Below are 53,453 nucleotides of genomic sequence, written 5' to 3'. Positions count from 1 at the left end.
CCCGTGGTCCCAGGAAGACCGGACGCCTGGCTGCCCCCGCCGCGCACTCGCACGCTGGACGGCATGACGACCACACTGATCACCGGAGCCAACAAGGGCCTCGGCTTCGAGACGGCCCGCCGCCTCGTCGCCGCCGGCCACACCGTGTACGCCGCCGCCCGCGACCCCGAGCGCGGACGCCGGGCCGCCGAGACACTGGGCGCCCGGCCGCTCGTCCTCGACGTCACCGACGACGCCTCCGTCGCCGCCGCCGTGCGGACCGTCGCGGCCGACGGCGGGCTCGACGTCCTGGTCAACAACGCCGGCATCGAGCCGCGCGGCGAACACAACGCGGTGACCGGCGCGGACGGCACGACCGCCGACCTGATGCGCACCGTCTTCGAGACGAACGTCTTCGGCATGGTGCGTGTGACCCACGCCTTCCTGCCGCTGCTGCGCCGCTCCGCCGCGCCGGTCGTGGTCAACGTCAGCAGCGGACTTGCCTCGCTGACCGGACTCGGCGCCCCCGAGACCCCGGCGTACGGCTATCCGGGCCTCGCCTACCCGGCGTCCAAGACCGCCGTCAACGCGCTCACCGTGCAGTACGCGAAGGCGTTCCCCGGTATGCGGGTCAACGCGGTCGAGCCCGGCTTCACCAAGACCGACCTGAACGGCAACACCGGCACCCAGACCGTGGCGGAGGGCACCGGGATCATCGTCCGGATGGCCGGGCTGGGCCCCGACGGACCGACCGGCGGCTACTTCGACGCGGCGGGTCCGCTGCCCTGGTGAGCGGCGGGTCGCGGGGCCGGGCAGTGGGTCAGCGAGCCGCCGTCGACGGCCGGCCGCGCGAGACGACGCGGCTGCCGCCGCCGTCGACGACGCGGGCCTGGAGCGAACCGCAGGCGCACCGGGTCCACAGGGTGCCGCCCGCCCCGGTGGGATGCGCGGACAGCAACTGGAAGGGCTCGGCACCGTCGGGCCACCCGCAGTGCGGGCAGACGACACCGGTAGTGCAGGGCATGGCGACTCCTCGTGCCTCGGTGGTACGCCGGAAGGGCCGGCCGAGCGTGACGCCGCGTCGACCATCGCGACACAGCCAGAGTGCGGCCCCGCGTCCGTTCACGTCCAGGTTGACTTTACGGACGCCACCGTGAAGTGTGCGCTTCATGATTGATCTGCGCAGGCTGCACGTGCTCCGGGCGGTCTCCCACTACGGCACCGTCACCGCGGCGGCCCGCGCCCTGCACTTCACCCCCTCGGCCGCCTCCCAGCAGATCCGGCAGCTCGCCCGGGACCTGGACGTGGACCTGCTGGAACCGCAGGGGCGCGGGGTGCGGCTCACCCCGGCCGCGGAGAGCCTGCTCGCGCACGCCGACGCCATCGAGGCCCGCTGGGACGAGGCCGAACTGGATCTGCGGGCGGGGGAGGGCACCCCCGCCGGGCCGCTGCGGGTCACGGGGTTCCCGGTCGCCGTCTCCGTACTGCTGGCGCCCATGGCCGCGCGGCTGCGCGAGCGGCACCCCCGGCTGTCGGTCCGGATCCGGGAGGTCGAGGTGGCGGAGAGCTTCGACCTGCTCTTCGAGGGGGAGAGCGACCTGGCGGTGGTGGAGGCGACCCCGTCCAACCCGACGCGGTCGGACGCGCGCTTCGATCAGCGTCCGCTCCTGGACGACCCGTTCGACCTGGTCGTCCCCGAGGGCCACCCGCTCGCCGGACGGGACGGCGCGGACCTCGCCGACGTGGCGCACGAGGCGTGGATCGCGCCGGTGCCGCAGAGCCCCTGCAGGCCGCACGTGATGTCGGCGTGCGGGGCCGCCGGGTTCACTCCCGACGTGGTCCACCACGCGCTGGACTGGAACGTCACCGCCCACCTGGTCGCCCACGGGCTCGGCGTGGCGCTGATACCCCGGCTCGCCCAGCTGACCCCCGAGCTGCCGATCGTCCGGGTGCCCTGCGCGGACCGCCCGCACCGCAAGCTGCTGACCTGCACACGCAGCGGTGGTCACCGGCGGCCGGCGGTCGCGGAGGCGCTGGCGGAACTGCGCACACTGGCCGCCGCGGCGGTGGCCTGACACACGCCGGTCACGCACGCCGGGCACGCACGCCGGTCACATACGCCGGGACCGGAGCTCGCCCGAGCTCCGGTCCCGTACGCGTCCTGGGTGCCGATCAGGCGGCGACGGCCTCATCGGCGTGGCCGTGCAGCCGCGCGACGACCTCCGTCAGCTGGGCGGCCACCTCGGCGTCGTCCGCCGGGTGGGTCTCGGCGAAGCGGGTCACCGAACCGGGGATGGAGAGCTTGAGGTCCTCGATCACCTTGCCGCCGGCGATGCCCACGGCCTTGCGGGCCTCGTCCTGCGCCCACACGCCGCCGTACTGGCCGAAGGCGGTGCCGACCACGGCGGCCGGCTTGCCCGCGAAGGCGCCGGCGCCATAGGGGCGGGACAGCCAGTCGATGGCGTTCTTCAGAACGGCCGGGATGGTGCCGTTGTACTCGGGGGAGAAGAACAGGAAGGCGTCGGAGGCCTGGGCGGCCTCGCGCAGCTTCGCGGCGGTGGCCGGGACGCTGCCCTCGACGTCGATGTCCTCGTTGTAGAAGGGGATCTCGGCGAGCCCTTCGAACAGGTGCACCTCGGCGCCCTCCGGCGCGAACTTGACGGCCGCCTCGGCGAGCTGGCGGTTGTGCGAACCGGCGCGAAGGCTGCCGACGAGCGCAAGGATGCGGACAGACATGAGTACTCCCACTGACGAAGCGGACGCTGACGGGACAGACGTCTGCTGAAACGTTGCTGCGATAGATCCGGACCGGGGTCCGCTTATGTTCTAACATCTCAAACGGACCGCGGTCCAGTTTTCTTCCCATGCTTTACGCTGGGTTCATGTCCGCCGCCCTGCCGCCCCTCCCGAAGCCCGAAGAGACCGTCGGTCAGACCGAGTTGGAATTGCTGCAACTCGACACGGGGCCGGCCGAGGACGAGCCCTGCCTGCGCGCCGACGCCGCGCGCAACCGCGCCCGGCTGCTGGAGGCCGCCGAGCGGCTGGTCGCCGAGCACGGCGCGGCCGGCGTCACCATGGAGGCGGTGGCCGCGGCGGCCTCGGTGGGCAAGGGGACGGTCTTCCGCCGCTTCGGCGACCGCACCGGGCTGCTCGCGGCCCTCCTCGACCACTCCGAGCGCAAGTTCCAGGCCGCGCTGCTCAGCGGGCCGCCGCCGCTCGGCCCCGGCGCCCCGCCCGTCGAGCGGCTGCGGGCCTTCGGCTGCGCGATGCTGCGCCGCTCCATCGACGAACTGGACCTGCAACTGGCCGCGGAGCCCAGCGCGGAGCGCCGCCACACCTTCGCGCCGCGCCGCTTCCTCCGCGGTCACCTGGCCCTGCTGCTGCGCCAGGCGGTCCCGGACGGAGACAGCGAACTGCTCTCCCATACGCTGCTCGCCTACCTCGACGTCGCCCTGCTCCACCACCTCACCGAACAGTGCGGGATGCCCCCGGAGCGGCTGCGTGAGGGCTGGCTGGATTTGGTCGCACGGGTCACCCGCACCGAACCCCCGTCAGCCTGAGCCCGGCCTGAGCCCCGACCGGAGCCCCGTATCCGGCTTCTGCCAAGATGCCGTACGTCATGGTGCAGATACCGAAACCGTCCGCCGCCGAGTCCCTCGCACCGCGCTCCGTGCCCACGAGCGCCGATGTGGCCCGGCTGGCCGGCGTCTCGCGCGCGACCGTCTCCTACGTCCTGAACAACACCGGCGCCGTCCGGATCAGCGAACCCACCCGCCGCCGGGTGCACGAGGCGGCCAAAGAGCTGGGATACGTCCCGCACGCCGCGGCCCGCTCCCTGCGCGCCGGGCACAGCCGGATGGTCCTGATGCCCGCGCCGTCCTTCCCCGCGGGCCCCCTCTACAGCCGGTTCCTCAGCGAACTCCAGTGGGCCCTGGCCCGCCTCGACTACACGGTCGTGCAGTACGGCAGTGTCGGGCTGCACGGCTACGAGGCCGCCCGCGCCTGGGCGGAGCTGCGCCCGGTCGCCGTCCTCGTGCCCGGCGCCGATCTGGACCCCCAGGGCGTAGAGGTCCTCAAACGCTCCGGCGCCCGCGCGGTCGTCACCCTCGGCCCCGAGGCCGTCGAGGGAGCGCACGCCCTGCTCACGGACCAGGAGAGCGTCGGTCACGGCGCGGTCCGTCACCTCTACGACCGGGGCCGGCGCGCCATCGGGGTGGTCGTGCCCGCGGAACACGGCCTCGACGTCTTCTCGGTGCCCCGCCTCGACGGCGCCCGCCGTGCCGTGCGCGGCACCGACGCCACCGTCACCGAACTGCCCCTCGCCTACGAGGAGCGGGACGCCGCCCGGCTGGCCGCCCGCTGGGGCTCCCTCGGTCTCGACGCGGTGTTCGCGTACAACGACGAGTACGCGATGCTGCTGATGCGGGCCCTCCAGGACGCCGGCCTGGCCGTACCCGGCGACGCGGCCGTGATCGGGGCCGACGACCTGATGCTGGGCCGCCTGCTCAGGCCCCGGCTCAGCACCGTCCACCTGGAGCTGCCCTCCGGCCGCGACCTGGCCGCACTGGTCGACCGCGCGGTCCACGACCCCGGCGCCGCGCCCGAGCGTCACAAGGTGCTGGGCGCGGCGGTGGTCCACCGCGAGTCGAGCTGAGCCCGTCCTACTGGCCGCTCTCGCCGTCGGCCTGCGCCTGCTGCTCGGCGACCGCCTTGCGCACCTCGTCCATGTCCAGCTTCCGGGCCTGGCCGATGACGTCCGTCAGAGCGTCCTCGGGCAGCGCGCCCGGCTGCGCGAACACGGCCACCTGCTCCCGGACGATCATCAGCGTCGGGATCGACTGGATACCGAAGGCCTGGGCCAGCTCCGGCTGCGCCTCGGTGTCCACCTTCCCGAACACCAGGTCGGGATTGGCCTCGGCGGCCTTCTCGTAGACGGGCGCGAACTGCTTGCACGGACCGCACCACGACGCCCAGAAGTCGATCAGAACGAACTCGTTGTCCGTGACCGTCTGGTCGAAGTTCTCCTTGGTGAGTTCCACGGTGCTGGGCATGAGGTGATCCCTCTTCCTGATTCGGGGGTCTAGCCGCCGGCACAACACTGCCGACCTGGTGGGTATTCCGCGCACGTACCCATGTGGCCACGTCGCACACCACCCACCAGACTGACCTCATGACGCAATCGGATTCCATCGCGTACGACGTCGTCGTGATCGGCGCGGGCCCCGTGGGGGAGAACGTCGCCGACCGCACCCGGGCGGCCGGGCTGTCCACCGCGATCGTGGAGAGCGAACTGGTCGGCGGCGAATGCTCCTACTGGGCGTGCATGCCCAGCAAGGCCCTGCTGCGCCCGGTCCTCGCCCGCGCGGACGCCCGCCGCCTGCCCGGCCTCGCCGACTCGGTGCGGGGCCCCCTCGACACCGCGGCGGTCCTCGCCCGCCGCGACGAGTACACCTCCCACTGGAAGGACGACGGCCAGGTCCAGTGGGTCGAGGGCATCGGCGCCGACCTCTACCGCGGGCAGGGGCGGCTCGCCGGGCCGCGCACGGTGGAGGTGGCCGCGCCCGACGGCACCCGCCGCGTGCTGACCGCCCGGCACGCCGTCGCCGTCTGCACCGGCAGCGGCGCCGCCCTGCCGGACCTGCCCGGGCTCGCCGACGTGCGCCCCTGGACGAGCCGCGAGGCCACCAGCGCCGAGAGCGCACCCGGCCGGCTCATCGTGGTCGGCGGCGGAGTGGTCGCCGTAGAGATGGCCACCGCCTGGCAGGCCCTCGGCTCCCGCGTGACGCTCCTGGTGCGCGGCGACGGCGGGCTGCTCGCCCGGATGGAGCCCTTCGCCGGAGAACTGGTCGCCGAGGCGCTCACCGAGGCCGGCGTGGACCTCCGCACCGGCACCTCCGTCCGGTCCGTCACCCGCGAGGACGGCACCGTCGTCGCCGTCACCGACACCGGCGACCGCGTCGAGGCCGACGAGATCCTCTTCGCCACCGGCCGGGTGCCCCGCACCGGCGACATCGGCCTGGAGACGGTCGGCCTGGAACCGGGCTCCTGGCTGTCCGTCGACGACAGCCTCCGGGTGGACGGCCACGACTGGCTGTACGCCGTCGGCGACGTCAACCACCGCGCCCTGCTCACCCACCAGGGGAAGTACCAGGCGCGCGTCGCGGGCGCCGCCATCGCCGCCCGGGCCTCCGGGGTGCCGATCCTGGAGTCCGACCCGTGGGGCGCGCACGCCGCGACCGCCGACCACGACGCCGTACCCCAGGTGGTGTTCACCGACCCCGAGGCGGCGTCCGTCGGCCTGTCCCTCGCCGAGGCGGAGCAGGCCGGACATCGGGTCCGCGCCGTCGACATCGACCTGGGCACCGTGGCCGGCGCGAGCCTCTACGGCGAGGACTACAAGGGCCGCGCCCGCATGGTCGTCGACCTGGAGGACGAGATCGTCCGCGGCGTCACCTTCGTCGGCTCCGGCGTCGGCGAGATGATCCACTCCGCGACCGTCGCCGTCGTCGGCCAGGTGCCCCTCAGCCGCCTGTGGCACGCCGTCCCGTCGTACCCGACGATCAGCGAGGTGTGGCTGCGGCTCCTGGAGGCGTACCGCGACAACTGACGGCGGGACCCGGCGATGTCGCGCCCGCCGGGTCCCGCGGCCGGTCAGGCCGCCGGACCCGGCAGCTCGAACCCCAGCGCCGCCGCGGCCCGCTCCGGCGTCGGCTGCGCCCACAGGTCGGCCACCGCCCGGCTCGACGACAGCGACCGCGGCTCGGCCCGGTCCAGGTACAGCATGCCGTCCAGATGATCCGTCTCGTGCTGCACGATCCGGGCCGGCCACCCGGAGAACACCTCGTCCACCGCGAGCCCGTGCTCGTCCGTCGCCCGCAGCCGCACCTGCGCGGGGCGTGCCACCACCGCCTGCCAGCCCGGCACGCTCAGACAGCCCTCGAAGAACGCGGCCCGCCCGGCGCCGACGGGCTCGTACGAGGGATTGACCAGTACCCGGAACGGCTGCGGCACCCGCCCGCGAGCCACCCGCACCTCTTCCGGCACCGGCGCCGGGTCCTCGATCACCGCGATCCGCAGCCCCACCCCCACCTGCGGCGCGGCCAGTCCGACGCCCGGCGCCGCGTGCATGGTCAGCCGCAGCGCCTCGACGAACCGCGCCAGCAACGCGGGAGGCAACTGCCCGTCGAACGGCTCGGCCGCGCGGCGCAACACCGGATCACCCGCCTCGGCGATCGGCAACGGGCCGCCGGAGACGAGCAGTTCCTCGACCCGCTCGGCAAGAGGGGAGCGTTTACGCGGAGTTCCCATCGCGCCAGCATGCCACGGCCGCCGCCCCCACCGACGCCGCCCGTGTGACGCACGCCACTTCGCAGGCCGGGAACCCCACGCGCGTCCGAACCGACCACTGGGACCGTCCCCTCCCCACGACGTCCCCGGAGCGCCCACCGATGACCACCACCTCCCCGGCCTCGACGGACGAGTCCCCGGACACGGCCGCGCCACCGCCCACCCGCGGCAGCTGGTCCACCCTGCGCCCCCTGGTGCTGCGCCTGCACTTCTACGCCGGTCTTTTCGTGGCCCCCTTCCTGCTGGTCGCGGCGGTCACCGGCCTGCTCTACGCCGCCTCGTTCCAGGCCGAGAAGCTGGTCTACGCCCACGAGTTGACCGTCGACGACGTGGGCGAGCGCGAGCTGCCGATATCCGAGCAGGTCGCCGCCGCCCGGCAGGCCCACCCCGAGGGCGGCGTGTCGGCCGTACGCCCCTCGCCCGAGGACGACGCCACCACCAGGGTGATGCTGTCCGGCGTCGAGGGCGTCGACCCCGACCGCACGCTCGCGGTCTTCGTCGACCCGTACACGGCGAAGGTGCGCGGCGCCCTCGAACAGTACGGTTCCAGCGGGGCGTTGCCCCTGCGCACCTGGATCGACGAGTTCCACCGTGACCTGCACCTGGGCGAGACCGGGCGGCTGTACAGCGAGTTCGCCGCCAGCTGGCTGTGGGTGATCGCGAGCGCCGGTCTGGTGCTGTGGTTCTCCCGCCGCCGGGCCCGGCGCAAGCTGCGCGGGACCACCGGCCGGCGCCGCACCCTGGGTCTGCACGGAACGGTCGGTGCCTGGGCCGCGGCCGGGTTCGTCCTCCTCTCGGCGACCGGCCTCACCTGGTCGACGTACGCCGGCGCGAACATCGAGGACCTGCGCGTCTCGCTCGGCCAGACCACGCCGTCCGTGTCGGCGTCGGCCACCGGGGGCGGCGAGCACACCGGCCACGGCGCGGCGGCGGGCGCCGGCGGGGACGCGGCGCACGGCGTCGGCCTCGACAAGGTCCTGGCCGCCGCGCGCGCGGAGGGCCTCGGCGACCCCGTCGAGATCGTCCCGCCCGCCGACGCGTCCTCCGCCTACGTCGTCAAGCAGGTGCAGCGCAGCTGGCCCGAGAAGCAGGACTCGGTCGCCGTGGACCCGGCGACGGGCGAGGTGACGGACGTACTCCGCTTCGCCGACTACCCGGTGCTCGCCAAGCTCAGCCGCTGGGGCATCGACCTGCACACCGGCAGCCTGTTCGGGCTGCCCAACCAGATCGGGCTGATGCTCCTCGCCGCCTCCCTGATCCTGCTGATCGTCTGGGGCTACCGCATGTGGTGGCGGCGCGGCCGGGGTTCCGCCTTCGGCCGCCCGATCCCGCGCGGCGCGTGGCAGCAGGTGCCGCCGCTGCTCCTCGTCCCGCTGCTGGCGGCGGTCGCCGTGCTCGGCTACTTCGTCCCGCTGCTGGGCATCCCCCTGGCCGCCTTCGTCGCGCTCGACGTCGTACTCGGCGAGATCGCCCACCGGCGGGGACGGCGGACGCGGACGGACGGTGCGACGGCGGGGCGCTGACCACGCGGCGGGGGGGGGGGGGGGGGGGCCCCCCCCCCCCCCCCCCACCGCACCGCCGCTCCACCGCACCTGCGTACCGGCCGCCGCTCAGCGCCCGGTGAAGTCACCCGCCAGGGCGGCGGCGATCCGCGATTGGGCGTCGGCCTCCTCCTGCCGCCCCTGCCGTTCGAGGGTGCGGCGCAGCATCAGCCGGGCGTACTGCTCGACGGGATCGCGCTCGACGAGGATCCGCAGCTCGGTCTCCGCCCGCCGCAGCTGGGCCGAGTGGTAGTAGGCGCGCGCCAGCAGCAGGCGCGGTCCGGTCTGCTCGGGCACCTCCCCGACCAGCCCGTCCAGGACGCGCGCGGCGGCGGCGTAGTCCTTGGCGTCGAAGAACATCCGCGCGCGATCCCAGCGCTCGGCCGGCGTTCCGTGGTCGTAGTACGTCATGTCCACTCGTGACCTCCTTCGACGGCCTGCAACCACGACAGATGGTTGAACATTCCACCACATCCTTGCGTGCCGGCTGTCGCCCCGCGAAGGTGACGCCCTGGCGACCGTCTGACGCGTGGGGCCGTCCGGGGCTAGGTTGGGCGTCATGAGCAACCTTGATCGCGAGGCGGTACCCAGCCTGTGCGGCGGCCGCGGCTTCGTCGTGACGGAACCCGTGCGCGAACTCCTCAGCCCTCGCAACGTCAAGCTCGGCGAGTCCACCGAGGTCCGCCGACTGCTGCCCAACCTCGGCCGGCGCATGGTCGGCGCGTGGTGTTTCGTCGACCACTACGGCCCCGACGACATCGCCGACGAGCCCGGCATGCAGGTGCCTCCGCACCCGCACATGGGCCTCCAGACGGTCAGCTGGCTGCACGAGGGCGAGGTCCTGCACCGCGACTCCACCGGCAGCCTCCAGACCATCCACCCGCGGCAGCTGGGCCTGATGACCTCCGGCCGCGCGATCAGCCACTCCGAGGAGAGCCCTCGCCCGCACGCCCGCCGCCTGCACGGCGCGCAGCTGTGGGTCGCCCTCCCGGACACCCACCGCCACACCGACCCGCACTTCGAGTACCACGCCGAGCTGCCCCTGGTCACCGCCCCGGGCCTGTCGGCCACCCTGCTCCTGGGCACCCTCGACGGCGCCACGTCCCCGGGCACGACGTACACCCCCCTCGTCGGCGCCGACCTGACCCTCGCCGGCGGCACGGACGTACGCCTCCCCCTGGAACGGGACTTCGAGTACGCCGTCCTGTCCATGACCGGCGAGGCCCACGTCGACGGCGTGCCACTGGTGCCGGGCTCGATGCTCTACCTCGGCTGCGGCCGCGACGAACTCGCCCTGCGCGCCGACACGAACGCGGGCCTGATGCTGCTGGGCGGCGAGCCGTTCGAGGAGGAGCTGATCATGTTCTGGAACTGGATCGGACGGTCCCAGGAGGAGATCGTGCAGGCACGGCGGGACTGGATGGCAGGGGCACGGTTCGGGGAGGTCAAGGGGTACGACGGGGGTCCTCTGGCCGCCCCTGAGTTGCCAGCTGTACCGCTCAAGCCACGTGGGAGGCTCCGTTGACCTGCGGGGATGCCTGAGATCAGGCGGCTGGTTGGGGAGTAGACGGCCAGGTGTCGGCCTCGGATGGCGATGGCTGGCGGTGAGGGCGGCTCAGTGGGTTGCGGGGCCGAATCCGCGTGGCGGACGATTCCCGGGTTTGGCTGCCTGCGGGCGGCTGTGGCAGGACTCTTGCTGACCTAATGCTGACTTTGCTGAACGCGACGCGCGGGCCTGGTGCGCGTGCGCCGGAGGCCGGCTGCCGACCGAGGCGGAGTGGGAGTACGCCGCCCGCGGCGGGCTCGAAGGCGCGCGCTACCCGTGGGGCGACGAACTGCGTCCCGACGGGGAGCACCGGTGCAACATCTGGCAGGGCGACTTCCCTCATCGTGACGAGGCGTCCGACGGCTGGGCGGGCACCGCCCCGGTCACGACCTACCCCGCCAACGGGTTCGGTCTCTTCCAGACCGTCGGAAACGTGTGGGAGTGGTGCGCGGACGCGTCGGCGGCCAACGCCGGCTTCCGGTGCGTCTGGGCCCCTCGGTCCCAGACGCACCGTAGGCGGCACTCACTTCGCGTGTACGGCCACCTCCCGCAGCGAGTAGCCGTACTTGGTGGCCCGGTCGGTGCCGTGCACGCGCAGGTAGCGCGCGGTCGTCGGGGTGAATGCAGTGGTCTCGAGCCCGCCGCGGCCCTCCGCGGTCTGCCACACCGTGCGCCACGTCCGGTTGTCGTCGGACACCTCGATGCGGTAGGCGGCGGCGTGGGCCGCCTCCCAGTCCAGTACCACCCGGCCGACGCGCTGGGCGCTGCGCAGGTCGACCGACCACCACTGGTCGTCGCTCCAGTCACTCGCCCACCGGGTGGCGGGGTCCGCGTCGATGGCGCGGTCCGGCCGGTAGCTGGTGAAGACCGAGAACTCACTGCTGCTCGCCGACGCGGCACCGCCCCGGGCCAGGTTGGCCGGCCGGTCCCACGTGTCGGTGGCGTTCCACGTGTCCAGATAGGACTGGGCGCCGTGCAGCAGCTCGCCGACGAGTGGGTCGCCGCCGAGCCGGCTTACGTCCTCGACCCAGTCCGGCACCAGCCCCACGTGGGCGCCGCCGTCGGTGTTGACGTCCCACACCCGCTCGCCGGTGCGCTGGCGGTCCACCAGCGGGCCGTCCGGGTAGGACCGGAACGGGTACGTGACCTTGTCCGGCGCGTCGTCACCGCGGGGCGCGGGGTGGCTGCCCAGCCCGTTGAAGTCGGTGCCGTAGCCGAGCCCGACGTCGTACTTCTCACGCAGGTCGGCGGTTGCCGCGGTGTCCTCGACGAACTTCTCCGAGTCCATGCCGTAGGAACCGACGAAGCCGCCCATCCGGTAGAGCCGCTCGGTCCACGTGCGGTCCATCCAGCTGTGGCTGGAGATGACGCCGGGGTACTGCACCGACTCCATTATGTCCATCGCCCGGCCGGCGGCCTTGACGCTCATGTGGTCGACCTCGACCATCATGCCCCGGTCCATCATGCCGTTCAGGGCGTACTCCCCGAGTCGCGTGAGCCCGCGGGTGTTGCAACGTGCGTCGTCGTCGTACGACGGCACGCTGGTCCCGCGCGGCAGCTTCGCCTCGGCCTCGGGCACCTTGGCGGAGCCGATCGGGTTGTCGTGCTGGGGGCCGGTGCACTTCTCGGTCTTCCAGAACGTGCCGGTGGAGAGGAACTGACCGACGTTGATGATGGTGCCCTGCGTGCCCTCGTCGAAGCGCACCCCGCACAGCGCGTTGTCGAACTTGTGGCACAGGAACATGCTGCTCACACCGAGCGACTGGAGTGCGTCGAGACCGGCGTCGATGTCCGCCTCGGAACACTGGGCGACGTCGAGCACCTGCTTGCAGCCGAAGGGCTCGGAGGTCTCCACCCCCAGGACCACGGCCAGCTTGCCCGCTTCGATCACCTCTCGCGCCTGGGCAGGTGACTTCACGATCCGGAACCAGCCCTTGCCGGAGCCGCCGTACATCTCGTCGACGTAGTCCTGCATGTCGTAGGTCTTCTCGGCCTGCAACCGGACGGACTCCATCTCGTCGCAGCCGCGGTCGCGGACGTAGATCGAGCAGATGACGCCGTTGGACGTCAGGTCGGTGACCAGGACGCGCTGGCCGCCCCGCCAGGCGCGTTCGAGCCAGGCGTAGTAGTTCTGCTGGTGCGACATCGTGGTGGAGCTGGGCCAGTCCTTGAACGTCGGCCAGCCCACCGGGTCGTGGTGGCCGTCGGGGTCGACGGTGAGGTTCTCCAGCAGCGCGCCTGCCCCGTCGGGGTAGTGCTCGGGGCAGTCCTTGAGGGCGTCGGCGACACCGTCGTCGGAGAACGGCTTGCCGCAGACCAGCTTGCCGCCGAAGGCCTCGTTGGTCATCAGGTGGTTGTGGGTGTCGACGAATCCGCGTACGTCGCCGTTCGCGTCGGTGCCGGTGAACGGCTCGCCGCTGACGTTGATCTGTGAGTCGGGGGCGGGCCGGTTGGCCGGTTCCCACCAGGGCCGCTCGGCGGCGCCGGCCCCGCCGGCTCCTAAGCCGGAGAGGAGCAGTGCGGCGACGAGGGACAGGACAAGGGCGGCGGTGCCGCCCGGACGCGCTCTCTTCATGGGGGCTCCCGAGGCGTGGCGTGGGTCGCACCCTAAAGTTGGTCAAACGTCCTAGTCAACAGTCCAGTTGGTCCCGGACGGATGGATCAGGCTTGGCGGGCCAGCCCCGCCACATGCCTGGCGACGAGATCGAGGGCTTCGCCGGCCGCGGCCGCGTTCCCCTCGTTGAGATAGAGCAGCGTCACGCCGTCGAGCGCCGCGGTGACGTAGCGTGCCAGGACCGGCACCGGCACGCTCCACTCCAGCCGCTTCCCCTCGTCGTCGGTGAGCGCCTCGATGAGGCGGGTGTTGGCCGCGAGGTAGGTCTGGTACTGCCGCTCCGCGACGACGGCGAGGCCGGGCTGGCGCGCGGCGTACTGCGTCAGTTCGTAGGTGAGGCGGTGTTCGTGCGGTTCCTCGACCACGTGCTGCCAGTAGGCGCGCATCCCGCGGCACAGTCGCTCCTCGAGTTCACCGTCGCTCACCACCTCCGACAGCGCGCGCTCCAGGGTGTGGCCGGTGATGACCTCGATGACCTCGCCCAGCAGCTCCTCCTTGGAACGGAAGCAGTAGTGGAAGGAGCCCAGCGGCATGTCGGCCTCGGCCACGATCGCGCGTGTGGTGGCGGCCGAGACTCCGTCCCGGACCATCACCGCGATCGCGGCGTCGACCAGCCGCGTGCGTCGTTCGCTCGCCGCAATCCGGTTCATGAGTCGACTCCTTGCTCGTGCTGTGCTCGTGCTGTGCTCGTGCTCGGCGGTCGCGGGGCGCGACCGCCCGCGTCGGGTGCCATTGTCCTCGATCGCGTCTTGGACGCATGACCAAGACGCTTGACCGGGCTTCTGCGCTGCTGCCATAGTCGCGCCACCGACCGACCCGTTCGCCGGAGGCTCCGATGACCACGCGCTGGGAGAACTGGGCCCGCACCGAATCGGCCACACCGGTCCGGGTCGTCGCGCCCTCCTCCACCGAGGAGGTCGCCGCTGTCGTCACCGACGCGGCCGCGGCCGGGAGCTCGGTCAAAGCGATCGGGTCGGGGCACTCGTTCTCCGGGATCGCGGTCGCGGAAGGCGTGCAGCTGCGTCCGGACCGACTGACCGGGCTGGTCCGCGCCGACACCGAGAGCGGCCTGGTCACGGTGCGGGCCGGGATGCCGCTGCACCGGCTCACCCCGCTCCTCGCCGAGCTCGGACTGGCCCTGGAAATGCTCGGCGACATCGACCGCCAGACCGTCGCCGGTGCGCTGATCACCGGCACCCACGGATCCGGCGAACGGTTCGGCATCCTGGCCACCCAGGTGCGTGAGCTCGAAGTCGTGCTGGCCGACGGCTCGATCGTGACCTGCTCGGCCGCGGAGCGGCCCGACCTGTTCGCCGCGGCCCGCGTCTCGCTCGGCGCCCTTGGCGTCATCACCACCGTCACCCTCCAGTGCGTGCCGCTCTACGCGCTGCACGGGCTCGACCGGCCGCAGCCGCTCGACGAGACGCTGGACTCCCTCGACGAACTCGTCGCCGCCCACGACCACTTCGAGTTCTTCTGGTTCCCGCACACCACCACCGCGCTGACCCGGCGCTTCACGCGGCTCCCGGCCGAGACCGGGCTGCGGCCCCGGGGCCGGGTGACACGCGTGGTGGAGGACCGGTTCCTGGCCGACTATGCCTTCGAACGACTGCTGCGCCTGGGCACGAGGCGGCCCCAGGCCGTGCCGGGCATCACCCGCCTCGCGACCCGGCTTACCGGGTCCCGCGACGTCACCGACCTCGCCCACCGGGTGTTCGCCTCGCCCCGCAACGTGCGCTTCCGCGAGGGCGAGTACGCCGTCCCGCGCGACGCCGTCGTCGGCGCTCTGCGCGAGCTGCGGCGCTGGGTCGAGACCCATGACGAGGCGGTCTCCTTCCCCTTCGAGGTCATGTTCGCCGCGGCCGACGACATCTGGCTCTCCCCGGCCCACGAACGCGAAGTCGCCTATGTCGCGTTCCATCAGTACCACCGGATGCCGCACGACCGGTGGTTCCGGGTGTGTGAGGACGTCCTCGGTGCGGCGGGCGGCCGGCCGCACTGGGGAAAAATGCACCGGCTCGGCGCGGGCGAACTGGCCCAGCTCTACCCCCGGTTCGCGGACTTCACCGCCCTGCGCGCACACGTCGACCCGTCCGGGGTGTTCGCCAACCCCTATCTCGACCGCGTCCTCGGCCCTGTTGGCGCCGCCCGATGAGCGCGCCTTCCTCCCCTCCTCCTCTCTCGCCCGGCGCGCTCTTCGGCGAACTCGCCGAGGCCACGGCCCGGCTCCAGCCGCCGTACGCCGTGGTGCCGCGAGTGTTGAGGCAGGTCTCCGCCGGACCCGGCTGGTCCGGGGTGCTGGCGTTCACGCTGCCCGAGGCACTGTGGCCGGCGGAGGAGTTCGAGGACGTGGTGGTCGGCTACCCCACCGTCGACGCGGCGGCCGTCGCCAGGCTCGCCGCTGACGAGGTGCTGGCCTCCCGGGTGACGCTCATGATCGATTCACCGGCGCACCTCGCCCTGATCGACGACGTCCTCGACGGCCTCGGGCCCGGCGCCCGGCAGGTGCGGGTCTGTATCGAGGTCGACGCCTCGCTGCGGCTGGCCGACGGTCGCGTCCACATCGGCGCTCGGCGGTCCCCGGTGCACACCGTCCGTGCCGCACGGGACCTGGCTCGCGCGGTGGCCGACCGGCCCCGGCTGCGCCTCGTGGGGGTGATGGCCTACGAGGGCCAGATCGCCGGCGTCGGCGACAACCGCCCCGGGCCGGGGCGCTTCACCGTACGGAGCGTGCAGAGGTTCTCGGCACGTGAGCTCGCCGAACGGCGGTCCGAGGCGGTCGCAGCCGTCGCGTCGGTGGCGCCGCTGGAGTTCGTCAACGGCGGTGGCACCGGGAGCCTGGAGACCACGAGCCTGGAGTCGTCCGTGACCGAGGTCGCGGCCGGCCTCCTCGCTCCCACCCTGTTCGACTTCTACACCCGGTTCGCCCCGCGGCCGGCGACCTTCTTCGCGCTGTCGGTGGTGCGTCGCCCCTCGCCGCACCACGCCACGCTCCTGGGCGGGGGATGGGTCGCGTCCGGGGCCGTCGGCACCGACCGCCTCCCCACGCCGACCTGGCCGAGAGGGCTCCGGCTGGTGTCGCAGGAGGGAGCCGGCGAGGTGCAGACTCCGCTGCGCGGCCGGGGCGTCGCCGGTCTGCGGGTCGGCGACCGCGTCTCGCTGCGGCACAGCAAGGCCGGCGAGCTCTGCGAGCATGTGGCCGAACTCGACCTCGTCGAGGACGGCCGCATCGTCGACACGGTCCCGACCTACCGAGGCGACCACAGGACGTTTCTGTGACCATCAACCTCTGACCGTGGGCCGCTGACCCTCCCCCCCGAAAGGTGTGACCATGTCCGACTTCCCCCGCCTGCCCGAGGACTTCGTCCTCGGGGTGTCGACGGCGTCGTACCAGATCGAGGGCGCCGCCGCCGAGGACGGCAAGGGGCCTTCCATCTGGGACACGTTCTGCGCCGAGCCCGGCAGGATCAAGAACGGCGAGACCGGCGAGGTCGCCTGCGACCACTACCACCGGTCGAGTCAGGACGTCACCCTGATGCGGGAGCTGGGCGTCGACGCCTACCGCTTCTCGATCTCGTGGCCGCGCGTCATGCCGACCGGGGCGGGCGAAGTCAACCAGGCAGGCCTGGACTTCTACGACCGGCTCGTCGACGACCTGCTGGCAGCGGGCATCACACCGGCGGTGACGCTGTATCACTGGGACCTTCCCCAGGCGCTGCAGGACCGCGGCGGCTGGCAGCGTCGGGAGACGGCCGGACGACTGGCGGACTACGCCACCGTGGTCGCCGAGCGCCTCGGCGACCGGGTCGGGATGTGGATGCCGCTCAACGAGCCGGTGGTGGCGACGATGTTCGGGCACGCGGTCGGCACCCACGCCCCCGGCCTGGCCCTCGGCTTCGACGCGCTGCCGGTGGCCCACCACATGCTCCTGGGCCACGGCCTGACGGTACAGGCGCTGCGCGCCGCCGGCGTCGGCAACATCGGCATCGCCTCCAACCACGCCCCCACCTGGCCGGCGGCCGACTCCGACGCCGACCGGGAGGCCGCCGATTCCTACGACACCCTGGTCAACTGGCTCTTCGCGGACCCGATTCTGCGCGGCAGCTACCCCGACGAGCTCCTGGCCTCGCTGATGCCCGGCCACGCCGACGGCACCCTGGCCAAGGACCTGGAGATCATCTCGACACCGCTGGACTGGTTCGGGGTGAACTACTACCAGCCGGTGCCCGTCGGCGCCCCCGGCACCGTGTCGGCGAGCTCGCCCGCTCTGGAGGGTGCCGCCCTGCCGGAGGGGCTGCCCTTCGAGCCGCGCGTGCTGACCGGCACGCCCACCACCGACCTCGACTGGGCCATCGTCCCCGACGGGCTGCACGAGATCCTCACCACCTTCGCGCAGCGGTACGGCGACCGGCTGCCGCCGCTCTACGTCACCGAGAGCGGTTGCGCCTTCCACGACCGTCCGGACCCCGACGGCGCGGTCCACGATCCGCAGCGCATCGCCTACCACCGTGACCACCTCGCCGCGGTCTCGCGCGCGATCGAGGACGGCGTCGACGTCCGCGGCTACTTCGCGTGGTCGCTCATGGACAACTTCGAATGGGCCCTGGGCTACGAGCCGCGGTTCGGTCTGGTCCACGTCGACTACGACACCCAGGTGCGGACACCCAAGGACTCCTACCGCTGGTTCCAGGAGCACCTTTCCGCGCGGCGTCGGTCGGGACTGTAGATACGTTCTGCTCTGTCGCCCGATCGGTGGTGGCGCCTTGTGGTCACCGGAGGCGGCCTGCGGCTCCCGACGCCTGACGAGCCCGTCGTGCCATGCGCGCCGCCCGCGGTCTGGTTCACCCATTCCCATGGGCATGAGAGCCTAGGCGCCGTTCAGAAGACGATCAAGAGTGCTGTGCCACTGGTCCGCACGAGCGGCGTGGCGGAGACCGGAGGCGGGCGGCCGGAGCCGGACCCAGCAGCGCCTGGTCTTCGTCGACCGGTTGCTGGTCACGCTGGTTCACCTGCGGCCGGGGGTGCGGCTGCGGACGCTGGAGGACCTGTTCGCCTATGCCGGCGCGGAGGGCGTTGCCCCGCGGGTCGACGGCACCGAAGTGCAGGTCCGCCGCCCCCGCGCCCACCGCCCCGGCCGCCTTCAGTGACCCGCAGAGCCGCACCCTGTTCAGCGGTGTGGTCCGGCCGGGCCGCGTGCACGACCAAACCGCCGTGGGCGCCGAAGGCATCGGCGAGTTGCTTCACCGCACCCCCGGCCAACGAGTTCCCCGGCCAAGTCAGCGCCCCGCCAAAGAAGCGGAAGTGCTGGAGCACACCACCGCCGAGTACAAGCAGTGGCAGCCGCTGCAGCGGTTCACCGGCCGCCGCGAGATCTACGCCGAGACCCACCTTGCGATCTCAGCCCTGGTCTTTGACCGCTCCGCCCGGTGGGTGACCATCCACCAGCCAACCCCGCCAGGCCAGCACGCTCCGAACTCAATCGCTCCCAAGGTCGTTAGCGGACTGTCGAGTCCGACCCGAGGGCACTCATTCCGTGGCGGTCGGGTCGGCCAGATGCCCTGAGTGGTCCCAGGCAAGTTCCTCCAACTGCTCGATGCCATGGTTGAACTCGATCATCAGGGTGAGGAACTGTTGTGTTCGTTCGTCGCTCCAACCCGCCGCCGCGATCAGCCGCTCGGCTCCCGCTCGGCTGATGGCTCTGTCGGCTTCCAGCCGCTCCAGCCCCAGCGGGGTGGGTCGGAATGTGCGGGCACCCCCCTTGGTGGCGGCATCGATGCGTTCGACGAGGCCGTGCCGGAGCATGGTGCTCATCTGCCGGTTGATGGTGGACACGTCGGCCTGGAAGGTGTGTGCCAGCTCTTTCAGTGTGAGGGGTTCGCCCGTTTCCAGCCGGGTGAGCAGAACGTAGGCCGAGCGGTCGAGACTCTGGCCGATGCGTGGGCCGCGCGACGCGATGAAGTGCCTCGACAGCAAGGTCAGCTCTCGTTCCAGGTCGTTCAGGCGGCGGTCCTGCTTACTCGGCTCTGTCATGTGTGCCGTGCTCCCTTCCTCCGGATTCGCCTCACCAGTGTCCATGGCCGGGCTCAGCCGCAAGGGGCTCGCCCCGGATGCGTTGCCCGAGGCACCATGTGTATGTAACATGCACATCGTACTCGACCGTTCGGACCCGCGTTCCCGTTTGCGCCCGCACCGGGTGCTCCGCAGACCCGACGGGTGGCCTCTGCCGCGCTGCCCGCGCCGGCATGCCGCCCGCGCCGGCATGCCGCCCCGCGGCCTCATTCAGCCCGGCCCACCCCTGTGGGCCTCCGCCTCGTCAAGGAAGTGCCTCGTGTCGACCAGAACCGTCCGCACCGTGGGGCCAGGGGCGGTCACCACCGTGATCACCCTGAGCTGCGTCGTGATCTCCCTGATGCAGACCTTCATCGTGCCGATCATCCCGCAGCTCCCTCAGCTGCTGAACACGGGCGCGTCCAACGCCTCCTGGGCGATCACCGCCACGCTCCTGGCAGCGGCCGTGGTCACCCCGATCGCCGGGCGGCTCGGCGACATGTACGGCAAACGCAGGGTCATCATCGCGAGCCTGGCCCTGGTCGTCGTCGGATCCGTGCTCTGCGCGGTGTCCGACAGCCTGATCCCCGTGATCACGGGTAGGGCGCTGCAAGGCCTGGCCACCGGAGTCATACCGGTAGGCATCAGCTTCCTGCGTGACGTGCTGCCCGCCGAACGAGTCGGATCTTCCATCGCCCTGGTCAGCGCCGCCCTCGGCGTCGGCGGCGCCGTCGGCCTGCCCGCGTCGGCCGCAATCGTCCAGTACGCCGACTGGCACGTGCTGTTCTGGGTCGCCGCCGTACTCGGTGTGATCTGCCTCGCGCTCGTGACGACGTTGCTGCGGGAATCCCCGAACCAGTCCCCTGGACGCTTCGACGTGATCGGTGCGATCGGGCTCACCGCGGGTCTGGTGTGCCTCCTCCTGGCCGCGACCAAGGGCGGCAGCTGGGGCTGGACCAGTGGCTCCGTCGTCGGTCTGTTCGTGGGCGGCGTCGGGATCCTGCTGCTCTGGGGCGGGTACGAGCTGCGTGTCTCGCAGCCTCTGGTGGACCTGCGTGTCACGGCCCGCCGCCCCGTGCTCTTCACCAACCTGGCCTCCCTCATGGTCGGCTTCGCCATGTACGCGACGTCCCTGGTGCTGCCGCATCTGCTCCAGTCCCCCTCGGCCACCGGGTACGGCCTGGGTCAGTCCGTACTCGCGGCGGGTCTCGCCCTGGCGCCGAGCGGCCTGGTCATGATGGCCTTCGCGCCCCTCTCCGCGCGCATCACCGCCCGGCACGGCGCCCGCGTGACGCTGCTGACCGGCCTCTGCGTCATCGGCGTCGGATACGGGGTGGGTCTGGGGCTCATGGCGGAGGTCTGGCAGATCGTCGTCATGTCGATGATCGTCAGTGCCGGCGTGGGCATCGCCTACGCCGCGAGCCCGGCCCTGATCATGGGCGCCGTTCCCGTGACCGAGACGGCGTCCGCCAACGGCATCAACTCCCTGATGCGCTCGATCGGCACGTCCTCGTCCAGCGCGGTGATGGCCGCGATGCTCGCCAGTATGACCATGCAGCTCGGTCCGGTCTCCGTACCGACCGAGAACGGCTTCCGCATGACCTATGTCGTGGCGATGCTCGCCGCGGTCGCCGGGATCGTCCTCACCCTCCTCATTCCCCGGGCCCGGCGCTCCGCCACCCCAGATTCCACCGCGGCAGCGGCCGTCGGCGTCTCCCGCTGACCCGCCCCGCCCATGACACAGCAAAGGAACATCCCATGGAACGCCTGAAGGACAAAGTCGCCGTCATCACCGGTGCGGGCAGCGGCATCGGCCGGGCCGCCGCCCAGCTCATGAGCCGTGAGGGGGCACGGGTCGTCGTCGCGGACTTCAACCCTGGAGCCGCCGCGGAAACCGCCGCGCTCATCGACAAGGCCGGCGGTAAGGCACTGCCCGTGACGGTGGACGTCACCGACGAGGGCTCGATCGTGGACATGATCGCCGCCACCGTCGGAGAGTTCGGCGGCCTGAACGTGCTCTGCAACCACGTGGGGGGCACCAACCCGCGCACCGACCTGGATGTGCTGCGCATGGACATGGGTGAGTTCGAGAGGGCGATCGCCCGCAACGTGACCAGCACCCTTCTGGGCACCCGGCACGCGATCCCGCACATGATCCGAGCGGGTGGCGGCTCGGTCGTCAACACCGCCTCCGTCGCCGCTCTGGTCGGCGATGTCCTGCAGACGTCCTACGGGGCGGTCAAGGCGGCCGTCGTCAGCATCACCAAGTCCACCGCCGTCCAGTACGGGCCCCAGAACGTGCGCTGCAACGCCGTCGCACCCGGTGCCGTCATGACTCCCGCCCTGGAGGACAACCTGCCGGACAGCGTCGTCGAGAGCCTCAAGCAGGGCAACGCCCTGCCCTACCTCGGCTCGCCCGAGGACATCGGCCACACCATGTTGTTCCTCGCCTCCGACGAGTCCCGCTACCTCACCGGCCAACTGCTGGTCGTCGACGGGGGGATGACCATGCAGTCGTCCGCCGCTCCGGGGCGGCGGGCTCAGCTCCCCGCCTGAACCGCACAACACGAGAGGATTCGAACCATGAACGTTCGCACGCTGCAGGGGAGGACCGCCATCGTCACCGGGGGCGCCTCCGGTATCGGCGGCGCCATCACCAGGCTGTTCGTCGCGCGGGGCGCCCGGGTCGTGGTCGTCGACCTTCAGGAGGAGGCCGGACAGCGCATGGCCGGGGAACTCGGTGACGCCGTGGTCTTCCTGCTGGGCGACGTTTCCGACCGGAAGGTCGCCGACACGGCCGTGGCCACCGCTGTGGACCGTTTCGGTTCCCTGGACGTGCTGGTGAACAACGCGAGTGTGTCGCGGCAGAAGCCGTTCGAGGAGCAGACGGACGACGACTGGAACCTCGCGATGGACACCGGTCTGTACGCGACCCGCAACTTCATGCTCGCCGCACTGCCCGAACTGAAGAAGACCGGCAACGCCTCCGTCATCAACTTCGGCTCCGGCGCCGGTCTCAACGGCCAGCCGAACCAGGCGTCCTACGCCGCGGCGAAGGAAGCGATCCGTGGCCTGAGCCGGGTGGCCGCCAACGAGTGGGCCCCGCACAACATCCGGGTCAACGTGGTCTGCCCCATGGCCCTGACCGCCGGGGTGGCCCAGTGGGCCGAGGCCCGTCCCGAGCAGTACGCGCGGTCTGCCGCCGCGGTGCCATTGGGCAGGTTCGGCGACCCCGACCGCGACGTCGCCCCCGTCGTCGCCTTCCTGGCCAGTGATGACGCGAAGTACATGACCGGGCAGACCGTGATGGCGGACGGCGGGGCCGTGAAGCTCCGGTGAGACGCGTGGGTGGCTTTTGGGCACCAGGAGAGGCCTGGTCGCCCCGTTATGTTTTCCACGGCTCCGCAACGGGGCCGCTGGCCTCCGGGCCCGGCATGACTGTTGCCCCTGTCGAAGGGATGACCTGGGGGGTGGTGTCACCGGGCCCGGGAGGTGCCGTCGGAGACGCTGATCAGAGGTCCGGCCACCGTCCGGTCCGGCGCAATGCCGGGCAGTTCGCGGGCGGCAGGTCTGCACAACGTGGATGCGCGAGCACGACACCCGAGCCGAGGCCGGCACCGTCAACACCCCTGGAAGGGCGCGATGTTCGAGATCGAAGACGTGGGCGTGTTCCTCGGCCTGGACGTCGGCAAGAGTGCTCATCACGGGCACGGCCTCACCCCGGCCGGGAAGAAGGTCTTCGACAAGCCGCTGCCCAACAGCGAGCCGAAGCTGCGGGCCGTCTTCGACAAGCTCGCCGCGAAGTTCGGCACCGTGCTGGTGATCGTGGACCAGCCCGCCTCGATCGGCGCCCTCCCCCTCACTGTCGCTCGGGACGCGGGCTGCAAGGTCGCCTACCTGCCCGGCCTGGCGATGCGGCGGATCGCCGACCTCTACCCGGGCGAGGCGAAGACCGACGCGAAGGACGCCGCGGTGATCGCGGACGCGGCCCGCACCATGCCGCACACCCTGCGCTCGCTGGAGATGACCGACGAGATCACCGCCGAGCTGACCGTCCTGGTCGGCTTTGACCAGGACCTCGCGGCCGAGGCCACCCGCACGTCCAACCGGATACGCGGCCTGCTCACCCAGTTCCGCCCCTCGCTGGAGCGCGTTCTGGGGCCCCGCCTTGACCACCAGGCCGTGACCTGGCTGCTGGAGCGCTACGGCTCCCCGGCCGCCCTGCGCAAGGCCGGCCGCCGCAGACTCGTGGAGCTGATCCGCCCGAAGGCCCCCCGCATGGCAGCCCGGCTGATCGACGACGTCTTCGACGCCCTCGACGAACAGACCGTCGTGGTCCCGGGCACCGGCACCCTCGACATCGTGATCCCTTCCCTCGCCGCTTCCCTGGCCGCCGTCCACACCCAGCGCCCGGCGATGGAAGCCCAGATCAACACCCTGCTGGAGGCACACCCTCTTTCCCCGGTCCTGACGTCGATGCCCGGCGTCGGCGTCAGGACCGCCGCCGTCCTGCTGGTCACCGTCGGCGACGGCACCAGCTTCCCCACCGCCGCCCACCTCGCCTCCTACGCCGGACTCGCCCCCACCACGAAGCAGTCGGGAACCTCGATCCACGGCGAACACGCACCCCGAGGCGGCAACCGGCAACTCAAACGGGCGATGTTCCTGTCCGCCTTCGCCTGCATGAACGCCGACCCCGCCTCCCGCACCTACTACGACCGTCAGCGAGCACGCGGCAAGACCCACACCCAGGCCCTCCTCCGCCTCGCCCGCCAACGCATCAGCGTCCTGTTCGCCATGCTCCGCGACGGCACCTTCTACGAACCCCGCACGCCCGCGGACGTCGAACTCGCCGCATGACCCCAGCAAGTCAAACCACCCCAAACCAACCCTGGGCGCCTTGACGAAAGACATAGAGGCACCCCCCACACACACGTGCAGCTCAACACCCCTAACGCGCCCACTCACCGACGCCTCCAGCTCCCGCTCACCATGGTGGAGCGGGAGGAGGAGTCCGGCTGACGAGTCGCGCGGTCCGGCGGCTACGGTGCGCGGTGCTTGTTCCCGGCGGCTGCCTCCAGCACGGTGAGTTCGGCCATGCTGGTGAACGGACCGCCGTCGACGGCGGACAGCGCGCGGAGGCGGACGTGCCGTGCCGTCGTCGCCGGGAAGGTGACCTCCTTCTCGGTCTGGTCGCTGGCGAAGCTGCCCGTGGCGACCGTGTGCCAGTTCCGCCCGTCGTCACTCACGGCGAACTCGTACTGCCGCACATGGCCGTTGCTCCCGCCGTCTTGCCTCGGCAGGTACCGGAACCCGGCGATGCGGTGGCGTCCGTCGGTGTCCACCGTGACCTCGTGGGGCGGTGTGGCGGGGGGCGGGGGAGTGGGCCGTGTGCCACTGCGTGTACGGGTTGTTGTCCAGGATGTTGGCCGCCGAGCCCGGCTCCGCCTCCGTTTCCTCACTGTCGACGGACGTCACCCGCATCCGGGAGGCGGGCAGCGTGGTCGGCTCGGAGGGTGACGGGCCCCCGATGGCGTCGGCCAGGGCGAAGAACTCCCACACCGTCGCCGAACGCGGACCGCCCCAGGTGCGCTCCGCCAGCACCTGGAGTGGGCGCCGGGCGAAGAAGTCGAACCACTCGGGGCTCTGCTGCTCGGCCTTGTCGGACCAGAGGGCGACCTTGTAGCCGCGGGTGTTCTCCGGCGTCGGGAACGCGTAGTAGACGGCGCGCACGTCGACGTAGCCGTAGTCGCCGAGTTTGCGTCCGAAGCCCGGACTCACATAGTCCGTCCGGTCCGGTGCTGTGCGCTTGGCGATGCGCCAGCGGCCGTCGCGGCCGTCGGAGTCCTCGGCTGGTTCCACGTCCTGGCCCGCGACCAGGGCCAGCAGGCCCACCGCGTTCGCCGCCTTCTCGCCCTGGTTCTGCTCGGGCAGGTGCCCGAGCAGGTTGAGGGCGTCGGCGACCAGCGCGGCGCGGGCGGCTTCGTCGTCCCAGGCGATCCTCGGCTTGCCCGGGTCGTTCTAGTCGTGGGCCGCGCACCACGGCGGCCGTCTCCTGGCCGCCGGGAACCTCGCGGATCACCCGCCGGATCGCGGAGATGATCTGGGTGACGGTGTCCTGGGTGGCCACCGCGTCATCGAGGACGGTGGAATCCAGCGCCCGCCGCTGTGTGCCCTTGAGGACACCGGTCGCGGCCACGACGTTCTTGACCGTGGTGAAGATCCGCGTCGGGTCGGCCGAGTTGCGCAGGAAACGCCGGAAGTACGTCAACACCGACGGGTCGAACGCGGTGTCGTGCAGGCCGAGCCCGCAAGCGGCCTTCCACCGCAGGTCACACCGCAACTCCTGGACCGTCTCGAAGTCCGACAACCCGTGCAGGATCTGCAGCACCACCGTCGCGGCCAGGACCTGCGGCGGCAGACTCGGACGGCCGTTGGACGAGGGATACATGTCCGCGAACATCCCCGGCGGGAACAGCACCTCGCGGTGCTCGGCCAGAAACGCGAACACACTCCCCACCGGGATCAACTCCCGGCACGTCTCCCACACATCCGGCCCGACCGGCTCCCCGGCCCATTCCTCCTGCATGCCTACAAGACTGGCCCCGACTCCACCGAGCCGGGGCCAGAACACCAGATTTTCAGCAGTCTTCTAGGCATCCACGCGCCGGGTTGGCTGGCCGGCGGCGAAATACGCCACGAGCTCGGGGTCCAGGGGAGGTACCTCGTACGGCGTGCCGCCCTCGCGCAGCGATCGGGTCGCCAGCACGCCAGTGGCCACGCTCATCCGGGCTGAGACCGGTGAGGTGTCGGTGACGCCGCCCTCGCGGACGAAGCGACAGAACTCCTCGACGACCCGGGCGTCGGCACCGCCGTGGGAGCCTTTCGCCTCCGGGACGCGGTGCACGACGTCGGCATCAGCACGGTAGCCGGAGGGCCCGGTGTTCCAGACCCGTACCTCGTCGCCAGGGCCGTCGCCGAAGTTCTCCAGCCGACCCTCGGTGCCGATGACCGTGTAGTTGCGGAAGTAGTCCGGACTGAAATGGCATTGCTGATAGGCGGCGATGACGCCGTTGTCCAGCTGCATGTTCATCACCGAGACGTCTTCGACGTCCACGACATGGTGCAGGTCCCGGCGCTCGGCCGGCGGCCAGTCGAACTCGCGCAGCCATCCCTGCGGCCGGGGGGTGCCCGGCTCGCGGCGGGGCAGGTCGCCGTAGACCATCAGGTCACCCAAGGCGTTGACACGCCGGGTGTAGCCACCGGCCAGCCAGTGCAGCACATCGATGTCGTGCGCGGCCTTCTGCAGCAGCAGCCCGGTGGTGTTTCGGCGGTCGGCGTGCCAGTCCTTGAAGTAGTAGTCCCCGCCGTACGAGACGAAGTGCCGTACCCAGATGGTCTTGGGCTCGCCGATGTCACCGCGGGCGATGATGTCCCGCATCAGCCTGACGACGCCCATGTGCCGCATGTTGTGACCGACGTAGAGACCTGTGCGGGTCTCGTGGGCGGTGCGCAGTATGGTGTCGCACTGCTCGACGGTGATGCCGAGCGGCTTCTCGATGTAGGTGGTCTTGCCTGCCTTGAGCACATCGCAGGCGATGGACTCGTGCGTGGCGTCCGGGGTGGCGACGATGACGGCGTCGAGCGAGTCGTCATCCAGCAGCCGGCGGTGGTCGTCGACCGCCGTCGCCCCCTCGATCAGCTCGGGCACCTGGGCTCGTATCGCCGGGTCGATGTCGGCGACCGCCGCCACCACCGAGCCCTTGCCGGGCCGATGCGAGCTGATCGCCAGGTTGCGTCGCAGCCCGAGTCCGATGACTCCGATGCGTAGATCTTCCACGTGCGGGGTTCCTGTTCTGCGTCGACAGTGAGCTGGGACTACTTCTTGCCCGTCTCGATGGCCTGCTCGAACTCGCGGCGGATCGCATCGCCGGCCGTACGCCGCCACTTGGGCAGGATTTCCTGCTTGAACGACGACAGTGGCTTGCGGCCGGCGACGATGTCGATCACCCCGTCGTACACCTCAGAGGTGGATGAGGCTCCCTTGGACGCGTTGGTGTCGGAGAAGAAGCCCGTGGTGGGGTTGATCCTGCCGATCTTCATCAGCTCGACCTCGGACTCGTGGATGGCGCGAGTGGTGTCGGGCTTGCCGGGAAGGTAAAGGGTCTGCGGGCCATTGGCGGCCAAGGTGAGGGGCTGCTTGGTGGTGAGCACCTCGGCGTTGCCCTTCCGGTTCAGTACTACGTCGCCGTCCTTGGACCGGGTGTGGTGGGTGCCTTCCAGGCCGTTGTCGAGGAGCAGTCGCTCCTCGGTGCCGAAGGGAGCGCTGAGGTAGTCGAGGATCCGGAGAATAGTTTCGACGCGGTCCTTGCCGACGTTCTTGCTGATACCGGTGAAGCCCACGGAGCCGTAGCCGTAGCTGTAGGAGGGTGCCATGCCCTTCTCTGCGGCGAAGGGGACGACGATCTTGGCGGGCCAGTCGTACATGACGCTGTCGTTGAGGAAGCCGGGGAAGGACTGGACGTGCAGACCCAGGGTGCCGCCGTCCATCTTCTCCAGTGTGGTGGACAGGTTCGGGTCGGGCCAGAACAGCTTCGCCTGCTGGCACTTGAGGGCGAACTCGATGCCGGCGAAGTACTCGTCCGTCTCGAAGAGGTGGGTCAGCTTGCCGCCGTCCATGCGCCAGCCGTTGGGCGCCCCGTGCCACAGCGCGAACTGGCCGATGTGGTTCACATAGGCCGGTTCCAGGACGTACTTCTTGCGCCGGACGTCGAGGAGTTCCTTTGCCTTGTCGAAGAAGTCCTGGGCGTCGTCGAACTGCACGCCGCCGACCGGCTTCCAGAAGTCCTCGTTGGCCACATAGACCTGGCCCTGGCGGCCGTAGGGGACGGCGATTCCCCAGATCTTCCCGTTGAAGACGGCGGTCTTCCAGGCGAATTCCGGGATGTTCGCCAGGTTCGGGTACTTCTTGACCGCGTCACCCGACAGATACGAGGTGAGGTCGTGGAACTTCGCCTCCAGCAGCGCCGGGACGTTCTTGAGGCCCTGGTTCGGCGGGAACCACATGAGGTCCGGCAGGTCGCCGCCGGCGATGGTGGCATTGAACTTCGCACGGTAGACGTCCTCGGCCCCGAGGCCGTTGACGATCGTCATCTCCAGGTCGGAGCCGAGACGCCGGTTCACCTCCTGCCAGTACGCGTTGCGGTCCGTGGCCGGTGCCGCGGTGGTGAAGGTCTCGGTCAGCAGGGTGACCGGCTTGCCGTCGCCGGGCTTCTTGCTGACGCTGCGCGCCAGGTCCTTGGGGTAGCGCGGGTATGCCGGATCGAGGCCCTGGGCACTGCCCGGGAGATCCGGGGCGGGGACGTTGGCCGGCACGTACGTCGGCAGCTTGGCCTTGGCCGACGCTTCCGCTCCACCGCCCTTCGCGGAGGAACCGGTCGTACAGGCGGTGAGCGAGCCGGCACCGGCGAGGCCGAGGCCGGCTGCACCGGCGATGCCCATGAATCCGCGGCGGTTGACGTTCGTGGGGGACATGACGCTCCTTTGTATGTAAAGCGTGAGAGGTCAGGCTTTGACGGCGCCGGTCAGTACACCCTTGACGAAGTACTTCTGGAGGAAGGGGTAGACGGCGATGATCGGCAGCACGGCGAGGATGAGCACGGCCATCGACATCGATGCGCTGGCCGGCAGGACACTCACGCCCATCGCCTTGGCGTTGAAGGTGTCGCCCTGGAGCACATACGAGCGCAGCACGACCTGGAGCGGCAGTTTGTCCGGGTCGTTGATGTAGAGCATCGCGTTGAAGAAGTTGTTCCAGTACGCGACGGCGTAGAACATGCCGACCACGGCGATCACGGCCTTCGACAGTGGCAGCACGATCCGGCACAGGACCGTGACATCACCGGCGCCGTCGAGGCGAGCTGCTTCGTGCAGCTCGTCGGGCACGCTCTGGAAGAACGCCCGCACCACGATGACGTTGAAGGCGTTGAGCGTGATCGGGGCGATCAGTGCCCCGTAGGTGTCGAGCATTCCCAGCTCCTGTACGACCAGGTAGCTGGGAATGATGCCGGGCGTGAAAAGGAACGTGCCTACGACGACCAGCAGGAGCGGCTTGCCGGCGAAGGTGCCTGGCCGGGACAGTCCGTATGCCAGGCAGACCGTGCAGAGCAGGCTCAGCGCGGTGCCGACGACGGTCACGACCACGCTCACCAGGGCAGCACGCGTGATGACCCCGCCGGAGAGGACCACGCGATAGGCCTCCAGGGTCGGCTGCTCGGGGAACAGGACGTAGCCGCCGTTGGCGGCGAGTTCCGCCTTGGTGGCCAGGCTGGTGCCGATGGCGAGGAGGAAGGGGTATCCGACGGCAACGATCATTGCCACGATGACCAGGAACTTGATTCCCTGTCCCGCCCAGCTGGGCCGCTCCATCCAGACGGGCCGTTCGGAGGACTTGCTTCCCCGGCGCAGTGGCTTGGACGCAGTCGGTGTGCTCATCGGTAGACCCCCTGCTCCCCGAGGCGGTGGGCGAGCTTGTTGGCGAGGACGATCAGGACGAAGCCGATGACGCCCTTCATCAGCCCGGCGGCGGTTGACATGCCCCAGTCCCCGTCGACGACTCCGTGGTAGTAGACGTAGGTGTCGAGCACTTCCGCCGCGTCCGTGCCCACCGCGTCGCGCTGGAGGAGAATCTGCTCGAAGCCGACCGACAGGATGTCGCCGAGACGCAGAATCAGCAGCATGATCATCACTGGCCGGATGCCGGGCAGGGTGATGTGCCACATGCGGCGCAGCCAGCCGGCGCCGTCCATGGCCGCCGACTCGTACAGCGAGTTGTCGATGGAGGCCATGGCGGCCAGGAAGATGATCGCGCCCCAGCCGGCGTCCTTCCAGACGCTCTGGGAGGTGATCAGCAGGATGAACGTGTCCGGGTTGGTCATGATGTTGCCGACGGGGACACCGTGGTCGTTCAGAAAGCTGCTGACGGTGCCTGCGCCGCCGAAGACCTGCTGGAACATGCCGACGACGACGACCCAGGACAGGAAGTGCGGCAGGTAGACCACGGTCTGCATGAACCGTCGGGTCCTGGTGCTGATCAGCGAGTTGAGGAACAGCGCGAGGGCGATGGGCACGGGGAAGTAGAGGAACAGCTGGACGGCGCTGATCTCCAGGGTGTTCCAGACCGCCGTCCAGAACTCCGGTTCCTCCAGAAGAGCCGTGAAGTTGCTCCAGCCGACGAACGGGCTTTCCTTGAAGCCCAGGTACGGCTGGTAGTCCTGAAAGGCGATGCTGTTGCCTGCCAGGGGCAGGTAGAAGAACACCGCGAAATACAGGATCCCGGGTACACACAGGAGCAGCAGCACGCGGTCCCGTCGGAGCCGTTCCCGCAGCGGCCGTCGGCTGGACGGCTTTCGCCCTTTGTCGCGTACTCCGGCCTTACCGCTCGACGGGCTCCTGCCGACTGTGGGGCGGATGTTGGACGGTAGGCGTGTCCTGGCGGGACGAAGTAGACCCAGCAGCCGACACCCTCACCTCCTGCGTCGAATGGCGAACTGAAACGGTCGCCGGCCTCTTGGGCAGGGACGGGCGTCAGGACCCACAGCTGGGAGGCCGTGCAGCACCAACGCGTTGGCCGAATCTTGCAACAGCCGTCCCACCAGTGACAAGACTTGTTCGTTAGCACTTTGATTTACGCATGTGCGCGCAAAGACTTCCGGTAACTTTGCTCGGGCCTTCGTCGCGTGCCTACTCGGTGCTGGTCGGTGCTGGTCGGTGCTGGTCGGTGCGGGGAACGGCCCACCGCTGCCACGTTCGAGTTGAACTCAGGCTCCTGTGTGGAGGCCCTGGGCCAGGTGGCCTCCCTGAGGCCGTCCAGGGCGGACACGAGAGATCGGTAGGTCCAGGTGCCGGGGGAGCGCGTGCCGATACTCTGGGCGGCGGCGGGTGGCGAGCATTCGAGCGGCGTGACGCCGACAGCCAGACCCGTGCGGCAGCGACGCAAGCCAGTCGCTCACCCGGAGAAGTAGCGGATAGCGCTGTCAACGACAGCACCTGCCAGCGATCGTGAATGATTGTTTGCGTTCTATATTACGCATAATGAGCGATATCGGGCATCGTGACGGTCCCAGGAACCGCAGGCGAGAGGGAGGTGTGCCCGTTCGCGGCGCGCGTCTGATTCGCAGGTTCGGCTGATGCCCGTAGGCAGATACTTCGGCGGACCGAGACCATCACGGAAGTGTTCGGCCTGCAGTACGGCCGTCGCGTCTGGAGGTGTTTCAGGCCGGCGAGTATCGGCCGGCCGAAACAGCCTGGTGGCGGTCTCAGTTGCCTGCGAGTACCCCAAGGAGCCGCGCGACTTCCGAGGCCACGAGATCGCGCGCCGGGCCGATGTACCTACGGGGATCGACTGTTTCGGGCTGCTGGTAGAGGCAACCACGAACTGCCTGGGTGAAGGTGTTGTTCAGGTGCGTTGACACGTTCACCTTCGTCATTCCCGCTGCGACGGCCTTGCGGAGATCCGAGTCGGCGACCCCGGACGAACCATGGAGAACAAGGGGGACGCTCACAGCTTCACGGAGCCGCGTGATGAGTGCGAAGTCGAGGACTGCGTCACGGCTGAGCATGGCGTGCGAGCTGCCGACCGCGACGGCCAGGGCATCGACGTCCGTCGCCTCGACGAACGCCCGGGCCTCGACCGGGTCGGTGCGGACGCCAGGTGCGTGGGCCCCGTCCTTGCCGCCGACCTCGCCCAGTTCTGCCTCCACCCAGACATTCGAGACGTGGCAGTGGGCCGTGACGTCTCGTGTGGCTTCCACGTTGCCGTCGTAGGGCAGCTTGGCTGCGTCGAACATCACCGATGTGAAACCGATTTCGACGGCCTCATGCACGAGACCGACCGATTCCGCGTGGTCGAGGTGCACGGCCACGGGAACGTCGGCCATGCGCGCCAGAGCAAGGGAAGCCAACCCGATCGGCACCAGCGACCCGTGGTAGCGCGTGGTGTTCTCACTGATCTGAAGGATCACCGGCAACTGTGCCTTCACGGCGCCGGAGACAATGGCCTCGGCGTGCTCGAGTTGCACGACGTTGAACGCACCCACGCCCACGCCCTCGCGGTAGGCCGAATTGATGATCTCTTCAGTGGGTGTCAGGGGCATGAGTACTCTCCACGGAAACGGTCGTTCGGAACTGGTCGTAGAGGCCGGCGTCGAAGTCTCCGGCCACCGGGCAGGGGACCGCTGCCGCGGAAAGGGCGACGGCCTCGCGCAGTACGGTCGGCCATGTCTCACCCGAGGCCAGCCCGGCGGCGAGTGCGGCCACGCACGCGTCACCGGCTCCGGTCGGATTGCCGGTGAGCCGCTCGGGCGGAGCGGCGCGCCAGCTTCCCTGCGGGGCGATGGCGTGCAGGCCGTCCGGACCGTACGACATGACGACGGTGTGCGCGCCGAGGCCACGCAGCTCGGCCGCGGCGTCAGCGGGTTCCGTGTTTCTCGTGACCTGGGCGATTTCGGCTGCGTTGGGTTTGACCACGCTCGGCCCGGCGCTGAGGCCTTTGAACAGGGCATCTCCGCTGGTGTCGAGGATCGTTGCGGCTCCCGCCTCGGCAGCCAGGCGGATGAGCTGTGCGTACGTGTCGGACGACAGGCCGGGCGGCAGGCTGCCCGACAGCACAACCACCCGAGCGTCACGGACCAAACGAGTGAAGCGCGCGACGAAGTCGGTCCATTCCGACATCTCGATGTGCGGGCCCGACTGGTTGAACACGGTGGCATCGCCGTCCGCCCGGGAAACGACGGTGACAGTGCGGCGCGAGTCGGCCTTCAGCGGAACAAGCTCGTCCTGCAGCCGCGCTGCGTGCAGCTCGTCGCGGATCAGTCTGCCGTTCGGGCCACCGGCGAATCCGGTCACCATGGCCGGACGCCCCAGCGTCGTCAGTACGCGAGCGACGTTGATGCCCTTGCCACCGGCACGTTCGAAGGCGGCAGTGACACGGTGCGAGCTGTGCGGTACCAAGGCATCGACGATGTACGTGACATCGAGGGCCGCGTTGAGGGTGACGGTGAGGATCACAGCGATTGAGTCCTCTGTGCCTGCGCCGCCGGAGAAGGAACAGCTGCGCTGCCCGCTGTCCGCCAGGCAATGAGTCCCGCCCCCAGGCACCCGGCCTCGTCTCCCAGTTTGCCGCGGACCAGTTCGGGAAGCCGTTGGAAGGTGAGCCGTTCGGCCAGGCGCACACGCAGAGGGTTCAGAAGCAGACCGTCCGCTTGGGCCAGACCACCGCCGAGCACGATGAGCTCGGGGGCAAAGAGCGTCGTGAAGATTGCCAGCGCCGCAGCCAGCGCCTCCACCGCGCGGTCCCATATCGCCAGGGCGTCGGGGTCGCCGTCGGCCAGCAGCGCGGCTACGTCGGCGGCGCCGTCGACCATGCGCCCGGAGCGTATGGAGTAAGCCGCGGCGATCGCCGCGGCTGACGCCAGAGTCTCCAGACACCCCCTGGCACCGCAGGCGCAGAGTTCGCCATCCGGGTCGATGACCACATGCCCGAGTTCACCGGCGTAGCCAAGGCCTCGCACAGGCCGCCCGTCACAGAAGACAGCGGCCGAAATGCCGGTGTCGATCGGCATGAAAAGGACGTCCCTGGCCTCGCCGGCCGCTCCCAGGCTGCATTCGGCTGCCCCGCCCGCTCGCACATCTTGGCCAAGCGTGACCGGTAGTCCCGTCGTCTCCTCGAGCATCGCGCCGAGAGGAAGATTGCTCCAGCCGATGTTGGCCGAATAGACCGCGCGCTCTGCCACCTCGTCGACAATGCCGGGAACGACAACCCCTGCACGCCGCACGGTCATCCCCCGGGAAGCCGCCTGCTCGGCGAGGGCACACACCGCGGCGCTGATCTCCGCCACTACAGCCCTGGGTCCTTGCCGGCCAGGCGTCGCCCGCCGCAGTCTGCCAAGGGGCTTCATCTCGCGGTCGAGCAACGCCCCCTTCATACTGGTGCCCCCGACGTCCAGTGCGATCACGCACTCACGCCGCTCACCGCCGTCATGCATGGCTGTCCTCAAGGACCACGGAGCGTGTGAGGTTACGGGGGCGGTCGGGGTTGTAGCCGCGTGACTCGGCACAGAGCACCGCCAGCCGCTGTGCCCGGATCAGATCGGCCAGCGGGTCGATCTGCCCGGCAACACCTGCTGACCGGGCGACGAGCGTGCCGCCGACGCGGGCGACGTCATCCGCCAGGCCCTGCGGCACGGAGCCGAGCACCCATGCGACACGGCCCGGCCCGGTGATGCTGATCGGTCCGTGGCGGTACTCCATGGCCGGATATGCCTCGGTCCACGACCCGGCGGCTTCGCGCATCTTCAGTGCTGCCTCCAGGGCAAGGCCGTAGGTCCAGCCTGTCCCCAGGAAGGTGAACTGCTCCGCATCGCACACGTCGGCGTCCAACGGCATGGACACGGCCGCTTCGGCGTCCTGGACGGCCTGGGCGAGTGAGCGCACACCCTCGGGCAGCACACCCTCGGACTCCAGATGCGCACGCAGCAGGGCGAGAACGGTCGTGGCGAAGCGCGTCTGGACCACCGACTCCTCGTCAGCGAAATCGAGCACCGCAACGGAGTCGGCTGCCCGAATGATCGGTGTGGCGGGGTCCGCGGTGATCGCACTCGTCGGCGTGACGCCCTTGACGCGGGCGAGCGCATCCAGGACCTCGGTCGTGGTGCCGGACCGGGATATGCCCAGGACTCTGTCGTAGGCTCGTCCGAACGGGAACGCGGAGGCAGCGAAAGCATCTGTCTCTCCGTGGCCACCGCGCTCCCGAAGCTCGGCGTAGGCGAGGGCCATGAACCAGGAGGTGCCGCAGCCGATCACGGCGACCCGCTCCCCTCTGCGGGGCAAGACCTGGGAGTGGGCAGGAAGCGACTCACCAGCCCGCTTCCAGACAGCGGGTTGTGAGACGATCTCCATCGATGTACGGAACGCGTTCGGCGCAGTCATGCAGTGAACTCCTGCGGATGGGCTGGAAGGCAGCGGGGGCGGACAGGGCGACAACGCTTCGGCGGTGGGACCAGCACGTGATGAAACAAGTTGCTCGTTAGATTACGTTTTAAGCATATGTGATCAGAGCGTGGTCGTCACTCCCCCTGTCGCTCTGCCACCTCCTGCAGGTCCGCACGCTCGCGGCAATGCAGGTTCCGCCTGGCAATGTTCGTAGCCTTTTGAAATCCGGATGCCGTTGAAGCAACTACTTGCATGCAGCGGGCGACCTCTCGACCGGTGCGCACCTCGGGTTCGGATTCCGTCGCAGTGACACCGGCGACTGGCACGTTTGCGGTCATGAGCCAATGCGGCCTGGTGAAGCGGCAGTTCGGGCGCCCGACGGGGCATCCGACAGGGACGCGTTCATCATCGCGGACGCCGCCCGCGCGATGCGCACACGCTGCGGACGATCGACGGAGCGCGTCCTGGGCCGCCGTTCCGGCCCGGAGGCCCACCTGTGGTAGCTGGGCGTCACGCTGTGCCAGGCCGTGGAGGTGAGCTGCCACACCCCCGCCGAGGTCAATGGGTGTGGACGCCCACCTCGTGCAGTGAGTAGCCCCAGTCCGTGCCCCGATCCAGGAACTGGAGGCGGATGTATCGGGCGGGGACGGCCGCGAACCTCGCGGTGTCCAGGCCGCCGTCGCCGGCGGTCGTGGACCAGGCGGTGCGCCAGTGTGTGCCGTCGGTGGACAGGTCGACCCGGTACGACTTCCCGTACGCGCGTTCCCGGTCGAGGGTGACGCGTCCGATCCGGTGGGTGGTGCCGAGGTCGACGCGCAGCCAATGGTCGTCGCTCCAGCCGCTGGCCCAGCGTGTTCCTCGGGTGCCGTCCGAGGCCCGGCCTGGCTCGCAGCTCGTGTACGGGTTCCCTTCCGTCGAACTGGACGTGGCCGGAGCGCCCTTGGCGAAATTCACGACGGTCCGGTGCCGCTCGGAGGCACCCCAGGTGTCGAGGTAGGACTCGGCCCCGTGGAAGAGGTCGTCGACCACGTCCTGCCCGCCGACGAGCCGGATGTCCTCGATCCGGTCGGGCACGAGGGCGTAGTGCGCGGCTCCGTCGGTGTTCAGATCCCAGGTGTGCTCGCCGGTCGTCTGCTGGTCGATGACGGTGCCGCCGTCGACGCTGCGGAACGGGTAGGTGACCGGGTCCGGGGTGTCCGCGCCGCGGGCCGGGCCAGCCGCCGACCCCGTTCATGTCCGTGCCGTAGCCGTAGCCCACGCCGTAGCGTCACGCAGCGCGTCCGTACGCTCCGCCACGCTGAACGCCTCGGAGCCGTTCATGCAATGGGCGATGAAACCGCCGAGCCCGTAGACGCGTCCGGTCCAGTTCAGGTCCATCCAGCTGTGCGAGGACAGGACGCCGGGGTAGGACTCGGGTCTGCCGCACGATCGGGTGACATCTGAACTGCTGAGACTGCTGCAGGGTTGGGTGGCACCTGACCTGGCTTGCTGAGAGGCGGCCTGGAAGGATGTCGCAGTGCCCAAGCCGTATCCGAAGGAGTTCCGCGAGGACGTCGTGCGGGTCGCGCGCGACCGTGAGCCCGGCGTCACGCTGGAACAGATCGCCGCCGACTTCGGCGTCCACCCGATCACGCTGTCGAAGTGGCTGCGCCGCGCCGAAACCGGCGAGGGCTCCAGGCCCGCAACGGCATCGGGTGAGTCGGCCGAGCTGCGTGAGGCCCGGAAGCGGATCCGGCTGCTGGAGCAGGAGAACGAGGTGCTTCGGAGGGCTGCGGCGTATCTGTCGCAGGCGAACCCGCCGTCAAAATGATGTACCCGCTCGTCCGCGAGCCGGCCGCCGCCGCTGCCCCATTCCGGGTGCCGGTGGCGGTGACGTGCCGGGTGCTCGGGCTGGCCCGCCAGCCCTACTACCGGTGGCTGGGCCGGCCGGTCACCGACACCGAACTCGCCGAGGCATACCGGGCCAACGCCCTGTTCGACGCTCACCGCGACGACCCCGAGTTCGGCCACCGCTTCCTCCTCGACGAGGCCCATGCGGCCGGTGAGCCGATGGCAGGGCGGACCGCCTGGCGGATCTGCCGGGACAACGGCTGGTGGAGCGCGTTCGGCAGGGGCAGAGGCCGGGGCAAGAACGCCAAGGCCGGCCCTCCGGTCCACGATGACCGGGTGCGGCGCGACTTCACCGCCGACGGGCCGAACCGGCTGTGGCTGACAGACATCACCGAGCACGCCACCGGCGAGGGCAAGTTGTATCTGTGCGCGGTCAAGGACGTGTACTCCGGACGCATCGTGGGCTATTCCATCGACGCCCGGATGCAGTCCAGCCTCGCGGTGAGAGCCCTTGAATCCGCCGTCGCCCGCCGCGGCCAGGTCGTCGGCTGCATCGTGCATTCCGACCGCGGGTCGCAGTTCCGCTCACGGAAGTTCGTCGCAGTCCTCGCACGTCACAGCGTGATCGGATCGATGGGCAGAGTGGGTGCCGCAGGCGACAACGCAGCCATGGAGAGCTTCTTCGCGCTGCTGCAGAAGAACGTCCTCGACCGCCGCGCCTGGGCCACCCGCCAGGAACTGCGGATCGCGATCGTCACCTGGATCGAGCGCACCTACCACCGCCGCCGGCGCCAGAAACGCCTGGCCCGATTGACCCCCGTCGCGTACGAAGCCATCATGACCCCACCCGCAGCCCTGGCTGCATAGACCCCGCTGTCACCCGATCATGCAGCAGTCCCTCGCCTCGAAGATGTCGAGCATCCGGCCGGTGGTATTGACGCTCATGTGGTCGATCTCGAGCATCATCCCGCGTTGCATCATGCCGCGCACGGCGTGCTCACCCAGGTCGGTGAGCACGCGGGCGTTGCACTGCGCGTCGCTGACGTACGAGGGGTTCTCCACTCGGGCGGGGGGTCTCTTCTCCGCCCCGGGTGCCGCGGCCAGGCCGACGGGGTTGTCGCGCTGGGGGCCGGCGCACCGCTCACAGGAACATGCTGCGCACGCCCAGCGCGTACAGCTCGTCCAGCCCTTTGTCGATGTCCTCCTCGCCGCACTGCGGGATGTCCAGGATCTGCTTGCAGCGGCTCCGAGGTCTCGACGCCCAGGGGCACCGCCAGCTTGCCCTGCTCGATGACAGTACGGGCCTGTTCGCCGTCGGTGACGATCCGGAACCAACCCTTGCCCGTACCGCCGTACATCTCGTCGACGTAGGCCTGGAGGTTGTAGGTCAGTTTGGCCAGGAGGCGGATCGACGTCATCTCGTCACAACTGTGGTCCTTCTTGAAGGTGGGCCAGCCCACCGGGTCGTGCTTGCCGTCACCACCCTTGGTGATGACGTCGAAGAGGGCGAGCGAGCCGCCGGGGTAGTGCTCCGGGCAGTCCTTCACCGCATCCGCGATCACGTGTCGGAGGACGTCTTGCCGCAGATCAGACGCCCGCCGAACGCCTCGTTGGACATCAGGTGGTTGTGGGCGTCGACGAAGCCGCGCACCTCGCCTTCGGCGTTCGTGCCGGTGAAGGGCTCGCCGGTGACGTTGATTGCGGAGTCCGGTGACGGTCGCGCGGTCGGCGTCCACCAGTCGCCGTCCGCCGCGGAACTCGGCGTCGGTGCGAGGGCGGTGGCCAGGAAATGGAAGGGCAGGGCGATGGCGGTGACGCTGATGCGTCGGCGATACGGGCGGCGGGCGGTGGTCACGGGCCACGTCCCTCGGTCGGCGAGACGGCTCGACTGGCCGAGCCGCCCGGGCTCGGCTCGCGGCCAGGGAGGCCAGAGTTGTCACGACCGGCACGGTCGGTGCGACAAGGATTCCACTGTTGTACGTGGAGTCAAGAGGCTCAGCGACCCTTCGGTCCGCTGCGGGACGTCATGAAAATGATCAGAGGGTGATTGTAATTGCCAGAAAATAATCGTTCACGCGCAACACTTGTCGTCCAGTGTCGCCGTGTTGCACGATTGCGCAGCCCTCGCACGACCAACACCACCGGCCGGAACGTGGGCGCCCAGCCGTGGGGGCGGCGAACCCGGTTCACACGCTGACCACTTCGCCGTCGTCGTCGCAGATCAGGACGTATACCGGGCGATCGCGCTGCTATGCCGTCAAGTCCGCCAGGAGGCTCGCATCTGCGGCCTCCACTCCGCGCCCTTTCCCACCTTCCGAAAGGTTCCTGACGATGAAGGCACCGTTCCCTGTCCGATCCACCCGGCCGACGCGCGGCGGCGCACTGGTCGGCGCCTTGGTCCTTGCTGCTTCGTTCGGGACGACCTTGGTCACGGTGGACACTGCTGCGGCCTCCGAGACCCCAGGCTCGTACACCAACTACGGCTTCCCCTCCGGTACGGGAGGACTGAACAGCGTCACCTTCCGCACCACCGTCACCAAGGATGCGGGGCCCGCCTCCAACATCTTCTGGAGCCACCAGTTCGGCTTCACCGCCGGCAGCGGTGCGTACACCGGAATGCAGTCCAACGGCCCCGGACAGACCCGTACCTTCCTGTTCTCGCTCTGGGACGCGACCGAGGCGAAGCCCGGCTCCAGCGGTAGCTACTGCATCGACTTCGGCGGCGAGGGTGTGGGCAAGAGCTGCCGACTGAAGACCGACTGGGAGGAAGGGCACACCTTCCGCACCCGGGTGGCGCACGAGGGCGACCGCTGGTTCGGCGTCACCGTCACCAACGAGACCACCGGCGCCTCGTTCAAGCTCGGCAGCATTCGCGCCGGATCGACGCAGGTCTCGCCCCACGGCATGGTCGACTGGACCGAGTACTTCGAGTGGAACAACCCGAAGGCGTCCTGCAACGACCAGCCCTACTCACAGGCTCGGTTCGGCCTGCCGGTGGCGAACGACGGAGCCGTCACCGCGAGCGTCACGTCGACGCGCACGAGCTCGACCTGCTCCTCCTACACCCGGGTGGACCAGGTCGCCGACGGCACCGTCCAGACCAACGGCATCGGCAACTCCCTGCGCGGCCCGATCACGGGCCTGGGCGGCAAGGTAGTCGACGGCTCGCGGAACGTCAGCGGCGACCCGGCCATCCTCTACAGTCCCACCGGCGGCGCCAACCAGGCCTGGGTGCTTGGCAAGGACGGCGCCCTCCACTTGATGGGCCAGGGCCTGTGCCTCGACCTCAAGGGCGGCGCCACTGCCAACGGCACCCCGGCGATCATGTGGACCTGCACCGGCGGCGCCAACCAGCAGTGGCGCTACGAGAACGGCGCCCTGCGCAACCCCGCATCCGGCCGTTGTCTCGACATCCCCGGAGGAAACGCGGCCAATGGCGCCAAGCTCGCCCTGTGGGACTGCAATGGTGGCTCACATCAGAAGTGGACTATTCCTACCACACCATGACGAAGCGCCAAGGCGGCCGAAGCCCTGTGTCATGGGACGCGGGCTTCGGTCGGCCCGCCACAGCGGCGCCCGGCTCCCGGCGGACATCCGCTGGCGGTGAAGCCGCGGCCGCGGTCGGCATGACCCGCCGCCACCCGTGGCGGAGAGACCCGTGGCCGCGCCCACCGCATCGCACGCCAGGATCAGCCGGGCCCGGAGAGCGGGGCCCTGGGTGCCCTTGCACCGCCTCACCAACCGCTCCGGCTCTGCCCGCTCCCCGGCGGGCGGTTCCCATGGCGCAGGCTTCAGGCCTGGACGCGTCACGCAGCCGCTCGCCCGCGACGCCCCGCTGCGACTGATGGGGTTACGAGGGGCAGGCGGGCCCGGCGGATGACGGTCCACCGGGCTCACCTGCGTGGGGGCGGGCTTTGTTTCAGGGCGCGATAGCCATGTCGAAGACGTGGATGTTGCCGTTGGCCGGCAGAACCACGCATTCGATCTTCTTCGACGGCTCCAGCGGGATGGAGTTGGCGAACACCCGGTAGGCGATGCCCGAATTGCCGTAGCCGCTGGGCCGGTTGCGACCGTCCGTCGAGGCCACCAGGGTCGCGCCGTGGGCGTTGGCGGGGTCGAAGGACCAGTTGGGGAAGCCGAAGGTACCCGTGGAGCTCGTCCCGTCGGTGTAGAACACGGTGGCCTTCCCGGTGGCGGAGCTGGTCACACCGGAGCCGAGGAAGACGAGTCTGCTGCCGGAGCCGGTCATCGCGATGGCCTGGCCGCCGGCCGACACGTTGTCCTTCGTGCCCACCGGAGCGGCGGGCCACTTCAGCTCGGCTCCGAGTGCCTTGACCCCGGCGCCGGGGGTGAGGCCGGCCGCGGCCAACTTCTGGGCGGAGAAGCTGTTGCCCTCACCGTCGTAGTTGCCGGGAGCGGTGTTGCTCTCGCTCGTGATGGCGACGTTGTTGTAGGCGGCGGGCAAGTTGGCCACGGGGTCGCCCGACCGCTGGACGCGGGTGGCGGTGGCCGTTCCAGCGCCGTCCCCACCCCGGTAGCTGGCGGTGGCCGTAAAGGTCCGCACACTGAAACCGGGCCGCTTCCCGGGCACTTGAATGCTGAAGACCGCGGTGACAGAGGCACCCTTGGCGAGCGATCGGTCGATGCGCCTGACGGAGGGCTGGACGTGCCAGCCGACGGGACCGTGGAAGGTGACCTTCAAGGCACGCATCCGGTCGGGACCGATGTTCTTGACGGTGACCTTCACCTCGGATATCGCCGGCCCGTCGAGGTCGACCTCGGAAATGGTCACCTCGGTCCCGGCTGCCGGCTCACCCTGGGGAGCAGCCTGAGCTTGGTCGGTGACGAGCGGGACCGCTGCGGGCGGGGCCGCGGCCATGGGTCTGAACAGTCTGTGCATGCCTGCCGATCGCACTGTGTTCCTCTCCTGTCGGACGGCGGGTGGGGTGACGGCGCCGGTCAGCCGACCGGCGGCATCTCCGAGGGGCGCGAGTCCAGGCCGGTGCGGAGGTTGACCCAGGAGCCGCGGGTGAAGTCCGGAATGGCGACCGGGCGGCCGTCCGCCTTGAGGGACTTGACGCTCAGGGGGATGGGTGAACACCACGCGGCGGAGTCGTACACGTCGATGTCCGGAACGAGTCCGGCGCGCATGAGCTGCACGGTGCGCCACTGCATGACGTAGTCCGCGCCGCCGTGGCCGCCGTTGTTGGCCGCGTCGTCACCGATCTTCGTCCAGAGCCAGTGGTCGAATTCCTTGCTGTAGGAGGCGAAGTCGGCCCAGGCGTGGCCGCTGTGGTCGGGTTCGACGTAGACGCGCGCGCCGGTGGAGGAGGTGCTGGCGTAGTCCTCGAAGATGCCGCGGCTGCCGGCGATGGTGTTGATCCGGCTGTACGGCCGGGGGGAACTGACGTCGTGTTCGGCGCGGATCACACGGCCCTTGTCCGTGTCGATGAGGCAGGTGACCTGGTCGCCCTTGATGTAGGTCTCTTTCCATGACGGGTGGGACTTGTCGACGAAGCGTTCCCGGTAGTCCGCGAGTCCCTTGGGTTCCGTGGCGGTGGCCCGCAAGGTGGTCATCCGGTCCCCGCGGTGGATGTCCATGGCGGCCGCGATCGGGGCGAGACCGTGCATGGGGTAGAAGGACGCGGTGCTGCGGGTGTGCCACTTCCGCCGCCACGTGTCGGTGTAGTAGGTGTCGGAGAACAACAGGGCGCGCAGGTCGTGCAGGTATCCGCCGTGCCCGTTGGTGATGTCGCCGAACATCCCCTCGTGGGCCATCTTGAGCATCGCCAGCTCGTTCCGGCCGTAGCTGCAGTTCTCCGCGAGCATGAGGTGCCTGCGGGTGCGCTCGGAGGTGTCGACGAGCTCCCACAGTTCCTTCAGCTCGGTCGCGATGGGCAGTTCGACTATGACGTGCTTGCCGGCCAGCAGCGAGGCTCTGGCCTGCTCGTAGTGGAACTCCCACGGAGTGGCGATGTAGACGAGGTCGATGTCCTCTCGGCGCAGCATCCGCTCGAAGGCGTCGGCGGAGCCTCCGTACTCGGCGGGCCGCGGTTCACCACCGGCGACCAGTCGATCGGCGGTGCGCTTGGCCCGGTCGGCGCGAATGTCGCAGACCGCGGTGACGGTGCAGCCGGGGACGGCGGCCCAGCCGGAGGTCATGCCCGATCCGCGGTTGCCGAGGCCGATGACACCGACGCGGACGGTCCGGTGGGAGGGGTAGGCGACGTTGATCATCGACTTCTGCCCGGGGCGGCGGCTCGGCCCGGGGTCGCCCTCCGGCACTTGTAACGGGGCCGCCGGGGAGGCGGAGGCGGGGGCGGCGCCCAGGCCCGCCAGGGCCGCACCGGTGACCAGGGCTCCGCCCATGAGGGAACGGCGGGACACTTCAGGGATCTCAGGCATGGACTGCGACTCTCCTTGTGAGTGACCGGCTGGATACAGCGGAAATGACTCTGGCGCCACTCCAATCCCGTGTCAATAGTTGTTCACTGAGGGGTTTCTGCGATCAGAAGCGAGCAATGTTGGTGAGGGATTCTGCGTGGCGTCGCGAAGTGGCCAGACGGGTACGGTGACCGTCGCGGTGCCTTGCCTTGCATGACGAGGACCGAAACCGCCTTCGGGGAGCTGGAAGACGCAGCGGAGGGACGAGCTGGGAAAGTGAGACAGGCCCCGGTGAGCACCGGGGCCTGCCATCCTCAGTCGAACGTCTCGATGTATTTCTCGGTCGGCCCGAGGTCGGGCCGGTCACACAGATGGAGGCCGTCACCGATGTGCTCGAGCTCCAGGACGGTGATCACGTTGTCTCCGGCGCGCAGCAACGGTGCGGGGACGTAGAGGGTGGTCTGGGGGCCGATCTTCCAGTAGCGGCCCAGAAGCGTCCCGTTGACCCAGACGAAGCCCTTGCCGAACCCGGGCAGGGCGAGGAAGGTGTCGGCGGGCGCGGAGACGGTCAGCCGGGCGGTGGCGAATCCCGCGGTGCCGGCGGGGGAGGCCGCCGATACGGCCCTGTGAAGATCCGGCGGTGCCCACTCGTCCAGGGGCACTCGGTGCATCGTCCAGTCGTGAACGAGCCGACGCTCCACCTGCACGCCGCCGAGGATGCCCTTGCCCTGTCCGAGCAGCCGACCGTAGTTGATGCGGCCCTGGTTCTCCACCAACAGCTGCAGCCGCACTCGACTGCCCGCGCCGTTGACGGTGAACGATGACGTCACCTGGTCCAGAACGGCCGTCGGCGCGCCGTCGACGAACACCTGTGCCCGGTCGTGCAGCCCGTTGACGGTCACCTGCTGGGGGCCCGGCGGCAGCAGCGGATGGGCCGTGTACAGCACCAGTCCGGAGCCCTGGCCGAGCTCCTCGAAACTCAGCGGCACCGACGCGCGCAGCGGCTCGGATACCGCGGTGAGGGCCTCCAGCAGCGCCGCCGACCGGGACACGTCGAGGGTCCGGGGCTTCAACAGGGGCGGGTCGGCCGGCACGGGCGGCAGCGGGCGGCCGCTCACCGCGGCGAGTTCCTCGCGCATGGTGAGGAACTTCGGCGTCACCGCACCGTGTTCGGCGATGGGCGCGTCCGAGTCGTAACTGGTGACGGTGGGCTGGATCGTCGAGCCGTCGTGATTGGCGCCGGCCCACAGACCGAAGTTGGTCCCTCCGTGAGCCATGTACAGGCTCACGGAGCCGCCCACGTTGAGAATGCCCTTCAGCGTTGCTGTGGCGCTCGATGACGGCCGTACGTGGTGCTTCTCGCCCCAGTGGTCGAACCAGCCGTTCCAGAACTCGGCGCAGAGAAACGGTTCCTCGGGGCGCCTGGAACGCAGCAGCTCCAGGGCGCCCGCGGGCTTCGAGCCGAACGTGGCCGCCGTCAGTTCGCCGGGGAGGGTGCCGCCGTCCAGCATGAGCGGTGTGGGGCCGTCGGCCGTGTACAGCAGCTCGGTGATGCCCCGGTCGACCAGGGCGTCGCGTATCCACTGCACGTAGGCGTGGTCGTCGCCGTAGCTGCCGTATTCGTTCTCGATCTGCACGGCGACGACGGGCCCGCCTCGCCCGGCCTGCAGCGCGGCGATGCGAGGGATGAGTTCGTCGAACCAGTTGGCGACAGCGTCGAGGAAGGGCCGGTAGCTGGTACGCAGGCGCATGCCCGGAGTTCCGGTCAGCCAGGCCGGCAGCCCTCCGTTGTCCCATTCGGCGCAGATGTACGGCCCCGGACGGACGACGACGTCGAGACCGGTCTCCTGGGCGAGGCGGACGAACCGCTCCAGGTCCCGCCCGCCGTCGAACCGGACGGCGCCGGGCGTGCGCTCGTGGAAGTTCCAGGCGACGTAGGTGTCGACTGTGTTGAGCCCGAGGGCGGCCACCCGCTCCAGACGGTCTGCCCACTGATCGGGGTGCACGCGGAAGTAGTGCAGGGAGCCGGCCAGGATGCGATGCGGGCGGCCCTCCCGCAGGAAGGCGCCGTCGGAGTGGGTCAGTGCGGCCGTCGTGCCGCCGGCCGGGGCGGGCGTCACGTCGGGAGTAGGGCTCACTTGATGGCTCCTGCGGTCATGCCTGCGCGCCAGAACCGCTGGAGCGCGAGGAAGGCGATCAGAAGAGGGACGATGGACACCAGCGACCCGATGACGACCAGCGGTGGCGGCACGGCCACATGGCTGGCGTTCCAGCCGACCAGGCCCACGGTCACCGGCTGCAAACGGTCGTCGCCGAGCACCATCGCCGGGAGCAGGTAATTGTTCCAGATCTCCACGAACTGGAACAGGAAGATGGTCACCAGGGCGGGCAGCATCATCCGCATCCCCACCCTCCAGAACAGGCGCAGTTCACCTGCACCGTCGAGCCGGCCGGCCTCCAGCACCTCGTCGGGCACGGCCTGCGCGGCGAAGACACGCGAGAGGTAGACCCCGAACGGACTCACCACGCTGGGCAGCAGCACGGCCAGCGGGTTGTCGATGAGGTGGACATCGGAGAACATCAGGTACAGCGGCAGCGTGAACAGCACCTTGGGCACCAGCACGGCCGCGAGCACCAGCCCGAACAGCGCGCCGCGCCCGGGGAAGTCGTACTTGGCCAGGGCGTACCCGGTGAGCGCGGACAGGAGCGTGCCGATCAGCGCGCCGACGCCGCAGTACAGGACGCTGTTGAGCATCCAGCGCCAGAAGATGCCGCCGTCCTGGCTGCTGAGCCGGGCGATGTTGTCGAACAGGCCGAACCCGTCGAACCACAGGCCGCTGCCGCTGAACTGCTCGCCGAACGGCTTGGTGGCCGACACGAGCAGCCACCACAGCGGGAAGAGGAAGTAGAACGCCGACAGGCCGAGCACGGCGAGGACCGCCCCGCGGCTTGCCGGGTTGGTCTCCCGGCGCGATGTGATCAGGGCGCTTCTCCCGATGGGGATGCTCATGCCCGGCCTCCGCGATCGGTCAGCTTGAAGAACACGAACGACACGACGCCCACCAGGACCGCGAGGAGGACGGACTGGGCGGCCGCGTAGGGATAGTTGCCGGCGGCGACAGCGCTCTGCGCCGACATGATGGGAGTGAAGGTCGACGATATCGATCCGCCGGAAACCGGCTGCAGCACTGCCGGCTCGTTGAACAGCTGCGCGGACCCGATGATGGAGAACACCGCGGTGAGCACCAGCGCTCCGCGTACGGCTGGAATCTTGATGTTCCAGGCGATCCGGAAGGCGGACGCGCCGTCCACCCGAGCGGCTTCCAGGACCTCGGCGGGGATCGTCTGGAGGGCCGCGTAGATGATGAGCATGTTGTAGCCGGCCCAGCTCCAGGTGACGATGTTGGCCACCGACCACAGCACCAGGTCCTCGTCGAAGAAGGGAACGGTGACGCCGACGGGTTCCAGCAGCCGGTTGATCGGGCTGGACTCCGACGAGTACATGAACGACCAGACGAGCGCCGCACTCACGCCGGGGACGGCGTACGGGATGAAGCTCGAGAGCCGGAAGAAACTCTTGCCGCGCGCGGATTTGGAATCGATCAGGAGGGCCAGAGCCAGGGCGAGGCCCAGCATGACGGGGACCTGGACCAGACCGAACAGTGCGACGCGGCCCAGCGAACCCATGAAGGCGCTGTCCTGGACGGCGCGCCCATAGTTCTCCAGGGGGTCGAACACCTTCGTCGGCGCCGTGAGACCCAGGCCCGACCTTTTCACGGTGTACAGACTGCTGAACGCCGCGTAGACGATCGGCGCGATGTACATGGCTGCGAACAGGACGACGAAGGGCGCGCAGAAAAACAGAGGCTTGAGCCGACGCGCACGGTCCCAGAACCCCTTCGGCCGGATGGTGGGAGGCGGGGGTGTGCCGGTGGAGCGGCGGCCGCGGGCCTTCGCCGGAGCGGCTACGTTGATCACAAGCTCGGTTCCTCACTGTGGGTCGCCCGGTCGACCATGCCGGACCGCGGCGACGGAAGCTGCGGGGGCGTGAGCTCCGGGGCCGGGCGTGACGCCCCGGCCCCGGCGTGCGCCTACGGTGCGACCTGCAGCCCCTGCTTCTTCATCTCCGCCTCGGTCTGCGACTGTGCGGTGTTCAGCGCCTCGGCGATGGTGCCCTTGCCCGTCCACGCCTTGCCCAGGCCGTCGTTGAGGTCGGCTGTCGTCTTCGTCATCAGCGGTCCCCAAGTCCACTCGGTGCCGACGTTCGGGGACGCGTCGGCGAACACGTCGAAGATGTTCTGGCCGCCGAAGTACGGGTCGGCCTTCAGCTGCGGCAGGTCGAGCAGGGACTTCGCGGCCGGATACAGAGAGGCCTTCTCGACCAGCGTGCCGAACGCGTCGCGGTCGGTGCTCATCCAGTGGGCGAACTCCCAGGCGGCCTTGCCGTCCTCGCACCCCTTCAGTACCGCGGTGGCGGAACCGCCCGCGTTGCCGACCTTGTTCTCACCGGCGGACCACTGAGGCATCGGGGCAACGGCCCACTGGCCGGAACCGCTCTTCACGCCGCCCTTGATGACACCCGCCTGCCACACGGCGCCGACGACGGTCGCGATGTCACCGTTGCCAAGACCCGTGTACCAGGCCTGGTCGTACATCGGGGCACCGCTGATCAGGCCGTCGTCCGCGAGCTTCTGCCAGTAGTCGGCGACCTTCTTGTTGCCGGCGGAGGCCATGCTCACCTTCCAGGCGTCACCCTCGGTGCCGAACCACTGGGCGCCGGCCTGCCAGGCCAGCCCGGCGTAGTCGTAGTCCATGTAGGGCGAGGAGATGTACCGCTTGGGGTCGGAGGCGTGGATCTTCTTCGCCGCGGCCTCGTACTCGGCCCAGGTGGTGGGCGGCTTCAGACCGAGCGAGTCGAAGACCTTCTTGTTGTAGAAGAGCGCCATCGGGCCGGTGTCGACGGGCGCACCGTAGACCTGCTCGCCCAGCGAGACCGACTTCCAGGCGGCCTCCTGGTAGTCCTGCTTGTCGGCGTCGGCGTGCTCGGACACGTCCTGCAGGGCGCCCTGTGCGGCGAAGCTGGGCAGCGTCTCATAGCCGACCTGCGCCAGACAGGGCGCGTTTCCGGACTGCACGGCGTTCAGCATCTTCTGGTAGCCGCCCTTGGCGCCCGGCTGCACTGCCTGGTAGGTCACCTTGATGTCGGGGTGGCTCTTGTTGAACGCCGCGACCGCGTCCGCGTAACCCGGGGCCCACCCCCAGAACGTGATCGACGCCTTGCCGGACCCGGCAGTCGAGTCCGAGCCCGAGTCGGAACCCGAGCATCCGGTGGCGGCGGCAGAGAGGGTGAGGGCCCCTACTGCCCCGGCAATGCGGACGAAAGAGTGCTTCACGGCTCCTCCTGGATGCAGCGGCAGTGGGCGGAGGTGGCGCCTCCGCAGGACCGCACGTTCGAGATGCGCCGCCCGCTCGGGGGAGTCGGGGTGCGCCGGTGGGCGAAACTATGGCAGAGAATGTTATCGATGCCAAGAGTCCGACCACCGGCCTACGACCTCCAGGGAAGAACTGCTCGGTCCGGGACGTGATGGCGATACCATTTCCGGGATCGCTGAGGAGGAGGCCCGATGGGCAAGGGGAGCGCCGGCGCCGAGCGGCCGCCCGGCATGACGGATGTGGCACGGGTTGCCGGGGTGTCCGCGCAGACGGTGTCCCGCGTGCTCGCGGGACATCCCAACGTCCAGGCGGCGACGCGCGCCAAGGTCATGGCCGCCGTCGACCAACTGGGATACCGCCGCAACAACGCCGCACGCATGCTCTCCTCCGGCCGCAGCCGGACCATCGGCGTCGTGACCCTGCGGAGCAGCTTCTACTCGCGCGCCGCAGTCACCTCGGGCATCGAGAGCGCGGCTCATGGCGCCGGTTACGCCGTCAGCACTGCCACTGCCACGTCACTGGACACGTCCGGTATCGAGACCGCGCTGGCGCAACTGGCCGATCAAGGCGTGGAGGGAATCATCCTGTCGGTGCCGCTCATCCACACCAGCGAACGGATGGAGCAGTTCACCCGTTCCATCCCCACCATCACCATCGACGGTTCGCGTACCGACGCCACCGAAGTGGTGGCCGTGGACCAGGCCATGACGGCACAGCTTGCCACCCGGCACCTTCTGGAACTCGGCCACGACACCGTCTGGCACATCGCAGGGCCGGGGGAGTGGCTGGAAGCGGCGAGCCGGCGTGAGGGATGGAGGGAAGCCCTGCAAGCCGCGGGGCGGACCGTGCCGCCACCGCTGGAGGGCGACTGGTCCCCGGCCTCCGGCTACCGCAACGGTCTCGTGCTGGCCCGCATCCCGGAGGTGACCGCGGTCTTCGTGGCCAGCGACGAAATGGCCTTCGGCGTGATCAGAGCACTGCACGAGCTGGGCCGACGAGTCCCCGAGGACATTTCCGTGGTCGGCGTCGACGACATCGAGCTCGCCGAGTACTGCTCGCCGTCGCTGACCACCGTCGCTCAGCCCTTCAACGACATGGGGACGCTGGCCGTGGCCCACCTGCTGCGGCAGATCTCGGCACCTGGAGCGGTACCGAAACCCGCGTCAGTGGAGCCCCGGCTCGTCGTACGCGCAAGCACCGCACCGGCGGGCCGAAGCACCCTGCGTGCCGACGCCTGACACTGGCTCCACAAGGGTGCAGCGGCGCTCAGCCGGAGGTCAGGGGTTATCGCTATCAAACAGCCGGGGGCAGCGCTGGTGCACAGAAACCGAGTCACCCACGCGGTGCCAGGTGCGCCCCCGTGTCACCGAGGTGCTCGCCGCGAGCGCCGACAGCGACGCGGGCGAGCCCGCAGTACGGGATAACGGCACTCTTGGCCCGATAATGCTGCGACAGCGGGTTCGTGTGTGACAAGATATGGTTAGAAGATCGCTGGATCTTGCAGCTTCAATCAGAACGCGAACAGGATAGTAGAGCTCGCCGGGAGCCCGGCGCGGGCTCGCGCGCCTGCCGCGGCACAGTGGTGTGTCGCTTTCTGTTTGTACTAGCTCACCAACGTGTTTGAATTTGATGGAAACCGTTGCCGAAGCTTCCGGCTAGCTGCTAGACATTCCCCGTTCGCTTCCGTCGACGTAGGGAGCCCCATGTCCAGACCCTCAGGCAGGCGCCGCCTCATAAGCGGTGCGATCGGTGCCACGCTCGCACTCACTCTCGCAGGCGGTGTGGTCCCTGCAGTGGCTGATACCGCTACCACGGCCGCCGACGGCGACGCAGCAGTGATCCAGTCCCACGATCTGTCCGTCCGCGTCGCGGAGGACTTCCCGCGCGTGCTGAGCTACACCGACCGCGGCACGGGTGCCCGGCTCGGAGGGAGCACCGCTCCCGTCACCTCGGTGACACTCAACGGCAAGGCATACGCGGTCAAGGCGAAGATGCGGCTGGACCACGGCAGAGCCCGCTACAGCCTCACGTTCGCGGACCTGCCCGGCGTGGAGCTCGACGCCAGCCTGTCGGTCCGCGGGCGGGTGACCACTTTCCGGATCGACGCGGTGCGCGACACCGAGGCCTTCCGTGTGGGCACGATCGACGTCCCCGGGCACGACCTGGTGTCGGTGGACAGCACCCAGCCCGACGCCGCCACCGCCTTCACCCGCCTCAGTCCCGACTCCACGACGACCGCCGACAAGTTCGCGAAGGTCACGCGTGAGACCGCTGCGGAGGACAAGCCGGTCGGCGCCAGTTACGCGATCGTCAACACGGGCGAGCTCGCCGCGGCCATCGAGTCCAACGCCACCGAGGACAAGCCCTCGGGCGCGACCAACAACGCCGGCGCCCGCTTCTGGCACCAGGCCCGCAAGGCCGCCGACGGCACCGTCCGGGTCGGCCTGTGGAGTGGGCAGTGGACCCACCGCGGCGAGGGAGCACCCGCCCCGGAGAAGGAACTCCCCTGGGCGAAGGTCATCGTGACCCCGGACGCCAACGGTGACCGGAGCGTCGACTGGCAGGACGGCGCCGTCGCGTTCCGCGAGATCGGCACGAAGACCAAGGGTGCGGAGAAGACCCCGGACCGGGTCATCACCCACATCCCGTACAACTTCGCCAGCCAGGCCACCCATCCGTTCCTGCGCACCCTCGACGACGTCAAGCGGATCTCGCTGTCGACGGACGGGCTCGGTCAGCTGAGCATCCTCAAGGGGTTCGCCTCCGAGGGCCACGACTCCGCGCACCCCGACTACGGCGGCAACATCAACAAGCGGGCGGGCGGACGCGAGGACCTCAACAAGCTTCTGCGGGCGGGCAAGAAGTGGGGGTCGACCTTCGGTGTGCACGTCAACGCCACCGAGGCCTATCCCGAGGCGCACGCCTTCAGCGAGGAACTCGTCGACAAGACCAGGCCGGGCTGGAACTGGCTCAACCAGTCGTACTACATCGACCAGCGCCGCGACATCAACAGCGGCGACCTGGCCAAACGCTTCCAGCAGCTGCGGAACGAGACCGACCGCAACCTGTCCCTCATCTACATCGACGTGTACTACACGAGCGGCTGGATCCCCGACCGGACGCTCACCATACTGAAGAACCAGGGCTGGGACATGGCCACGGAGTGGGCCGACAAGTTCGAGCGCGCCTCGCTCTGGTCACACTGGGCCAACGACCTGGACTACGGCCCCAAGACCAACAAGGGCCTCAACTCGCAGATCATTCGGTTCATCCGCAACGGCGAGAAGGACGTCTGGAACGACGACCCGATCCTCGGTCAGACCGCTCTGGAGGAGTTCGAGGGCTGGACCGGCGAGACCGACTACAACAAGTTCTCCAACAACGTCTGGGAACGGAACCTGCCGACCAAGTTCCTCCAGCACTACAAGATCACCGACTGGGAGAAGGACGAGATCACCTTCACCGGCGGCGTCCGCGGCACGGTGACGGACGGCAAGCGCGAGGTGCACCTCGGCGACGCCAAGGTGATCGACGGCGACTCCTACCTCCTGCCGTGGGCGTCCCAGAACAGCAAGCGGCACGACAAGCTCTACCACTGGTCCAAGCAGGGCGGCACCAGCACCTGGCAGCTGCCCAAGTCCTTCGCCGACGAGGACGAGTTCACCGTCTACCGACTCACCGACAACGGCCGGGTCAAGGAGACCGTGGTCAAGGCGAACGACGGCACGGTCAAGCTCAAGGCCGCACCCGGCCAGGCCTACGTCCTCTACCCGGAGAAGGCCCCCCGCCAGGCCGACCCGGCCTGGGGCGAGGGCAGCATGGTGAAGGACCCCGGCTTCAACGACATCGGGCTCGACGCCTGGAAGAAGAAGGGACCGGTCACCAGCGAGCGCAACAGCCGCGGACACCGCGGGGCGAAGCTCGGTGGCGGGAAGGCGGCCGAAGTCACCCAGCGCATCAAGGGCCTGACGCCGGGCAAGCGCTACACCGCCTCGGCGTATCTTGAGGTCGAACCGGGCAAGTCGCGGCACACCACGCTGAGTATCGGCGGCAAGTCGGTGACCGTGGAGCGGTCGACCGCCAAGAACCAGGTCGCCGGCGACGAACGCTCCGACACCTACTACCAGCGGGCCAAGGTCAACTTCACGGCACCCGCGAACGGCAAGGCCACGCTGCGGATCGCGGCGGCCGGCGACAGCGCGGCCGAGGTCGGCGTCGACGACGTGCGCATCGTGAAGAACGCACCCGCCGTCAAGAAGGGCGCCCTCGCCTACGACGACTTCGAGGACGTCGACCAGGGCTGGGGCCCGTTCGTCAAGGGCGACGCGGGCGGCACCAACGACCCGCGCACGCACATCGCGCAGAAGAACGCGCCGTACACCCAGGCCGGCTGGAACGGCAAGACGATCGACGACGTGCTGGGCGGCAAGGAGTCCCTCAAGTCCCACGAAGAGAACACCGGCACCGTCTACCGCACCGTGCCCTCGACCGTGCCGTTCAAGGCGGGCCATGCGTACCGGGTGGAGTTCGACTACCAGAACAGCCACGCGGGCGCCTACGAATGGGCGACCGGATACGACACGGTCGCGGGCGGCAAGCCCGCGGGCGTGACGACCCGCAAAACCGCGCTGCCGCAGCAGCGCACCCCAGGGCACTTCAGCGAGCGGGGGGGGGGCCGCGCGGCGGGCGAGGGGGGCGGCTGGGGAGACGAGGCCGGCGGCCCCCGCCCCGCCGCCGTCGG

Annotated in this window: 42 protein-coding genes and 4 pseudogenes; 20 read left to right on the top strand and 26 right to left on the bottom strand. The window is 69.7% G+C overall.

Features of this window, described 5'->3' with window-relative positions; genetic code table 11:
* Positions 1 to 63: 63 nt before the first annotated feature.
* Positions 64 to 771: an SDR family NAD(P)-dependent oxidoreductase gene (locus tag ACFWR9_RS18460; RefSeq protein ID WP_383842958.1), complete on the top strand. Its 708-nt coding sequence runs from the start codon at positions 64 to 66 to the stop codon at positions 769 to 771.
* Between the two features lie 28 nt (positions 772 to 799).
* Here the strand turns inward: ACFWR9_RS18460 and ACFWR9_RS18455 are convergent, their stop codons facing one another.
* Entirely contained in the window at positions 800 to 1,003 is a 204-nt protein-coding gene (locus tag ACFWR9_RS18455; protein WP_383842955.1) for a hypothetical protein, read from the bottom strand.
* A 145-nt stretch (positions 1,004 to 1,148) separates the two neighbouring features.
* Here ACFWR9_RS18455 and ACFWR9_RS18450 point away from each other — a divergent pair, with 145 nt between their 5' ends.
* On the top strand, positions 1,149 to 2,054 hold the full coding sequence (locus ACFWR9_RS18450) for a LysR family transcriptional regulator (RefSeq protein WP_383842952.1): 906 nt from the start codon (positions 1,149 to 1,151) through the stop codon (positions 2,052 to 2,054).
* Between the two features lie 97 nt (positions 2,055 to 2,151).
* On the opposite strand, the gene ACFWR9_RS18445 is transcribed toward ACFWR9_RS18450, so the two are convergent.
* Positions 2,152 to 2,715 (bottom strand): NAD(P)H-dependent oxidoreductase, encoded by a 564-nt coding sequence (locus tag ACFWR9_RS18445; RefSeq protein ID WP_383842949.1) that lies wholly within the window; start codon positions 2,713 to 2,715, stop codon positions 2,152 to 2,154.
* Between the two features lie 146 nt (positions 2,716 to 2,861).
* Here ACFWR9_RS18445 and ACFWR9_RS18440 point away from each other — a divergent pair, with 146 nt between their 5' ends.
* Entirely contained in the window at positions 2,862 to 3,539 is a 678-nt protein-coding gene (locus ACFWR9_RS18440; RefSeq protein ID WP_383842946.1) for a TetR/AcrR family transcriptional regulator, read from the top strand.
* Between the two features lie 59 nt (positions 3,540 to 3,598).
* Positions 3,599 to 4,633: a LacI family DNA-binding transcriptional regulator gene (locus ACFWR9_RS18435; RefSeq protein ID WP_383842944.1), complete on the top strand. Its 1,035-nt coding sequence runs from the start codon at positions 3,599 to 3,601 to the stop codon at positions 4,631 to 4,633.
* Between the two features lie 7 nt (positions 4,634 to 4,640).
* Here the strand turns inward: ACFWR9_RS18435 and trxA are convergent, their stop codons facing one another.
* Positions 4,641 to 5,030: a thioredoxin gene (gene trxA, locus ACFWR9_RS18430; protein WP_383842941.1), complete on the bottom strand. Its 390-nt coding sequence runs from the start codon at positions 5,028 to 5,030 to the stop codon at positions 4,641 to 4,643.
* A gap of 119 nt (positions 5,031 to 5,149) precedes the next feature.
* Between trxA and ACFWR9_RS18425 the strand changes: the two genes are divergently transcribed.
* A complete protein-coding gene (locus ACFWR9_RS18425) occupies positions 5,150 to 6,586 on the top strand; it encodes a dihydrolipoyl dehydrogenase family protein (RefSeq protein WP_383842938.1) in 1,437 nt (478 codons plus the stop codon).
* Positions 6,587 to 6,630: 44 nt separating this feature from the next.
* On the opposite strand, the gene ACFWR9_RS18420 is transcribed toward ACFWR9_RS18425, so the two are convergent.
* Complete coding sequence (locus tag ACFWR9_RS18420) at positions 6,631 to 7,287, bottom strand: peptide deformylase (protein ID WP_383842935.1); 657 nt, start codon at positions 7,285 to 7,287, stop codon at positions 6,631 to 6,633.
* 140 nt (positions 7,288 to 7,427) lie between these two features.
* Between ACFWR9_RS18420 and ACFWR9_RS18415 the strand changes: the two genes are divergently transcribed.
* Positions 7,428 to 8,849 carry a PepSY-associated TM helix domain-containing protein gene (locus ACFWR9_RS18415; RefSeq protein WP_383842932.1) on the top strand — a complete coding sequence of 474 codons (1,422 nt, stop codon included), beginning with the start codon at positions 7,428 to 7,430 and terminating at the stop codon, positions 8,847 to 8,849.
* Positions 8,850 to 8,936: 87 nt separating this feature from the next.
* Here the strand turns inward: ACFWR9_RS18415 and ACFWR9_RS18410 are convergent, their stop codons facing one another.
* Positions 8,937 to 9,284, bottom strand: a complete 348-nt coding sequence (locus ACFWR9_RS18410; RefSeq protein WP_383842929.1) for a tetratricopeptide repeat protein — start codon at positions 9,282 to 9,284, stop codon at positions 8,937 to 8,939.
* Between the two features lie 142 nt (positions 9,285 to 9,426).
* Between ACFWR9_RS18410 and ACFWR9_RS18405 the strand changes: the two genes are divergently transcribed.
* A complete protein-coding gene (locus ACFWR9_RS18405; RefSeq protein ID WP_383842926.1) occupies positions 9,427 to 10,392 on the top strand; it encodes a pirin family protein in 966 nt (321 codons plus the stop codon).
* Positions 10,393 to 10,591: 199 nt separating this feature from the next.
* A pseudogene (locus tag ACFWR9_RS18400) lies at positions 10,592 to 10,867 on the top strand (SUMF1/EgtB/PvdO family nonheme iron enzyme); the annotation flags it as partial.
* A 69-nt stretch (positions 10,868 to 10,936) separates the two neighbouring features.
* Here ACFWR9_RS18400 and ACFWR9_RS18395 read toward each other — a convergent pair.
* Both ACFWR9_RS18395 and ACFWR9_RS18390 read right to left on the bottom strand, forming a co-directional pair.
* Positions 10,937 to 12,988: a discoidin domain-containing protein gene (locus ACFWR9_RS18395; RefSeq protein WP_383842923.1), complete on the bottom strand. Its 2,052-nt coding sequence runs from the start codon at positions 12,986 to 12,988 to the stop codon at positions 10,937 to 10,939.
* An 86-nt stretch (positions 12,989 to 13,074) separates the two neighbouring features.
* The gene (locus tag ACFWR9_RS18390; protein ID WP_383842920.1) at positions 13,075 to 13,677 is read right to left on the bottom strand and encodes a TetR/AcrR family transcriptional regulator; all 603 of its coding nucleotides are present in this window, start codon (positions 13,675 to 13,677) and stop codon (positions 13,075 to 13,077) included.
* A 185-nt stretch (positions 13,678 to 13,862) separates the two neighbouring features.
* Here ACFWR9_RS18390 and ACFWR9_RS18385 point away from each other — a divergent pair, with 185 nt between their 5' ends.
* The 4 genes from ACFWR9_RS18385 to ACFWR9_RS18370 all read left to right on the top strand — a co-directional run bounded on the left by ACFWR9_RS18385 (position 13,863) and on the right by ACFWR9_RS18370 (position 18,174).
* Positions 13,863 to 15,182, top strand: a complete 1,320-nt coding sequence (locus tag ACFWR9_RS18385; protein ID WP_383842917.1) for a D-arabinono-1,4-lactone oxidase — start codon at positions 13,863 to 13,865, stop codon at positions 15,180 to 15,182.
* A complete protein-coding gene (locus ACFWR9_RS18380; RefSeq protein ID WP_383842914.1) occupies positions 15,179 to 16,306 on the top strand; it encodes an amino acid deaminase/aldolase in 1,128 nt (375 codons plus the stop codon). The genes ACFWR9_RS18385 and ACFWR9_RS18380 overlap by 4 nt, the downstream gene beginning before the upstream one ends.
* A gap of 52 nt (positions 16,307 to 16,358) precedes the next feature.
* A complete protein-coding gene (locus ACFWR9_RS18375; RefSeq protein WP_383842911.1) occupies positions 16,359 to 17,753 on the top strand; it encodes a GH1 family beta-glucosidase in 1,395 nt (464 codons plus the stop codon).
* A 169-nt stretch (positions 17,754 to 17,922) separates the two neighbouring features.
* Positions 17,923 to 18,174 (top strand): hypothetical protein, encoded by a 252-nt coding sequence (locus tag ACFWR9_RS18370; protein WP_383842908.1) that lies wholly within the window; start codon positions 17,923 to 17,925, stop codon positions 18,172 to 18,174.
* Positions 18,175 to 18,553: 379 nt separating this feature from the next.
* Here ACFWR9_RS18370 and ACFWR9_RS18365 read toward each other — a convergent pair whose 3' ends face one another.
* A complete protein-coding gene (locus ACFWR9_RS18365) occupies positions 18,554 to 19,057 on the bottom strand; it encodes a MarR family winged helix-turn-helix transcriptional regulator (RefSeq protein WP_383842905.1) in 504 nt (167 codons plus the stop codon).
* Positions 19,058 to 19,355: 298 nt separating this feature from the next.
* Here ACFWR9_RS18365 and ACFWR9_RS18360 point away from each other — a divergent pair, with 298 nt between their 5' ends.
* The 4 genes from ACFWR9_RS18360 to ACFWR9_RS18345 all read left to right on the top strand — a co-directional run bounded on the left by ACFWR9_RS18360 (position 19,356) and on the right by ACFWR9_RS18345 (position 23,935).
* Positions 19,356 to 20,798 (top strand): MFS transporter, encoded by a 1,443-nt coding sequence (locus tag ACFWR9_RS18360; protein WP_383842902.1) that lies wholly within the window; start codon positions 19,356 to 19,358, stop codon positions 20,796 to 20,798.
* Positions 20,799 to 20,833: 35 nt separating this feature from the next.
* Positions 20,834 to 21,631, top strand: coding sequence for an SDR family NAD(P)-dependent oxidoreductase (locus ACFWR9_RS18355; RefSeq protein ID WP_383842899.1), 798 nt, complete (start codon positions 20,834 to 20,836; stop codon positions 21,629 to 21,631).
* Positions 21,632 to 21,658: 27 nt separating this feature from the next.
* A complete protein-coding gene (locus ACFWR9_RS18350) occupies positions 21,659 to 22,414 on the top strand; it encodes an SDR family NAD(P)-dependent oxidoreductase (RefSeq protein WP_383842896.1) in 756 nt (251 codons plus the stop codon).
* A gap of 303 nt (positions 22,415 to 22,717) precedes the next feature.
* A complete protein-coding gene (locus tag ACFWR9_RS18345) occupies positions 22,718 to 23,935 on the top strand; it encodes an IS110 family transposase (protein ID WP_383842893.1) in 1,218 nt (405 codons plus the stop codon).
* Positions 23,936 to 24,117: 182 nt separating this feature from the next.
* Here the strand turns inward: ACFWR9_RS18345 and ACFWR9_RS18340 are convergent, their stop codons facing one another.
* From ACFWR9_RS18340 to ACFWR9_RS18290, 11 genes and pseudogenes are all read right to left on the bottom strand, one after another.
* Positions 24,118 to 24,420, bottom strand: coding sequence for a discoidin domain-containing protein (locus tag ACFWR9_RS18340; RefSeq protein ID WP_383842890.1), 303 nt, complete (start codon positions 24,418 to 24,420; stop codon positions 24,118 to 24,120).
* A gap of 445 nt (positions 24,421 to 24,865) precedes the next feature.
* A pseudogene (locus ACFWR9_RS18335) lies at positions 24,866 to 25,664 on the bottom strand (transposase); the annotation flags it as partial.
* Between the two features lie 63 nt (positions 25,665 to 25,727).
* Entirely contained in the window at positions 25,728 to 26,915 is a 1,188-nt protein-coding gene (locus ACFWR9_RS18330) for a Gfo/Idh/MocA family protein (RefSeq protein ID WP_383842887.1), read from the bottom strand.
* 38 nt (positions 26,916 to 26,953) lie between these two features.
* A complete protein-coding gene (locus ACFWR9_RS18325; protein ID WP_383842884.1) occupies positions 26,954 to 28,609 on the bottom strand; it encodes a hypothetical protein in 1,656 nt (551 codons plus the stop codon).
* A 30-nt stretch (positions 28,610 to 28,639) separates the two neighbouring features.
* Complete coding sequence (locus ACFWR9_RS18320) at positions 28,640 to 29,569, bottom strand: carbohydrate ABC transporter permease (protein ID WP_383842882.1); 930 nt, start codon at positions 29,567 to 29,569, stop codon at positions 28,640 to 28,642.
* A complete protein-coding gene (locus ACFWR9_RS18315) occupies positions 29,566 to 30,462 on the bottom strand; it encodes an ABC transporter permease (protein WP_383843068.1) in 897 nt (298 codons plus the stop codon). Before ACFWR9_RS18315 ends, ACFWR9_RS18320 begins: the two co-directional genes overlap by 4 nt.
* Positions 30,463 to 31,392: 930 nt before the next feature.
* Positions 31,393 to 32,229, bottom strand: coding sequence for a ketose-bisphosphate aldolase (locus ACFWR9_RS18310; RefSeq protein ID WP_383842879.1), 837 nt, complete (start codon positions 32,227 to 32,229; stop codon positions 31,393 to 31,395).
* Positions 32,210 to 33,142: a 1-phosphofructokinase family hexose kinase gene (locus ACFWR9_RS18305; protein ID WP_383842876.1), complete on the bottom strand. Its 933-nt coding sequence runs from the start codon at positions 33,140 to 33,142 to the stop codon at positions 32,210 to 32,212. Before ACFWR9_RS18305 ends, ACFWR9_RS18310 begins: the two co-directional genes overlap by 20 nt.
* Positions 33,139 to 34,119, bottom strand: a complete 981-nt coding sequence (locus ACFWR9_RS18300; protein WP_383842874.1) for an ROK family protein — start codon at positions 34,117 to 34,119, stop codon at positions 33,139 to 33,141. The genes ACFWR9_RS18305 and ACFWR9_RS18300 overlap by 4 nt, the downstream gene beginning before the upstream one ends.
* Positions 34,112 to 35,062 carry an SIS domain-containing protein gene (locus ACFWR9_RS18295; protein WP_383842871.1) on the bottom strand — a complete coding sequence of 317 codons (951 nt, stop codon included), beginning with the start codon at positions 35,060 to 35,062 and terminating at the stop codon, positions 34,112 to 34,114. Before ACFWR9_RS18295 ends, ACFWR9_RS18300 begins: the two co-directional genes overlap by 8 nt.
* 561 nt (positions 35,063 to 35,623) lie before the next feature.
* A pseudogene (locus tag ACFWR9_RS18290) lies at positions 35,624 to 36,478 on the bottom strand (discoidin domain-containing protein); the annotation flags it as partial.
* Positions 36,479 to 36,581: 103 nt separating this feature from the next.
* Between ACFWR9_RS18290 and ACFWR9_RS18285 the strand changes: the two are divergent.
* A protein-coding gene (locus ACFWR9_RS18285) for an IS3 family transposase (RefSeq protein WP_383842868.1) occupies positions 36,582 to 37,762 on the top strand; the annotation gives its coding sequence in 2 pieces (ribosomal slippage) (positions 36,582 to 36,866 and positions 36,869 to 37,762; 1,179 coding nt in all).
* 33 nt (positions 37,763 to 37,795) lie between these two features.
* Here the strand turns inward: ACFWR9_RS18285 and ACFWR9_RS18280 are convergent.
* A pseudogene (locus tag ACFWR9_RS18280) lies at positions 37,796 to 38,750 on the bottom strand (hypothetical protein); the annotation flags it as partial.
* A 578-nt stretch (positions 38,751 to 39,328) separates the two neighbouring features.
* Here ACFWR9_RS18280 and ACFWR9_RS18275 point away from each other — a divergent pair.
* Entirely contained in the window at positions 39,329 to 40,402 is a 1,074-nt protein-coding gene (locus ACFWR9_RS18275) for an RICIN domain-containing protein (protein ID WP_383842865.1), read from the top strand.
* Between the two features lie 412 nt (positions 40,403 to 40,814).
* Here the strand turns inward: ACFWR9_RS18275 and ACFWR9_RS18270 are convergent, their stop codons facing one another.
* The 6 genes from ACFWR9_RS18270 to ACFWR9_RS18245 form a co-directional block, all read right to left on the bottom strand.
* Positions 40,815 to 41,687 (bottom strand): NEW3 domain-containing protein, encoded by an 873-nt coding sequence (locus ACFWR9_RS18270; RefSeq protein ID WP_383842862.1) that lies wholly within the window; start codon positions 41,685 to 41,687, stop codon positions 40,815 to 40,817.
* 167 nt (positions 41,688 to 41,854) lie between these two features.
* A complete protein-coding gene (locus ACFWR9_RS18265) occupies positions 41,855 to 43,300 on the bottom strand; it encodes a Gfo/Idh/MocA family protein (RefSeq protein WP_383842859.1) in 1,446 nt (481 codons plus the stop codon).
* 293 nt (positions 43,301 to 43,593) lie between these two features.
* Complete coding sequence (locus ACFWR9_RS18260; RefSeq protein WP_383843065.1) at positions 43,594 to 45,399, bottom strand: glycoside hydrolase family 35 protein; 1,806 nt, start codon at positions 45,397 to 45,399, stop codon at positions 43,594 to 43,596.
* Between the two features lie 14 nt (positions 45,400 to 45,413).
* Positions 45,414 to 46,289, bottom strand: coding sequence for a carbohydrate ABC transporter permease (locus ACFWR9_RS18255; RefSeq protein ID WP_383842856.1), 876 nt, complete (start codon positions 46,287 to 46,289; stop codon positions 45,414 to 45,416).
* Positions 46,286 to 47,257, bottom strand: a complete 972-nt coding sequence (locus ACFWR9_RS18250; protein WP_383842853.1) for a carbohydrate ABC transporter permease — start codon at positions 47,255 to 47,257, stop codon at positions 46,286 to 46,288. Before ACFWR9_RS18250 ends, ACFWR9_RS18255 begins: the two co-directional genes overlap by 4 nt.
* A gap of 113 nt (positions 47,258 to 47,370) precedes the next feature.
* On the bottom strand, positions 47,371 to 48,672 hold the full coding sequence (locus ACFWR9_RS18245; protein WP_383842850.1) for an ABC transporter substrate-binding protein: 1,302 nt from the start codon (positions 48,670 to 48,672) through the stop codon (positions 47,371 to 47,373).
* A gap of 231 nt (positions 48,673 to 48,903) precedes the next feature.
* On the opposite strand from ACFWR9_RS18245, the gene ACFWR9_RS18240 reads away from it, so the two are divergent.
* Together ACFWR9_RS18240 and ACFWR9_RS18235 are read left to right on the top strand one after the other, a co-directional pair.
* Positions 48,904 to 49,950: a LacI family DNA-binding transcriptional regulator gene (locus ACFWR9_RS18240; protein ID WP_383842847.1), complete on the top strand. Its 1,047-nt coding sequence runs from the start codon at positions 48,904 to 48,906 to the stop codon at positions 49,948 to 49,950.
* Positions 49,951 to 50,415: 465 nt separating this feature from the next.
* A partial coding sequence (locus ACFWR9_RS18235) for an endo-alpha-N-acetylgalactosaminidase family protein (RefSeq protein ID WP_383842844.1) occupies positions 50,416 to 53,453 on the top strand: 3,038 nt, incomplete at its 3' end.

The sequence above is a fragment of the Streptomyces sp. NPDC058534 genome (genome assembly GCF_042717365.1).
Lineage (GTDB): Bacteria > Actinomycetota > Actinomycetes > Streptomycetales > Streptomycetaceae > Streptomyces.
Note: the sequence above shows the minus strand (reverse complement) of the source record. Positions and strands in the feature narration are given on the sequence as shown.

What these genes read in the sequence shown, in the direction of transcription:
- ACFWR9_RS18460 (WP_383842958.1), top strand. Translation starts at nt 64, where the DNA reads ATGACGACCACACTGATCACCGGAGCCAACAAGGGCCTCGGCTTCGAG.
- ACFWR9_RS18455 (WP_383842955.1), bottom strand. Translation starts at nt 1,003, where the DNA reads ATGCCCTGCACTACCGGTGTCGTCTGCCCGCACTGCGGGTGGCCCGAC.
- ACFWR9_RS18450 (WP_383842952.1), top strand. Translation starts at nt 1,149, where the DNA reads ATGATTGATCTGCGCAGGCTGCACGTGCTCCGGGCGGTCTCCCACTAC.
- ACFWR9_RS18445 (WP_383842949.1), bottom strand. Translation starts at nt 2,715, where the DNA reads ATGTCTGTCCGCATCCTTGCGCTCGTCGGCAGCCTTCGCGCCGGTTCG.
- ACFWR9_RS18440 (WP_383842946.1), top strand. Translation starts at nt 2,862, where the DNA reads ATGTCCGCCGCCCTGCCGCCCCTCCCGAAGCCCGAAGAGACCGTCGGT.
- ACFWR9_RS18435 (WP_383842944.1), top strand. Translation starts at nt 3,599, where the DNA reads ATGGTGCAGATACCGAAACCGTCCGCCGCCGAGTCCCTCGCACCGCGC.
- trxA (WP_383842941.1), bottom strand. Translation starts at nt 5,030, where the DNA reads ATGCCCAGCACCGTGGAACTCACCAAGGAGAACTTCGACCAGACGGTC.
- ACFWR9_RS18425 (WP_383842938.1), top strand. Translation starts at nt 5,150, where the DNA reads ATGACGCAATCGGATTCCATCGCGTACGACGTCGTCGTGATCGGCGCG.
- ACFWR9_RS18420 (WP_383842935.1), bottom strand. Translation starts at nt 7,287, where the DNA reads ATGGGAACTCCGCGTAAACGCTCCCCTCTTGCCGAGCGGGTCGAGGAA.
- ACFWR9_RS18415 (WP_383842932.1), top strand. Translation starts at nt 7,428, where the DNA reads ATGACCACCACCTCCCCGGCCTCGACGGACGAGTCCCCGGACACGGCC.
- ACFWR9_RS18405 (WP_383842926.1), top strand. Translation starts at nt 9,427, where the DNA reads ATGAGCAACCTTGATCGCGAGGCGGTACCCAGCCTGTGCGGCGGCCGC.
- ACFWR9_RS18395 (WP_383842923.1), bottom strand. Translation starts at nt 12,988, where the DNA reads ATGAAGAGAGCGCGTCCGGGCGGCACCGCCGCCCTTGTCCTGTCCCTC.
- ACFWR9_RS18390 (WP_383842920.1), bottom strand. Translation starts at nt 13,677, where the DNA reads ATGAACCGGATTGCGGCGAGCGAACGACGCACGCGGCTGGTCGACGCC.
- ACFWR9_RS18385 (WP_383842917.1), top strand. Translation starts at nt 13,863, where the DNA reads ATGACCACGCGCTGGGAGAACTGGGCCCGCACCGAATCGGCCACACCG.
- ACFWR9_RS18380 (WP_383842914.1), top strand. Translation starts at nt 15,179, where the DNA reads ATGAGCGCGCCTTCCTCCCCTCCTCCTCTCTCGCCCGGCGCGCTCTTC.
- ACFWR9_RS18375 (WP_383842911.1), top strand. Translation starts at nt 16,359, where the DNA reads ATGTCCGACTTCCCCCGCCTGCCCGAGGACTTCGTCCTCGGGGTGTCG.
- ACFWR9_RS18365 (WP_383842905.1), bottom strand. Translation starts at nt 19,057, where the DNA reads ATGACAGAGCCGAGTAAGCAGGACCGCCGCCTGAACGACCTGGAACGA.
- ACFWR9_RS18355 (WP_383842899.1), top strand. Translation starts at nt 20,834, where the DNA reads ATGGAACGCCTGAAGGACAAAGTCGCCGTCATCACCGGTGCGGGCAGC.
- ACFWR9_RS18350 (WP_383842896.1), top strand. Translation starts at nt 21,659, where the DNA reads ATGAACGTTCGCACGCTGCAGGGGAGGACCGCCATCGTCACCGGGGGC.
- ACFWR9_RS18345 (WP_383842893.1), top strand. Translation starts at nt 22,718, where the DNA reads ATGTTCGAGATCGAAGACGTGGGCGTGTTCCTCGGCCTGGACGTCGGC.
- ACFWR9_RS18325 (WP_383842884.1), bottom strand. Translation starts at nt 28,609, where the DNA reads ATGTCCCCCACGAACGTCAACCGCCGCGGATTCATGGGCATCGCCGGT.
- ACFWR9_RS18320 (WP_383842882.1), bottom strand. Translation starts at nt 29,569, where the DNA reads ATGAGCACACCGACTGCGTCCAAGCCACTGCGCCGGGGAAGCAAGTCC.
- ACFWR9_RS18310 (WP_383842879.1), bottom strand. Translation starts at nt 32,229, where the DNA reads ATGCCCCTGACACCCACTGAAGAGATCATCAATTCGGCCTACCGCGAG.
- ACFWR9_RS18300 (WP_383842874.1), bottom strand. Translation starts at nt 34,119, where the DNA reads ATGCATGACGGCGGTGAGCGGCGTGAGTGCGTGATCGCACTGGACGTC.
- ACFWR9_RS18295 (WP_383842871.1), bottom strand. Translation starts at nt 35,062, where the DNA reads ATGACTGCGCCGAACGCGTTCCGTACATCGATGGAGATCGTCTCACAA.
- ACFWR9_RS18265 (WP_383842859.1), bottom strand. Translation starts at nt 43,300, where the DNA reads ATGCCTGAGATCCCTGAAGTGTCCCGCCGTTCCCTCATGGGCGGAGCC.
- ACFWR9_RS18255 (WP_383842856.1), bottom strand. Translation starts at nt 46,289, where the DNA reads ATGAGCATCCCCATCGGGAGAAGCGCCCTGATCACATCGCGCCGGGAG.
- ACFWR9_RS18240 (WP_383842847.1), top strand. Translation starts at nt 48,904, where the DNA reads ATGGGCAAGGGGAGCGCCGGCGCCGAGCGGCCGCCCGGCATGACGGAT.